Below are 57,671 nucleotides of genomic sequence, written 5' to 3'. Positions count from 1 at the left end.
GATCCGCTGGAATTCCTAGACGGCGCCGGGGACGCGTAACGGCATGGCCGGCGCTACTCCCTCGTCCGAGAAGCCTCATATCCCTGTTCTGTTGCGCCCATTGCTGGCGGCTGTGGCTCCTGTTTCGGGCATCTGGCTGGATGGGACGTTCGGTGCGGGTGGCTATACGCGCGGTCTGCTGGACGCCGGGGCTGACAAGGTCATCGGCGTTGATCGTGATCCGCTGGCCTTTGAGATGGCAGCCGAATGGGCGGGCGACTATGGTGACCGGCTGGTGATGCAGGCCGGTGTATTCTCGCGCATGGACGAATATGCGCAGGATCTGGATGGCGTCGTGCTGGATTTGGGCGTGTCTTCCATGCAGTTGGATATGGCCGAGCGGGGCTTTTCCTTCATGAAGGACGGCCCTCTGGACATGCGGATGAGCCAGGAGGGCGAAAGCGCCGCAGATCTGGTCAATACCGCAACCGAAGCGCAACTGGCCGATATTCTGTTCCATTATGGCGAAGAACGCGCCAGCCGCCGCATTGCCAAGGCCATTGTCAAGGCGCGTACGGAGGAGGCGATCACGACGACCCTTAGTTTGGCCGAGATCATCGAATCCTGCCTGCCGCGCCCCAAACCGGGGCAGTCGCACCCGGCGACGCGCAGCTTTCAGGGGCTGCGGATCGCGGTGAATGCAGAATACGAGGAACTGTTTCAAGGCCTCATGGCTGCCGAGCGGGCGTTAAAGCCCGGCGGGCAACTGGCCGTGGTGACGTTCCATTCCATCGAAGATCGCATGGTCAAACGGTTCTTTCAGTCGCGGGCAGGCAAAACCGGGCGCGCCAACCGCTATGCGCCCGAGATGGAACAGGAGCTGCCGCAATTCACGTTGAAGACGCGTAAGGCGGTGGGGCCGGACGAGCAGGAATTGCAAGAAAATCCGCGCGCGCGCTCGGCCAAGCTGCGCGTGGCGGTACGGACTGAGGCTCCGGCGGGGGAAATTGAGGCCCGCGCCATTGGGATGCCGCAACTTGGGGGAAAGGCAAAATGAAAAGCATATTGTATGTATTGACCGCACTTTCGGTCTTTGGGCTGGCCTTGTGGGCGTATCAGGAAAATTACCGCACCCAGCAGGTTGTGAAAGAAACTCAGAAATTACAGCGTGAAATCGGTATGGCGCAGGTGCGTCTGGCGGTGTTGAACGCCGAATGGGCCTATCTCAACCGCCCTGACCGGCTGCGTGAGCTGGCTGACTTGAACTTTGAGCGCTTGGGCCTGTTGCCCTTGCGTGCCGAGCAGTTTGGGCGCGCCGACCAGGTTTCTTACGCCGAAGACCCGGACTTGCCGGGTGTTGATCCTTTTGAGTTGGAAGCGATCACCAATATTCAGGCACTGGGCGAGGTGCAGATTCCATGACACGTACGCCCCTCCGTCCTCTGGCCCGTATTCTCGACGCCCGCGCCAAGGGTGAGAACCCCAAAGCCATCGAGCGCGAGAATATCCGCCAGCGTCACGAAGACATGAAAGACCGCGCCCGTGCGCGGGCCGAAGGGCGCCTTTTGGTGCTGGGTCTGTTCTTTTTCTGCGCATTTTCGGTCGTTGGTTTTCGCATGGGGATGCTCGCCACCTCCGAGGCGCAGGAACCGCTGGCCAGTGCCCCCGGTGCTGCAATTGCTATGCAGCGCGCCAATATCGTTGACCGTGAAGGGCGCATTCTGGCGACCAATCTGGACACCTATTCTGTCTATGCCCAGCCGCCTTTGATGATTGACCCGGTGGCGGCTGCGGACCAGTTAGTGGCGATTTTTCCTGATCTGGAAAAAGAACGCCTGATCAAGGACTTCACAGGCGACCGTAAATTCCTGTGGATCAAAAAACGAATCTCGCCCGAGCAGAAACAGGCCGTGCATGACATCGGCGATCCCGGTATCCTGTTCGGCCCGCGTGAGATGCGGCTTTATCCAAACGGTAAGTTGGCCGCACATATTCTGGGTGGCTCGGGCTTTGGGCGCGAAGGCGTCAGCGCCGCCGAGGTGATCGGCGTGGCTGGTGTCGAAAAGCAGTTTGACGACTATCTGCGCAACCCTGCCAATGGCAACAAGCCGCTGCAACTGTCGCTGGACCTGACGGTACAGGCGGCGGTCGAGCAGGTGCTGTATGGCGGCATGAAGATCATGAACGCCAAGGGCGCGTCCGCTGTTCTGATGAATGCCCATACGGGTGAGGTCGTCTCAGCCGCATCGCTACCGTCTTTTGATCCCAATGACCGACCGCGCCCGCCGACCTCGGGGTTCGATCCTTCGGACAGTCCGCTGTTCAACCGTTATGTTCAGGGCGTGTACGAGTTGGGCTCGGTCTTCAAGATTTTCACGGCGGCTCAGGCGGTGCAGCTTGGCCTGGTGAATTCCAACACGATCGTCGACACGTCGGGTCCGATGCGGATCGGGCGGTTCCCGATTGGTGAGTTCAATGGCAAGAACTACGGTGAGATCAGCGTGGCGGACGTGATCGTCCACAGCTCGAACCGGGGCACGGGGCGTCTGGCTTTGCAGATCGGTGCGCAGCGGCAGCAGCAGTTCCTCAAGGCGCTGGGCATGTTCGAGCCCACCCCGTTCGAGATTGTCGAGGCCAAGGGTGGCGAGCCGCTGAAACCCAAAAAATGGGGCGAACTCAGCACTGTGACCATTTCCTATGGTCATGGTTTGTCGACCAGCCCGATGCATCTGGCGGCGGGCTATGCGGCGATCGCCAATGGTGGGCACTATGTCAGCCCGACAATCCTGCGCAAAAACGGGCCTCAGTACGGGCCGCGTGTCATGTCCGACAACGCTGCGCGTCAGGCGCAGCAGATGTTGCGCAAGGTGGTCACGGATGGCACCGCCAGCTTTGGCGATGTGGCGGGCTATGACGTGGCGGGCAAGACTGGCACTGCCGATAAGCCGAAACCGCGCGGCGGCTATTACGATGACAAGGTGATCTCGACCTTTGCGACGATCTTTCCGGCGTATGATCCGAAATACGTGCTGATCGTCACGCTGGATGAACCTTCAATCGTGGCTTACGGCGAAAAGCGCCGCACGGCAGGGTGGACAGCCGTTCCGGTTGCTGCGGAGCTGATCGGACGTGTTGCCCCCTTGCTGGGCCTGCGTCCCCGGCTTGAGCCTGAGGCACGCGCTGCTATAACGCTCACCTCAAATTAGACCGTCCGGCAAAGGGTAGGGCATGGGCACAAGAACAAAAAAACTCAGCCAACTGGCCCTGACCGCGCGCGGAGGGGCAAACCCTGACATCACCGGACTGGCTGTGGATAGCCGCGAGGTGCAGGAGGGGTTCCTGTTTGCGGCTTTGCCTGGCACCCGCGTGCATGGCGGTGAGTTTATCCAATACGCCATGCGCATGGGCGCGGCAGCCATTCTGACTGACGCCGAGGGGGCGCAGATCGCAGCCGCAGAACTGGCCGCATCGGATGCGGCTTTGATCGTGGCCGAAGACCCGCGTCAGGCGCTGGCTGGATGTGCCGCGCTATGGTTTGGCGCGCAGCCGCAGACCATTGTGGCCGTAACTGGAACCAATGGGAAAACCTCGGTCGCCACATTCGTGCGCCAAATCTGGATGGAGTTGGGCCACGCCGCCGTCAACCTTGGCACCACTGGGGTCGAAGGCGCATGGACTGCCCCGCTAGCCCACACTACGCCCGAGCCGATCACCCTGCACCGCTGTCTGGCTGAGGCGGCCGCAAACGGCGTGACCCACGCTGCAATGGAGGCGTCCTCGCACGGGTTGGAACAGCGTCGTCTGGACGGGGTCCATCTGGCGGCTGCGGGGTTCTCGAACTTCACGCAGGACCATCTGGATTACCACGAAACGTTCGAGGCGTATTTCGCCGCCAAGGCTGGTCTCTTCGACCGGGTGCTGCCGCAGGACGGCACCGTCGTGATCAATATGAGCGACCCCAAAGGGGCCGAAGTCCGCAAGATCGCCAAGGCGCGCGGGCAGGAGGTTCTGACCGTCGGGCTGGGCGATGCGGATCTGTGCCTGATGAACCAGCGTTTTGACGCGACCGGGCAGGATTTGCGGTTCTCATGGCAAGGCAAAGTGTTCCAAACTCGCTTGAACCTGATCGGAGGGTTCCAGGCTGAAAATATCCTGCTGGCCTGTGGTCTGGTGATCGCGGGCGGCGAGGACCCTGAGCGCGTTTTTGAAACTTTGCCGCATCTAACAACCGTGCGGGGCCGGATGCAACTTGCAGCGACGCGCCACAATGGAGCGGCGGTGTTCGTCGACTATGCCCATACGCCTGACGCTGTGGCCACTGCGCTCAAGGCGTTGCGCCCACATGTGATGGGGCGGCTGATTGCCATTGTTGGCGCCGGCGGCGACCGCGATGCGACCAAGCGGCCTTTGATGGGGCAGGCCGCCGCAAACCATGCCGACGTGGTTTTTGTCACCGATGACAACCCGCGCAGCGAGGATCCGGCCACCATCCGCGCCGCCGTTTTGTTGGGCGCGCCTGAGGCGACTGAGGTAGGCGACCGGGCCGAGGCCATTCTGCGCGGCATAGACGCGCTGCAACCGGGGGATGCTTTGTTGATTGCAGGCAAGGGGCATGAGACCGGTCAGATTGTCGGCGATCAGGTTCTGCCCTTTGACGATGTGGAACAGGCCAGTATCAGCGTGGCCGCGCTGGACGGGAGGGTGGCATGACGCTCTGGACTGCGGCTGAGGCCGCTGAGGCCACCGGCGGGCGCGTCACTTGTGACTGGTCCGTGAACGGCGTGTCGATTGACACCCGAACCTTGCAACCCGGCGACCTGTTCGTGGCGCTAAAGGCGGCACGGGACGGGCATGACTTCGTGGCTCAGGCGTTGGAAAAGGGGGCAGGGGCGGCTTTGGTGTCCCGCATCCCCGATGGCGTGGCCGAGGATGCGCCGTTGCTGATCGTCGACGATGTACAGGCCGGGTTGGAGGCGTTGGGCCGGGCAGGCCGCGCACGCACCGATGCGCGCGTGGTGGGTGTGACGGGCAGTGTGGGCAAGACTTCGACCAAGGAAATGCTGGCCAATGTTTTGGAAACGCAGGGCAAAACCCACGCCAGCGTCGCCAGCTACAACAACCATTGGGGCGTGCCGCTGACCTTGGCGCGGATGCCGCGCGACACCGAATTTGCAGTGATTGAGATCGGCATGAACCATCCCGGAGAGATTGCGCCTCTGGCCCTACAGGCCCGCCCACATGTGGCGCTGGTGACGACCGTGGCGGCCGTGCATCTTGAAGCGTTCGACTCGGTGGCCGGTATCGCCCATGAAAAAGCTGCGATCTTTGAAGGGCTGGAACCCGGTGGGGCAGCCATCGTGAATGCTGATATTGAACATGCGGGTATCTTGCGTGAGACAGCACAAAGCTGTGGTGCCGGCATTGTGGAATTTGGGCGCGCGGCGGCAGACTACACTCTGAAGGATGTTGAGCAGAGCGCAGACTCCGTTCACGCGACGGCTCAGGTGGGCGGTGACGCCGTCCGTTTCGACGTGCAATCGGCGGGCACGCATTTTGCGATGAATGCCCTGGGTGCTCTGGCGGCCTGCGTCGAGATGGGGGTCGATCTGGACAAGGCGATTGCCGGTCTGCGCCGCTGGTCCCCAGTCAAAGGCCGTGGCGTGCGCGAGCAAATCGCGTTGGCTGGTGGTGGTCAGATTGAGCTGCTGGACGACAGCTACAACGCCAACCCGACCTCGATGGCAGCGGCGTTGGACGTTTTGGCAGCCGCCGAAGGTTCCCGCCGCATCGCGTTTCTGGGTGACATGAAAGAGCTGGGTGCGCAGGAATTGCCAATGCACGCGACTATGGCAGATGTTGCGGCGATGGCCAAGGTCGATCAAGTGCATTGCATTGGTCCGCTGATGAAATCGTTGCACGACGCGCTGCCCAACGACAAGCGCGGGCTTTGGACGGAAACAAGCGCCGAGATGGCCACCAAGTTGCCTGACCTGATCCGGTCGGGGGATGTGGTTCTGGCCAAGGGCTCGCTGAGTATGGCATTGGCACGGATTATTGACGGGCTGCGGGAAATGGGGCAATTGGGCGCGCTTGAGCCATGATCGCCGCATCAGAAAGGTACTAGGATGCTCTATTGGTTGACCGGCCTATCGGATGGCGGGGATTTCTTTAACCTCTTTCGCTATATCACCTTCCGTGCGGGTGGTGCCTTTATGACAGCGCTGATCTTTGGGTTTATCTTCGGCAAACCGCTGATCAATGTGCTGCGTCGCAAGCAGGGCAAGGGTCAGCCGATCCGTGACGATGGTCCCGAGGGGCATTTTTCCAAGGCGGGAACGCCAACGATGGGGGGCTTGCTGATCGTGGGTGCTCTGGTCACGTCGACGCTGGTCTGGGCGCGGTGGGACAACCCCTATGTGTGGATGGTTTTGTTCGTGACACTGGGCTATGCGGCGATTGGCTTTGCGGATGACTATGCCAAGGTCTCCAAGCAGAACACCAAGGGCGTGTCGGGCAAGATGCGACTGGCTTTGGGTATACTGATTGCGGTTTTGGCTTCGGGCTGGGCGACGCTGCACCACCCCGAGGCGTTGCAGAACCAGCTGGCAGTGCCGGTGTTCAAGGATACGCTGGTCAATCTGGGTATTTTCTATATCCCGTTTGCGATTGTTGTGATCGTGGGGGCTGCGAATGCGGTGAACCTGACCGACGGGCTGGACGGTTTGGCGATTATGCCTGCGATGATCGCGGCCTCGACTTTGGGTGTGATTGCCTATGCGGTTGGGCGGGTCGACTTTACCGAATATCTGGACGTGCATTATGTGCCGGGGACTGGTGAGATTTTCATCTTTACCTCGGCGCTCTTCGGCGCGGGACTTGGGTTCCTGTGGTACAATGCACCCCCGGCGGCGGTGTTCATGGGCGACACGGGGTCGTTGGCCTTGGGCGGTGCTTTGGGGGCGATAGCGGTGGCCACGAAGCACGAACTGGTGCTGGCTGTTGTTGGCGGCCTGTTTGTGGTCGAGGCGCTGAGTGTTATCATTCAGGTGCTGTATTTCAAACGGACCGGGCGACGGGTGTTCCTGATGGCGCCGATCCATCATCACTATGAGAAAAAAGGCTGGGCTGAGCCGACGATTGTGATCCGGTTCTGGATCATCTCGCTGATCCTGGCGATGATCGGGTTGGCGACGCTGAAGGTCCGGTAACGCTCCCGCCTGGTTCGGAGGGCCTGCGGCCCGCCTGCCACCAGTTGGGCCCCGCTCGCGCTGACGCGCGAGCCTTTTGCGTCTCTTGCCAATGCTGGTTTCTTCTGCGCAGTGTGGCGGCGCATTTGGCGGCAGAAGAAGGTGGGCGGCATGATCCCGGTCAAAGGGTGTTCAGGACAGAAAATTGCAGTTCTGGGGCTGGGGCGATCCGGGTTGGCGACCGCGCGGGCCCTGCGGGCCGGGAAGGCTGAACCGATCTGTTGGGATGACAACCCAGAAGCCCGTGAAAAGGCCGAAGCCGAGGGGTTCACTTGCGCTGATCTGCGGCGGCAAGGTGCGTTTGACGATATCGTGAGCCTGATCGTTTCCCCCGGCATTCCGCACCTCTACCCTGAGCCGAACCCGGTTGTTGCGGCGGCATTGGAGGCCGGAGTGCCGGTGGACAATGATATCGGCCTGTTTTTTCGGTCTTTCGCCGGGCCGGAGTGGAACAATTACGACATCCCTCTGCGGGTCATAGCGGTCACCGGGTCGAACGGTAAATCAACGACCGCCGCGCTGATCCATCATATTCTGACTGCGGCCGGGCGAGAAACGCAACTGGCGGGCAATATCGGGCGCGGTGTGCTGGATATCGAGCCGGGGGGCGATGGCTCGGTCGTCGTGCTGGAACTGTCGAGCTATCAGACCGAACTGGCGCGTGCGCTGACGCCGGATGTGGCGGTTTTTACCAACCTGTCGCCCGATCATCTTGATCGGCATGGCGGGATGGGCGGCTATTTCGCGGCCAAGCGCCGCCTGTTCGCCGAAGGCGGGCCCGACCGCGCGGTGATCGGAGTGGATGAGAAAGAAGGTGCGTTTCTGGCAGGCCAACTGGCCGAGGGGCCCGCGGATGACCGGGTCATGCGGATTTCGGTCACGCGCAAGCTGACGGGGCCGGGGTGGCAGGTTTTTGCGCGCAAGGGGTTTCTTTCGGAATACCGCAAAGGCCGCCAAACCGGCGCCATTGACCTGCGTGAGATCAAGGGTCTGCCGGGTGCCCATAACCATCAAAACGCCTGTGCCGCCTATGCAGCGTGCCGCGCGTTGGGGCTGGCCCCGCGCGTGATCGAAGATGCGCTACACAGCTATCCGGGCTTGCCGCATCGTAGTCAGATCATCGCCGAAGCGAATGGTGTGACCTATGTGAACGACTCGAAAGCCACCAATGTGGACAGTGCGCTCAAGGCGTTGCGCGCGTTCAAGAAGATTCGCTGGATTTGCGGCGGGCTTGAGAAGGAGGGCGGGCTCGATGCCCTGAACGGCGCGAAAGCCCATGTTGTCAAAGCCTACGTCATCGGGCGTGAGGCTGCTGGTTTTGCCATGCAGCTTGAGGCCGAGGCGCAAGTTTGCACCACCATGGGCGCAGCCGTGGCGCAGGCCTTCGCCGATGCCCAACCGGGTGAGACGGTCTTGCTGGCCCCGGCGGCGGCCAGCTTCGACCAATATGACAATTTTGAACAACGAGGCGACGACTTCACGGCAGAGGTGCAGAAGCGGCTGGCGGACTAAGGATTTGCAATAGACCGCCGGTTGCGCCAAGCTGCGGTGCCATCTGCTTGACGCACCAGCATTTTTGGTTTTGCGTGCCACTAAATTCAATGTGAGGTTAAGATTATGTCCTACCGTAAAGTCTCTTTGATCCTGCCCGCTCTGCTTGTTGCGGGGGCCTGCACCAATGTGGGGGCCAATTACCAGCCCGTGGTCGATGGGCCTGTGGGTCCGAACTACAACGCGGATCTGGCCCAATGTCAGGCGTTGGCCCGGTCTCAGCCGGTAGTGGATGGTAACACGGCAGGGGCTGCGGCGATCGGTGCGGCGGGTGTCGCTGGCACCAAGGCTATCATCGACGACAGCGCCAGTGATCTTGGCCGCGCGGCAGTTGCTGGAGCCATTGTCGGTGCAGGGGCCAGTGCGATCAGCAATACTCAGAACCAGGAAGTCATCGTGCGCAACTGCATGCGTGGACGCGGGTACAACGTCGTCGGCTAGGGCCGCGCCATTGGATGTGTTGGCTAACGCGCCGCAATGGCGGTTCCGGCAGCATGGCCCGAGGACCACGCCCACTGGAAGTTGTAGCCGCCCAGCCACCCAGTGACATCCACTGCTTCACCAATCGCATAGAGGCCGGGGACATCCCTGGCCTCCATCGTTTTGGACGACAGATCATCTGTGTCGATCCCGCCCAAAGTGACCTCGGCGGTGCGATAGCCTTCGGTGCCTGAGGGGGTCAATTGCCAGTCGGACAGAGCCGCTGATAGATCGGTCAGGGCGACGTCGGATTGATCGGCCAGATTTCCATTCATCGAAAGGTGGTGTTTCAGGTACTCCACCAATCGCGCGGGCAGGTGGCGTGCCAGTTCGGTGGTCAGGGCCTTGCGCCCTCCGACCTGACGCTGATCGCGTAGCAGGTCGAACAGGGGCAAGCCCGGGATCAGGTTGACGCAGATCGCCTCGCCTTCACGCCAATAGGACGACAGTTGCAGCACTGACGGTCCGCTGAGGCCACGATGGGTGAACAACAACGCCTCATCAAAGCTGGTGCGCGCGTTCGACAGGCGCGCAGGTACGGACACGCCTGACAGCTCTTTGAACCGGCCATCCGAGAAGGTAAAGGGCACCAGCGCCGCGCGGGTATCCGTGACCCGCAGGCCGAACTGTCGCGCGATGTCATAGGCCAGCCCGGTCGCGCCCATCTTGGGGATGGACTTGCCACCGGTAGCCAGCACCAGATTGCGGCAGGTCAGGTCGTGACGCTGGCCTTCCCGCTCGACCTCCAACGCGAACCCAGCTTCGGTCTTGCGCAGATCGCGAAGACTAGTTTGCACCCACAGCTCGGCCCCGGCGCGCGCCATCTCATCCAGCAACATCTGGATGATCTGCTTCGACGAGCCGTCGCAAAACAACTGCCCCAGCGTTTTCTCGTGCGATGCGATGCCATGGCGACCAACCAGATCAACGAAATCCCACTGCGTGTACCGTGCCAGCGCGGATTTGCAGAAATGAGGGTTCTGCGACAGGAAATTGCCCGGCCCCGCATGCATATTGGTGAAATTGCATCGCCCACCGCCCGAGATGCGGATCTTCTCACCCGGCGCTTTGGCATGGTCGATCACCAGAACCCGCCCGCCACAATTGGCCGCGCACATCATGCCAGCAGCACCGGCACCCAGGATGATCGTGTCATAGCTCATGCGCGGGGGATGGCGTGGATCAGGGCGAAAGACAAGGCCCCATACGCTGTGTTGATCCGTGCAGGCTTGCAAATCGCCTGCGAGTTCTCGAATGATATGGGATATTTCCCTGTCATCGCACTCCGGATGGAACCGAAATGAACCCGATCAACCTGCACGAAAAGCTGGCGCAATTCTCAACACATTGGGACCCGCACGTCGTCGCCGACTACAACCAGAATGATGTCATGGTGGTGAAATTCCAGGGCGAGTTTCCGTTCCACAAACATGACACCACCGATGATTTCTTTCTGGTGCTCGAGGGTGAGATGATCATGGATATCGAGGGCCAGCCCTCGCAAACCGTGCGGGCCGGAGAGATCTTTGTGGTTCCCACAGGTGTCGTGCACCGTCCGCGTGCAGAGCGCGAGGTCAAGGTGCTGCTGATCGAACCGAAGGGAGAGCCGAATTCGGGCGATTCCGACCAGCCCGCGGCACCCAAGCCAAGGCTGTGACACTGGTCGTTTTGCCGATCTGCTGGCGTCTCCGCGCTAAGCGGAGATTTTCCTATCTTTCCCTTATTTCCCTAGCCCAAACGGCAAAACCGCTGTAGAGTCTCAATCAGACCCCGAAAACGGGGCGTGAACGAGGCAGAGAGTGGCGGTATCTCATGACTGAGATGGTGTATGGCGCGGTCCAGGACACGCGCGGCGAACCGATTCTACCAAAGTGGTGGCGCACGATTGATCGCTGGACCATGTCCTGCGTTTTGATCCTGTTTGTCATTGGCTTGTTGCTGGGGCTGGCTTCATCGCCGCCGCTGGCTGGGCGCAACGGGTTCGATCCGTTCCACTATGTCGAACGGCAGGCGCTCTTTGGCGGGTTGGCGCTGGTGGCGATGCTGCTGACCTCAATGATGTCGCCCACACTGGTGCGACGTTTGGCGGTACTGGGTTTTCTGGGCGCGTTTGTGGCGCTGGCTTTCCTGCCGGTCTTCGGGACCGATTTCGGCAAGGGCGCGGTGCGCTGGTATTCGCTGGGATTTGCCTCGTTGCAACCTTCTGAGTTTCTGAAGCCCGGCTTCATCGTTGTCGCCGCGTGGCTGCTTGCGGCTTCGCAAGAGATTAACGGCCCTCCGGGGCGATTGTGGTCCTTTGCGCTCTGTATGGCGATTGTGGCTATGCTGGTGCTGCAACCGGATTTCGGGCAGGCCTGCCTTATCCTGTTTGGCTGGGGCGTGATGTATTTCGTCGCCGGTGCGCCGATGCTGTTGCTGGTCGGCATGGCGGGGGCCGTAGTGTTGGGCGGGATGTTCGCCTATTCGAATTCCGAACACTTTGCCCGCCGCATTGACGGTTTCCTGAACCAAGAGGTCGATCCGACCACGCAGCTTGGCTATGCCACCAACGCGATCCGCGAAGGCGGTCTGTTCGGCGTTGGCGTGGGGGAGGGGCAGGTGAAGTGGTCCTTGCCCGATGCGCATACCGATTTCATCATCGCTGTCGCGGCCGAGGAGTATGGGCTGATCCTGGTGCTGATCATCATCGCGCTTTATTCGCTGATCGTCGTGCGCTCGCTGCTGCGGTTGATGCGCGAGCGTGACATGTTCATCCGTCTGGCAGGCACCGGTCTGGCCTGCATGTTCGGCGTTCAGGCGATGATCAACATGGGCGTGGCGGTGCGCTTGTTGCCCGCCAAGGGCATGACGCTGCCGTTCGTTAGCTATGGCGGCTCGTCCCTGATTGCGGGCGGCATCGCCGTGGGCATGTTGCTGGCCTTCACCCGAACCCGCCCGCAGGGTGAGCTGGGTGACATTCTACGCGGTCGCGGCTGATGCCTTATCTTCTGATCGCGGCAGGCGGCACCGGGGGGCACATGTTCCCCGCGCAGGCGCTGGCCGAGGCGATGCTGCAGAAAGGCTGGCGCGTGCGCCTGTCCACTGATGCGCGCGGTGCGCGCTATACCGGCGGCTTTCCGCATTCGACCGAGATTGTTGAGGCGACTTCGGCCACTTTCGCGCGTGGCGGGCTGGCGGCCAAGGCGCTGGTCGGGCCAAAGATCGCGGGCGGCGTGACCAGCATGGCGATGCAAATGATGCGCGACCGCCCGGACGTGGTGGTTGGCTTCGGTGGCTATCCTTCGATCCCGGCGCTGGGGGCCGCGACGCTGCTGAACATTCCGCGCATGATCCATGAGCAGAACGGCGTGTTGGGTCGGGTGAACCAGCTGTTTGCCAAGCGCGTGGCGCAGGTGGCCTGCGGGGTCTGGCCCACGGATTTGCCCGACGGCGCAAAGGGCGTCCATACCGGCAACCCGGTGCGCGGCGCGGTGCTGGAACGTGCCGCGGCAGGCTATATCCCGCCCGGAGACTACCCGATGTCAGTTCTGGTGATGGGTGGCAGCCAGGGTGCGCGTATCCTCAGTGATGTGGTGCCCGGCGCGCTTGCGGCGCTGCCGGAAGACCTGCGTGCCTATATCCGCGTGGCGCATCAGGCCCGCGACGAAGACGGCGAACGCGTCATCGCGTTTTACGCCGACCATGGCATCCGGGCCGAGGTTCTGCCCTTTTTCGATGATGTCCCCCGGCGGATGTCGGATGCGCAGCTGGTGATCAGCCGCTCGGGCGCGTCCAGTGTGGCCGATATCTCGGTCATCGGGAGACCCTCGATCCTTGTCCCCTTTGCCGCCGCTGCGGGCGACCATCAAACCGCCAATGCGCGCGGGCTGGTGCAGGCGGGTGGCGCGATCATGATCCCCGAAAACCTGCTTGACGTTGCCGCGCTGACCGAGCAAATCACCGCCGTTCTGACAAACCCCGAGGCCGCGCAAAAGATGGCCCGTGCCGCCCTATCCACCGGAGCCCCGGACGCGACCGAGCGTCTGGTTCACCTTGTTGAAGAGCTGGCGCAGAAGGAGACCCCATGAATCCAGCCACCAAACTGCCGCAAGACGTAGGGCCGATCCACTTCGTTGGCATCGGCGGAATTGGGATGTCGGGCATTGCCGAGGTGCTGCTGAATCTGGGCTACCGGGTGCAAGGCTCGGACCTGAAAGCTTCCAAGATCACCGACCGTCTGGCCGGTTTGGGGGCCGAGATTTTCGTGGGCCAGCGCGCCGAAAACCTTGAAAACGCAGCCGTCGTTGTGGTCTCCACCGCGATCAAGCCGGGTAACCCTGAATTGGACGGCGCCCGCGCGCAGGGCCTGCCGGTGGTGCGCCGCGCCGATATGCTGGCCGAGTTGATGCGCCTGAAATCCAACATCGCCATCGCCGGAACCCACGGCAAGACTACCACGACCACCATGATGGCTGAGCTTATGGTGGCCGGTGATTTCGATCCCACCGTGATCAATGGTGGCATCATCCATGCCTATGGGTCCAACGCGCGAATGGGGCAGGGCGAATGGATGGTGGTCGAGGCCGACGAATCCGACGGCTCGTTCAACCGCCTGCCTGCGACGATAGCCATCGTCACCAATATCGACCCCGAGCATATGGAGCATTGGGGTGATTTCGACCGGCTGCGGGACGGGTTTTACGAGTTTGTCTCGAACCTGCCCTTCTACGGTCTGGCCGTGTGCTGCACCGACCATACCGAGGTGCAGACGCTGGTGGGCCGCATCAGCGACCGCCGGGTGCGCACCTATGGGTTCAACGCGCAGGCCGATGTGCGGGCCGTGAACCTGACTTACAAGGGCGGTGTCGCGCATTTTGATATCCAACTTCAATACGAAGACACGGTGATCGAGGGCTGCACACTGCCTATGCCCGGCGATCACAATGTCTCGAACGCTTTGTCCGCTGTGGCTGTGGCCCGCCATCTGGGCATGAAAATCGCTGAAATCCGCGAGGCTCTGGCCAATTTCGGCGGCGTAAACCGCCGCTTTACCAAGGTCGGAGAGGTTGATGGCGTTACCATCATCGACGACTACGGCCACCACCCGGTTGAGATTGCCGCCGTGCTGAAAGCCGCACGCCAAGCCAGTGATGGGCGTGTGATCGCCGTTCACCAACCGCACCGCTATTCGCGCCTGTCGAACCTGTTCGAGGATTTCTGCACCTGTTTCAACGACGCCGACGTGGTCGCAATCGCTGATATTTTCGCTGCGGGTGAAGACCCGATCGAGGGCGCATCCCGCGATGATCTGGTGCAGGGCCTGATCCGCCACGGTCATCGTCACGCCCGTGCGCTGCTGGATGAAAATGATCTGGAACGTTTGGTCCGCGAACAAGCCCGCCCCGGTGACATGGTCGTTTGCCTCGGGGCCGGGACAATCAGCGCCTGGGCCAACGGTTTGCCAGACCGTTTGCAACGTAAACAAGCTGTGTGACGCAGGGAACCAACTTGACGCTCGACTGATTTGAGCGTTTGCAGCCGCGAAACAACGTCCTCGGAGGGGCGCATGGTAAATTCAGTGGTGTTTGCGGGACTTTGGGTCATTGCCTCGACCATCGTGGCAATGCTGCCGATGCGCCTGCAGTTTCCGCCCGGCGTTGTGCTGTTCGTCAGTGCCCCTGCGCTGATCGTCTGGTTGGGCCATGATTTCGGCTGGTTCGTTTCAGTGCTGGCCTTCGCGGGGTTTGCATCCATGTTCCGTAGACCGATCCGCCACTACTGGCACCGTTGGACCGGGCAGGAGGTTCAGGAATGAATTGGTCAATCGCTCTGGCTGCGTTGTGGGGGATTGCTGCGAATGTGCTGGCGATGATCCCCAGCAAAGACAACCACTGGACCCGCGCCTATGTCCTGATCGCGGTGGGGATTCCGATATTGGGCTATGTCACCTTGCAGAACGGCCCGTGGATCGGACTTTTGGTGCTGGCGATGGGTATGTCCGTGCTGCGCTGGCCGGTGATTTATCTGGGGCGCTGGATACGTCGGATGCTCGGTTCGGCTCAGTGACAGATACGGCTTGCGCGGAGGACATAAATCCGCGAAGGAACCCGAATGACATCTCTTCCAGAACCCCGTGGCAAGCTGACCCAGAACCGAAGCCTGAACGACCTGACATGGCTTCGTGTCGGCGGTCCAGCAGATTATTTGTTCCAACCTGCGGATATCGACGATCTGAAAGGGTTTCTGCGCGACCTGCCCGCAGATTTCGACGTGTTCCCCATGGGTGTTGGGTCAAACTTGATCGTCCGGGATGGCGGCTTGCGCGCCGTGGTGATCCGGCTAGGGCGCGGGTTCAACGGGATCGAGATCGCAGGTAACACCGTCACAGCTGGTGCCGCGGCGCTGGATGCGCATGTGGCGCGCAAAGCGGCAGATGCGGGGGTGGACCTCACGTTTTTGCGTACCATTCCGGGCTCGGTCGGTGGGGCGGTGCGGATGAACGCGGGCTGCTATGGCAGCTACACGGCGGATGTGCTGCGCAGAGCCACCATTGTCACGCGCCAGGGCGAGGTCGTGGACCTGACGCCGCAGGACCTGAACTTCCGCTATCGCCAGTCGGATTTGCCCGATGGGGCGGTGCTGATTTCGGCCACGTTTGAGGGGCCCGCGGGTGATCCACAAGCGCTGCATGACCGGATGGCGACGCAATTGCAAAAACGCGATGAGACCCAACCCACCAAAGACCGCAGCGCAGGTTCGACCTTTCGCAACCCAGCCGGGTTTTCCTCAACGGGCAGGGCGGATGACGTGCATGATCTGAAGGCGTGGAAAGTGATTGACGATGCCGGAATGCGCGGGGCCACCAAGGGTGGCGCGCAGATGAGCGAGAAGCACTCCAATTTCCTGATCAACACTGGCGGTGCCACTGCCGCTGACCTTGAAGGTCTGGGCGAAGAGGTGCGAAAAAAGGTTTACGAAACAAGCGGCATCACGCTAGAGTGGGAAATCATGCGGGTCGGTGATCCGTTGAAGGAATAAAGCCCCAGCCGTCAGACCAAAACAGGCAAATTCAGGCGACGGATCAAAGGCATAAACGCAGTACGGACCACCGCATAAGGTCCGGGGACATTGAGGCGCTAAGTGGGTAAGTCGAGCAGGACACACCCCAAAGTGGCGGTATTGATGGGCGGCCCCTCGGCGGAACGCGAGGTGTCTCTCAGCAGCGGGCGCGAATGCGCAGCCGCCCTTAGGGGAGAAGGCTTTGAAGTGGTCGAACTGGACGCGGGTCCTGACCTTTCTGCGCGCCTGTCGGAAATCAAGCCAGATGTGGTTTTCAACGCGCTGCATGGGCGCTGGGGCGAAGACGGCTGTGTGCAGGGCTTGTTGGAATGGATGCGCCTTCCGTACACGCATTCCGGGGTGCTGGCCTCGGCCTTGGCGATGGACAAACAACGCAGCAAAGAGATCTACCAGACCGAAGGCTTGCCGATCGTTCCCAGCGTGATCCTACCCAAGCAACAGGTCGCGGCATCCCACGCGATGGAGCCGCCCTATGTGGCCAAACCGAACAACGAAGGTTCCAGCGTTGGGATCTATATTGTCTCGGAAGGTGCGAATTGCCCGCCTCGTCTGTCCGACGACATGCCAGATCATGTGATGGTCGAGAAATACATCGCAGGGCGCGAGTTGACTGTTACCGTGATGGGCGACCGCGCCTTGACCGTGACCGAGATCATGACCGATGGCGGCTGGTATGACTATGACGCCAAGTACAAGCCCGGCGGCTCGTGGCATGTGCTGCCTGCCGACATCCCGCAGGATATCTTTGACCGCTGCATGGACTATGCACTGAAGGCCCATAGTGCCTTGGGGTGTCGGGGTGTCAGCCGCACCGACTACCGCTGGGATGACAGCATGGGTGCGGACGGTCTGTTCCTGCTGGAAACCAACACCCAGCCGGGCATGACACCGACCTCGCTGGTGCCCGAACAGGCCGAGCATTGTGGCATGAGTTTCGGACAGCTTTGCGCCTGGATGGTGGAGGACGCCTCATGCGACCGCTAAGAGCCACCCGTGCCCCCGTCATTCGTCGGACCACGCAGCCGTCCGGCCCTGATGCTGATTTTGCATCGGGCGAACGGCACGATACGCAGCCCAAGCTGCGGCTGGGCGGGGTTAAGCTGTTTGGCCGTAAATCGCAGAGGTTCGATCCGGCGCCATCGCGGCTGAGCTACCGGATACAACGTTGGATGCTGACACCGAGTATTCGGCGCGGGTTGAAGTACGGCCTGCCTGTATTTGCAATCTGCTCGGCCACTACGCTCTATTTCAGTGCTGAAGATCGGCGTGAGGCCGTTGTGGACTATGTCAACGACATCAAGACCTCGATCCAGCAGCGACCAGAATTCATGGTCAATCTTATGGCGATCGACGGGGCAGGCACCAACCTGTCCGAAGATATCCGTGAGGTCGTGCCGCTGGATTTTCCGATCAGTTCCTGGGACCTGGATGCCGAACAGATCCGCGACACGATTACCGGGCTTGATCCGGTTAAATCCGCCACCGTTCGGATCCGCCCCGGCGGTATCTTGCAGGTGGATGTGGTCGAGCGTCAGCCCGTCGTGGTTTGGCGCACCCGCAGCGGGACCGAGTTGCTGGACGAAACCGGCGCACATGTGGAACGAATCGCCTCGCGCAAGGATCATGCGCATCTGCCACTAATTGCAGGTAAAGGCGCGGATGGGCATGTCGACGAGGCACTGCAACTTCTGACAACCGCCCGCAGCCTTGGTGCGCGTGTGCGCGGGTTGGTACGCATAGGCGAGCGCCGCTGGGATTTGGTTCTGGATCGTGGCCAGCGCATCATGTTGCCCACCGAACGTCCCGTGCGCGCGCTGGAGCATGTGTTGGCGGTGAACGAAGTGCAGGACCTGTTGGAACGTGACGTGGCCGTTGTGGACATGCGCCTCGGCCAGCGTCCGACGATACGAATGACCAAAGCCGCCAGCGACGACTGGTGGGGTACTAAAACCGATGTGAGTAGCAGGCAGTAACGACCATGATGACCGATCTTTATCAGTCCCAACGGGCCATGCGGCAGATGCGCAGGCAGGCAATGCAGCGCGGTGTCGTGGCCATTCTGGATGTTGGCAGCTCGAAGATTTCCTGCCTTGTGCTGCGGTTCGACGGTGCTGGTCGTCTGCATGAAGATAGCGGGATCGGGTCACTGGCCGGCCAGACCGGGTTCCGGGTGATCGGCGCGGCGACGACTCGGTCGCGTGGGGTGCAATTCGGTGAAGTCACCGCGATGCAGGAAACCGAACGGGCCATTCGAACCGCCCTGCAAGCGGCGCAGAAAATGGCCGAAATTCGTGTCGATCATGTGATCGCCTGTTTCTCTGGCGCGAACCCTCGGTCCTACGGTCTGGATGCGCAGGTCGATCTGGAAGGGCAGGTGGTCAGCGAGGCCGAGGTCGGTCGGGTGCTGAACGCCTGCGATGTCCCTGACTATGGTGCCGGCCGCGAAGTGTTGCACGCGCAGCCTGTGAATTTTGCCTTGGACAACCGCTCGGGTTTGATTGATCCGCGTGGCCAGATGGGGCAGTCGCTGGCCGTCGATATGCATATGCTGACCGTGGATGCGGTTGCGATCCAGAACATCGTGCGCTGCATAAAGCGGTGTGACTTGGAACTGGCAGGGATCGCGAACTCGGCCTATGTGTCGGGGATTTCTGCGCTGGTCGAGGATGAGCAAGAGCTGGGCGCGGCCTGTATCGACATGGGCGGCGGCACGACCAGCGTGTCCATCTTCATGAAAAAGCACATGATTTTCGCCGATTGCGTGCGCATGGGTGGGGATCACGTGACCAGCGATATCTCGATGGGTCTTGGCGTACCTGCGAATGTGGCCGAACGGATCAAGACCTTCAACGGCGGCGTTCACGCGACCGGGGCAGATGACCGCGACCTGATCGACATCGGTGGCGATACCGGCGATTGGGAACATGACCGCCGCACCGTCAGCCGGGCCGAGTTGATCGGCATCATGCGTCCCCGAGTCGAAGAAATCCTCGAGGAAGTCCGCATTCGTCTAGACGCCGCTGGGTTCGACCATCTGCCCAGCCAACAGATCGTTCTGACCGGTGGCGGTAGTCAGATCATGGGGCTGGATGGGCTGGCAACTCGGATCCTGGGCCAGCGCGTGCGTTTGGGCCGCCCATTGCGCGTACATGGTTTGCCGCAATCGGCGACGGGGCCAGGATTCTCATCCGTGGTGGGGCTCAGCCTGTTTGCGGCGCATCCGCAGGATGAATGGTGGGATTTCGAGATTCCCGTCGATACCTATGCCGCACGCCCGTTCAAACGCGCCGTGCGCTGGTTCCGTGACAATTGGTAAACTCCTGATCGCGGCGCTGGTTGCCGCGATTCCGGCGTCTGTCCGCGCGCAGACCCTGATAACGCCCGAGGCGTTTCTGGATGCAGTGCAAGGCAAGACGGTCCGATTCCATCTTCTGCCCGGCGGTGGCCTGGTCGGCACCGAAGAGTTCCTGAGTCCGAGTCTCTCAGTCTGGCGGATGGAGGGTAGAGGTTGTGTCTACGGTCAGATTACCACCCCTGATGGTAAGGTTTGTTTCCTATATGGCGACGATCCTGATGGCCTCCCCGTGTGTTGGTGGCCGTTTGTCTACAATGATCGTCTGATGGTGCGTTTGGCGGAAATTACGAACGGTGAAATTCAAGAGGTGCGTAGCATCTCGGACGACAGTCTGAATTGTCCAAGTACTCCTATTGGTTGAAGAATTCCCTTGCGGAGAGGCGTCGAATCCAGCAAGATATCCACAAGGCCCGTCAGAGGCCCTATGCGAGGACCCGAGCAGGTTTCCGCACCCTAAAAAAACGATTCAATCGCAGTCCGCGCAACCGCCTGCGGCCCTCGTGCAGGGGTATGTTTTGTGCTGGATTGAGTTCATTCCGCAACATCTGGCAAACAATACGAAATACCGGCGGGCAATGCCTTAATTCCTCCATATTTTGTGGAGTCTGACGATTTTTGGCGTGACCTTTGCGGTTTCGGTCGGTAGGATTGTTTAAGGATAGGTAAGAAAAACACCGCGTTGGCGGAGCATATAAACAGGCGGACAGAAGCATGACATTGAATCTTTCGATGCCCGGGCACGATGAACTGAAGCCTCGGATTACGGTATTTGGCGTAGGCGGCGCAGGTGGTAACGCCGTCAATAATATGATTGAAAAAGAGTTGGATGGCGTGGATTTCGTCGTCGCCAACACTGATGCGCAAGCATTGCAGCAAAGCCAATCCTCGGCGCGCGTGCAGCTTGGCGTGAAAGTCACCGAAGGTCTGGGAGCAGGGGCGCGCCCGACCGTTGGCGCAGCTGCCGCCGAAGAGAGCATCGAGCAGATCGTCGATCATCTGGCAGGCGCGCATATGTGCTTCATCACTGCCGGTATGGGAGGTGGCACCGGTACGGGTGCTGCTCCGATCATCGCGCAGGCCGCGCGTGAGCTGGGCGTTCTGACGGTGGGTGTTGTGACCAAACCCTTCCAGTTCGAAGGGGCCAAGCGGATGCGTCAGGCCGAAGACGGTGTTGAAGCGCTGCAAAAGGTTGTCGACACGCTGATCATTATCCCGAACCAGAACCTGTTCCGTCTGGCGAATGAAAAGACAACATTCACCGAGGCATTCTCGATGGCCGATGACGTTCTGTATCAGGGCGTTAAAGGCGTAACCGACCTGATGGTGCGTCCGGGCTTGATCAACCTCGATTTTGCCGATGTGCGCGCCGTGATGGACGAGATGGGCAAGGCGATGATGGGCACTGGCGAGGCCACCGGCGAAGATCGCGCGGTTCAAGCCGCCGAGAAGGCGATTGCCAACCCGCTGCTGGACGAGATCAGCCTCAGGGGTGCCAAAGGCGTGCTGATCAACATCACCGGCTCGCACGACCTGACCCTGTTCGAACTGGACGAAGCCGCCAACCGCATCCGCGAGGAAGTGGACCCCGAGGCCAACATCATCGTCGGCTCGACACTGGATACCGCAATGGAAGGTGGCATGCGCGTGTCGGTCGTGGCCACTGGCATCGACGCCACTGAGAAATCCGAGGACGTGCCGGTTGCGCGCCGTTCGATGTCGGCTCCGCTGACCCGCACGGTTTCAGCAGAAGAAGAAGCGGCTGAAGAAGAAGCCCCGGCAGCGGTTGCCGAACCGATTGAGGCCGAGCCCGTGCGTGAACCTTCGCTGTTCGAGGCGACAGAGGAGCCATCCGAGCCCCGTTTCCAACCTCAGGCTGAACAGGACGATGATGGCCTGCCGCCTCCGGCTTATCAGCCACGTGTCGCCGAATTCGAGCCGACGCCCGAGCCGGTTGAGCCTGCTCCGGAAAGCTATGCGCCGCAGCCTCAGCCTGCAGCAGGCACTCCGTCGCCCGAAGCATTGCAGCGTCTGCAAGCCGCTGTACAGAACGTCCCTACGGGGGATCGCAGCCATATGGCATCGCGTCCGCAGCCCGCTCCGGCGCCGCAATCCGAGGCGGATCGCCCGCGGTTTGGCTTCAACCGTCTGATCGACCGGATGACCGGTCATGCGGCGGATACACCGGCCCAACCGCAGCGTCAGCAGCCCGTGATGCGCCAGTCTGATGCCACGGCTCCGGCCCATGATCAGGCCGATCCCGAGCAGGAACGGATCGAAATTCCGGCCTTCTTGCGCCGTCAAGCCAACTGACCGCGGTAACAAAATGCGTAAAAAGGGTTGCCTAGTGGCGGCCCTTTTTCGTTTCAAAACAACAGCATGCCCCGATGTAAGCAGGGTTTTGCCGATCTGTTACATTCATGTTTCATTCGGTTACAAAGAGTGAGTTGAGCCTTTCGCCTGCGTTCCTTAACTGAATGCCCAACACGGCTAAAGCAGGCCGGACACCACTCACCGAGGCCCACATTGCAACATACGCTCAAATCTCCGATCACGTTTACCGGTGTCGGGCTGCACAGCGGCAAGCCTGCAAACATGGTTCTCAAACCGGCAGCCGCCGGTCATGGCATTTGGTTCAAACGGACGGATATTGATCTGGGCAATGCGCTGATCCCTGCGATTTACGACGTGGTGGAGCGGACCCCGCTGTGTACGCGTCTGGTGAACGAGGCGGGTGTGTCGGTATCGACGGTCGAACATATCATGGCAGCGCTGGCGGGTTGTGGTGTTCACAACGCACTGATCGAGATTGACGGTCCCGAAGTGCCGATCATGGATGGGTCTTCGATCGAATTTGTACGCGGGATCATGACCAAAGGTGTGCGCCGTCAGGCCAGCCCGGTGTTGGCCTATGAGGTGCTCAAGCCCGTTACTGCCTCGCGTGAGGGGGCCAGTGCGTCGATTGCGCCTGCGGACGGTCTGATCATTGACTTCCACATCGACTTTGAAGATGGCGCCATTGGCCGTCAGACTAAAACGCTGGACATGCGCAACGGATCATTTGCGCGGGAACTCAGCGATTGCCGCACCTTCTGCCGTCGCATAGATGTTGAAGCGATGCGCGAAAACGGTCTGGCCCTGGGTGGCACGCTAGAAAACGCCGTGGTGGTTCAGGGGAACGAGGTTCTGACGCCGGGCGGGTTCCGTCGCGCAGATGAGGCTGTGCGCCACAAGATGCTGGACGCGTTGGGGGATCTCTACCTCGCGGGCGGTCCGATTCTGGGTCGTTTCACCGGCGACAAGTCCGGCCACTCGTTGACCAACACATTGCTGCGCACCCTCTTCGAGACGCCAGGCGCAGTGCGACCGATCCTGTGCACGGCCGAACAAGCCGCGCGTTTGCCCGGTCAGGGCCTGATCTGGGACGAAATCCCGGCTGTCGCCTGATTGGATCAACTCTGCGTACAATTCCGGTGCTGGCTTTACTAAGGCGTTTTGCCCCGGAATTATATGTGCTAAACCAAGCCTAAATCCGGGGTTCGCTCCGACAAGTAATACAACAAGGATAGGCGGAATGGGTGGCACCAGGGCGGCGGTCAGATTCGCGGGCGCGATTCTTCTGACAGCAGTTTTGTCAGCATGTGGCGGCCAAGGGGCCGACCGCAGCCAGAACCTTGAGGGGTTTACCCCCGAGCAAATTTTTACACGCGGTGAGTTTGAGCTGTCGCAGAATCGCTCGGACGATGCGGCGTGGTATTTCTCGGAAGTCGAACGCCTTTATCCCTATTCGGATTGGGCCAAGCGCGCGCTGATCATGCAGGCGTTCTCGTATCACTCGGACAAGAACTACGAAGAAAGCCGCGCCGCTGCGCAGCGCTTCATCGACTTCTATCCGGCGGATGAAGATGCGGCCTATGCGCAGTACCTTCTGGCGCTTAGCTACTATGATCAGATTGACGAGGTCGGGCGCGATCAGGGTCTAACCTTTCAGGCATTGCAATCTCTGCGCACGGTGATCGAAGTCTATCCGGACAGCGAATACGCAACCTCTGCCGTTCTGAAATTCGATCTGGCTTTTGATCACCTTGCGGGCAAGGAGATGGAGATCGGGCGTTATTATCTGCGTCAGGATCACTATACGGCGGCAATCAACAGGTTCCGCGTTGTGGTCGAGGATTTCCAGACCACCTCTCATACCGCCGAGGCGCTTTATCGTCTGATCGAGTCCTACCTGTCCTTGGGGCTGGTGGATGAGGCGCAGTCGGCCGGTGCGATCCTTGGGTTCAACTACCGCTCGTCGGAATGGTATGATGCGGGCTACAAGCTGCTGACATCGCGTGGGCTGAAACCCAGAAGCCTGGGCAACAACTGGCTGAGCCAGATCTACCGCCAGACCGTCAAAGGTGAGTGGTTGTAATCGTCATGACGAACGGCGTGGGACGCTAAGACCCGATGCTGCGCGCCCTTGATATCCGCGACATGCTAATCATCGACCGGTTGGAACTGACCTTCCAACCGGGCCTGAACGCGTTGACCGGTGAAACCGGTGCGGGCAAGTCAATTCTTCTGGATTCGCTGGGCTTTGTGCTGGGCTGGCGCGGTCGCGCCGAATTGGTCCGTCAGGGTGCTGCGCAGGGCGAGGTTGTGGCCGAGTTCGAGCTATCGGACGATCATCCCGCCCACGCCATTCTGGCCGAGGCCGGATTGCCCAGCGGCGAGGAATTGATCCTGCGCCGCGTGAACACCGCCGAGGGGCGCAAGACCGCGTGGGTCAATGACCGCCGCTGCTCGGGCGAGGTGTTACGGGCGTTGTCTGAGACATTGGTTGAGTTGCACGGTCAGCATGATGACCGAGGCCTGTTGAACCCGCGCGGGCATCGGGCGATGCTGGATGACTATGCCGGGGTCGCGGATGATCTGGCCTCGGTTCGTGCGGCCTGGAACGGGATGTCGCGCGCGCGGAAAGCGTTGGCCGAGACCGAGGCTGCCTTGGCCGCTATGCGCGCGGAAGAGGAATTCTTGCGTCACGCCGTGGCAGAGTTAGACAAGCTGGACCCACAACCGGGCGAAGACGCCGAACTGGACGCCCGCCGCCGCATGATGCAGGGAGCCGAGCGCATACGAGACGACGTGGCGCGGGCCTTTGACCTGCTGGGCGGAGACGGGGCTGAAGGCGCCCTGTCCGACGCAGTCCGTTGGCTGGAAGGCGTATCCGACAACGCGGGCGGTCAGTTAGAGGAACCCATCGCCGCGCTTGGCCGCGCCCTGATCGAACTGGGAGAGGCGCAGGATGGCGTCAATGTCTGCCTACAAGCTTTGGACTTCAACCCCGCAGAATTGGAGCAGGCCGAGGAGCGTCTGTTCGCCATCCGCGCACTTGGCCGCAAACATGACGTGGCCCCCGATGATCTGGGCGCGTTTGCCGATACGCTACGTGAGCGTCTGCACAAACTGGACGCAGGTGATGCCGATCTGGCTGATCAGCGTGCTGCGGTTGAGGCTGCGCAGGCTGCCTATGACAGGGCTGCGACAGCGCTTAGTAATGCGCGCCGGCAGGCAGCGGGGCAGTTGGATGCGGCTGTGATGGCCGAGCTTGCGCCGCTCAAGATGGAACGAGCGGTGTTTCAGACCGAAATATCTTCCACTGATCCCGGCCCCGAGGGCGCCGACGCAGTGGCCTTTACCGTTGCCACCAACCCCGGCGCACCTTCGGGTCCGCTGAACAAGATCGCCTCGGGTGGAGAGCTCAGCCGCTTCCTGCTGGCGCTCAAGGTCTGTCTGACCGGCGAAGATAGCGCCCGCACGATGATCTTCGATGAAATCGACCGCGGTGTCGGCGGGGCAACTGCCGATGCGGTGGGCCGCCGTCTGGCCTCGCTTGCGCAGGGCGGGCAGGTTCTGGTCGTGACGCACTCGCCTCAAGTAGCTGCGCGTGCGGCACATCACTGGCGGGTTCAAAAACAAGTCACCGAGGGGCAAACTCTGTCGACCGTCATCCCGTTGGCCGACCCGGACCGGGTGGATGAGATCGCCCGCATGGTTGCAGGCGACACCATCACGGACGAGGCGCGCGCCGCCGCGCGTGCCCTGTTGGACGCATAGACCTTCTCACCTGCGCGATCCCGCTTTTATCCGTGCCGCCCGTAGCTTAGTAAGGGGTAGGTACTGATCCCCCGAGGGCACATGAGCCAATCAACCCGCACCGTTTTGCGCAACCAGCTGCATCAGGCTTTGGCCGCCATAAAGGATGCATGGCGGGTGATGCGGCGGCGCGGACCCAGCCAGTTTCAGTTCTGGCTTATCGCGCTTGTGATCGGGATCGCAGCCGGGTTCATGGCGCTTGGATTTCGCAAGGCGATCCGCGCCTTGCAAGCCTGGGTCTATGATACGGAAAACATCCTACTACTCCACAGCCACGCCGAGATGTTGCCTTGGTTCATGATCCTGATCACCCCCATTGTCGGGGGTCTAATCGTGGGGATCATCCTGCACAGGTTCACCGATGACGGGAGGGTGCGCTCGGTCGCGGACGTGATCGAAGGAGCGGCGCTGACCGATGGTCGGGTCGAGCGGAAGGCCGGAGTCGCGTCTCTGTTTGCCTCGCTGATCACGCTTAGCACTGGTGGCTCGTCGGGGCGAGAAGGGCCAGTTGTGCACATGGCCGGGGTGATCTCGACCTGGGTCAGTAATCGTATCCATGCCGACGGGATCACCGGTCGTGACCTGCTGGGCTGCGCAGTGGCGGCGGCGGTTTCAGCCAGCTTCAACTCACCCATCGCCGGCGCATTGTTTGCGCTCGAGGTCGTGCTGCGGCACTTTGCTGTGCATGCGTTTGCGCCCATCGTGATTGCTTCGGTTGCGGGGACGGTGATCAACCGGCTGGAATATGGCGACGTGACCGAGTTTACTTTGGACACGCCCGGAACGCTGCAATTCTATGTGGAACTGCCCGCCTTTTTGATCCTGGGCCTTGTGTGCGGGCTGGTGGCGTTGCTGCTGATGCGATCGATCTTTTTCGCTGAGGATATCGGCAACCATATCCAAAACCGCCTATCCCTTCCGGGATGGCTGCGCCCTGCGGTGTCTGGGGCGATGCTGGGTCTGATTGCGATCTGGTTTCCCCATATCATTGGCGTTGGATATGAGACCACGATCCGCGCTTTGGCCGGGGATCTGACTTTGTCTGCCGCGATCCTGTTTGCCGTTATCAAAACTGTCGCCTTGGCGATCACAATGGGCGGACGTATGGGTGGAGGGGTCTTTTCACCCTCTTTGATGGTAGGAGCATTAACTGGGTTGGCCTTTGGCTGGATTGCTACGGGGGTGTTGCCGGATGTGTCGGGGACACCGTCGCTTTATGCTTTTGCCGGGATGGGCGCGGTGGCCGCTGCTGTGTTGGGCGCGCCGATCTCGACCACGTTGATTGTGTTTGAATTGACCGGTGAATGGCAGATCGGACTGGCGGTGATGGTCTCGGTCTCGATGTCCACCGCACTGGCCTCGCGCCTTGTGGACCGGTCATTCTTCCTGACACAGTTGGAACGCCGTGACGTGCATCTGGCCGCGGGGCCACAGGCCTATCTGCTGGCGATGCTGCGGGCGGGGGCGGTGATGCGCCCGATTGGCGATCCGCGCTCGATCACCAGGGAAGAGGCGCAGGCGCTGATCCAACAAGGCCTTTGTGTCAAGGCCAGCGCCACGCTTGAGGCGGCGATGCCCTATTTCGACCGGGACGACATTCCCTGTATCCCGGTCGTGATCATTGACGAAGACGGCTGCGAAAACCCGGTCGGCGCGCTGTTCCACATTGATGCGCTGAAAGCCTATAACCGCGCGCTGGCTGCCACGGCGGCCGAGGAACATTCCTAGCCGCGATAGACCGTCGCTGTGTCACCCAGATAATTGTCCCACGCAAACCAGTACGAGATATGTCCGGCCACGCGCGGCAATTCTGTGCCGTCTGGCCCGACCAGCGCCTCTTCGGTCAGGCGCCACTTTCCGCCCTTCTGGTCGACCAGCCCACCATCTGACGCGGTAAAGCGGTTGGACTTGCGCTCATAGGCGCGAACGGCGCGTTTGTCGGGGTTGCCGATCAGCACCAAGGGCCGGTTGGCAATCGCGTCATTGATCACCCGCGTGTTGCTGAACGCATCCAGCGGCCATGCGCGCGCCGCACCGAACTGGCGGATGGCGAAGACATAGTCCTTCTGCCGGTGCTGCGACTGATCGACCAGCGCCGGAAACATCAACTCGGACGAGGCGAAATAGTCGCGATATACCACACCCGACCCATAGTTGCGCCGGTGGCCGGTGCTGAGCGACAGAACCTGGGTCTTGGGATGCGACGCCTTCCAGCTTTGCCATGTGGTGATGACCACAGGGCGCTGTTTCAACTCGATCCCGCTGTCGACCAGAGGGCCGACGACCGGTTTGCCGGTGTATTGGTTCCACAACGAATGGGTCTCGCGGTCAAACATCAGCTTGTTCGAACGGTACAGGAAGCCCGATGAACCAAAGACAAAGGGCTTCCGCCGTCCTTCAACCTGGGTTTCAAACAAGATGCCCGACCCGCAGAGCGTACAATAGGCCAGCGCGACCGGGACGCCTCCGATCACTTCGTTGAACATTTCGTGCCAGCCCATGATGCGCAGCGGATAGGCGCGCTCATCCCCGTTGATCGAAACACCAAAAACCAGATCGCCGTCCTTCAGATAATCCGCATCCGAGGCAGAGATAAGCTTGGGATTGTCCAACGAAGGGATGCCGTCCTTTTGAACACCGCCCCATGTGATTTCTTCCAACCGGATCTTCATCTTGTCGCGTTGCAGATATTCGGGCCGCAGGAAATCGTCGAAATTCTGGTCGATGCCCAGCAACACTTCGCGCTTGAACGGGATAAGCGAGGGGTGAGGCACGACTTGCGGGTTCTTTTCCTGCCAGATCATCCAGTCGAACCAGTCGGTACCAATATCTTCGCCGGTGAGGGTGCGCATGACCAGGGTGATGTCATCGCTGCGGCGACGGCCATAGCGCATGGCGGTCAGCAGGGCGGGCACGACGTCAGGGCTGCCGCGCTCGACCAGAAATTTCATGCTTTTCTCGAAATCCGTGCGACTGCTGTAAAGCGTGGACCGAACCGCGTCCAGCACAGGGTCCGTTTGCGCAGACAGGGCACCGGGCATGGCTGTTGCGGCCCCAAGTAATCCTACAAAATTGCGGCGCGTTATTGACATTGCATCCTCCGGCTGATGATCGCGCGTATTCTGCCTTGCCGCGACCTAAAATGCATTCAACAGGCGCGTGAACCGGGCGTGAGCGGCCGCTTCCTTGATCGAAAACCGGTTTTGTCGGTAAGATTACGGAAAGCGACCCGGTTTCGATTTGAGAAATACAACCTGATTATTTCCGGGTTTTTGGTGAATTGACGACGCAGAAGTTTGCGCCACCTGATACGACTGATCTGATTTTGTGCCTAAACTCATATAGTTGGAGGCAATACGCGAATGAATTTGAAGAACCTCTCTTTGCGGGTCCCCGTGGCCCCTAACGCACATGTGCGTTGGTTCCGCGATAGTGTGTGCAACCCCTGCTTGTTGTCCGGTCCCTTTGCTGGTGCGCGATGAGTAAGTCCACAGTGATCAGCCCTATCGGCAGAAATTTGCTTGTGATCTTGGGCGGTTGCCCGGTTTCTGTTCCGGGCTGTGATTGTGGTTTGCACCGCTGGGGGCAAGCAGATGCGCGTGTTTGATGTTGCCGTCATAGGGGCGGGACCCGCCGCCTACGCCGCGCTGACCGCAATGCGCGGGCAGGCTTTATCTATAGCGGTCATAACTGGAGCAACCAAACGCTCCAATGTCGAAGGTCCGCCCAAAATTGTTTCGGTCGCCTATGAGCGCCAGCAACCTGCGCACCTGACGGAACGCACCGTTGTGTCCGAGGGAGCACCACCACTGTTTTCTTCAGCCGAGATTGGGGGATTGGCCAATTATTGGGGCAAGCAGTTGCAGCTCTATGACAGCGGTGATCCCTGGGGCGACGGCCCTTTTCTTGAAAGCTGGAAGGATTACAGCGCCGCCTGCGATACGGTGCAGGCCGACCTCGAAATAACTGGCGGTGTCCGGCGAGAGCATTTGGATAACGGATTTGAAAAAAGCGCTCCACGGTTGTTGACCGGAACCGCGCAGGCACCGGGGTCCGGGCTTGATGCCATGGCTCTGGCATTCAAGGCGCGTCTGAATGAGCTTGAGCAAGTCGAACCTATTGATGGGCGGGTGCATCGGATTGAGGCCCGCGAGGGGCTGGTCTCAATAGAACTGGACGGAGGCGATGTGCTTCAGGCACGCTGTGTCTTTCTGGCGGCAGGTGTGTGGGGCACGGCCAGCTTGCTGATGCGCAGCGTATCGCAACTCAACCGACTAATGTTTCGCGACCACGCGCCCTATACGATCAACTGCTTTCGACTGAATCGCGCTTTGGGCTCGGCCCGCAGCTACGCGGATCGGGGGAATTTCAATGCGCTGACGTTGAAACACAAGGTGGATGGGCGCTGTGATATGTTCGCCTCAGTCTACGCGGTGTCACAGGCGCCGATCAGTTTGTTGACGGCCACTTTCGGACTGGGGCCGCATCTGAGGGGCAAGCGCATCGGTCGCCTGATCGACTTCGTCCAACCCGTTCGGATATGGACCCCCAGAACACAGGTTCAATTGCGCTATGATCTGCACCATACAACGGTCGAAGCTGTTCGACTACCTGACCCTGACGGTGACACGCAGCTGCAGCGCCTGTTGGAGTGGCTGTCAGCGCATAGGGTGCGCCACACGCTTGGGACAACTGCACCGGGTCAAGGGTTCCACTACCACGACCTGACTTTCGGCCCGAAAGAAGACCCAGTCGATGATGTGGTGCGATCGGCATTTAGCGGTTTAGTTCGGGTTGTCGACGCCTCATGTTTGCAAAGGATCGGATGCCCTCCGCATACATTGACGTCGATGGCACAAGCTTTTGCACGGGTACGGCACGACCTTCAGGCAAACCAAGCAATGCGGAGGGCGATTTAGCCCGGTCGTCCTAGATTTGTTCGACCTTGACCGACTCGAGGCGATAGAACGCGATGTGATCCTTGATCTCGGCCACGGCTTGGATTGGGTCCTCATAGCTCCAAGCCGCGTTTTCTGTAGTTGAGGACTTATTGACGATCGAGAAATGCGTGGCGTCGCCCTTATGCGGGCAATGGGTGCTTTTGTCCGTGCGGTCCAGAAAGGCCATGGCGATATCGCTGCGGGGGAAGTAGATGACCGGTTCCAAATCACCTTCCAGCAGTTCAAGCGCATTGGTGGTTTCGCCCAAAATGGCACCGCCCGAACGTACGCTCCACTTGCCTGACGCTTTGCGAATGGTGATCTCGGTCATAGATATTCCTTCCCCTTAAGTTGTTTCGGGCCTCTCCTCTGCCCTGTGAGTGTGACAGTCTTGTGTCAGATCGGCGCGGTTGCGGCATCCAACCACAGTTGCGCGGCTGGGCCCAGCCTGGGTCGGATTTTTTCCGTAACGTCGCGGTGATAGGCGTTCAGCCAGTCACGCTCAGCCGCGCTGAGCATTTCGACCACAATCAACCGACGGTCGATGGGCACAAATGTCAGCGTTCGCCAGTTCAACATCGCCCGCTCGTCGTCGCCACCGGGTAGGGCAGGGGCCTCTTGCACCACCACGAGGTTTTCGATGCGGATGCCAAAAGCCCCTTCGCGGTAATAGCCCGGCTCGTTTGACAGGATCATGCCCGGCTTCAACGGCACATGGCTGACGCGCGACAGGCGCTGAGGGCCCTCGTGCACGCTTAGATACGCGCCCACGCCGTGGCCGACGCCATGGTTGAAATCCTGCCCCGCCGCCCACAAGGGCGTTCGCGCCACGCATTCGATATCTCGTCCGGCCAAGCCCACGGGCCAGCGCAGCATCGACATGTCGATCATGCCTTTCAGAACGCGGGTAAAGCAGGCTTTCTCTTCGTTCCCAACCTCGCCAATGGCGATGGTCCGGGTGATATCGGTGGTGCCATCAAGATACTGACCGCCGCTGTCCAGAACCAGAATATGGCCGTTTTCCAGCAGGGTATCGGTTTCTTCGGTCACGCGGTAATGCATGATCGCCCCATTGGGACCGGTGCCCGCGATGGTGTCGAACGAGATATCCTGAAGCACATTGTCCTTGCGGCGGTTGTCCTCCAGTCGCGTCACCACCTGCGTTTCGGTCACACTGCCGGGGTGCTGCGCGTCCAGCCAGCACAATGTCTCGACTACTGCAACGGCATCGCGCAGATGCGCCTCGGCGCTGCCCGCGATCTCGGCTGGGTTCTTGCAGGCTTTGGGCAGGGCACAGGGGTCGCCACCATCGACGACCTTGTCCTGCACCGCATCAGCCACGATCTGCGGCAGCGTTCCCAAATCGACCTGAACCGGCCCCTCTAGCGCGGCAACAGCGTCAAGAAACGCCTCGGGCGTGTGTAGCCGAACCTGAGGCTCCAAGGGCGCAGACAGTTTCTCTGCCGCCATGAACAGATCGACACCTCCATCTGCATGCAAAATGGCAAACCCATGGGCCACGGGGTTATATCCGATATCCGAGCCACGTACGTTCAGCAGCCACATGATCGAATCCGGTAAAGTGATCACGGCTGCCCCACATCCCGCGTCACGCAGTGCGGCGGCCAACCGAGCGATCTTGCTGTCCGAGGTCTCGCCCGCAAATTCAAGCGGGTGCACCTTGACTGGGTTCATCGGCGGGGCAGGCTGATCGTCCCAAATGCTGTCAACCAGATTGGCAGAACGCACCAGCTCAATCCCGGTACCTGCCAGATCCTTTTGCGCGCCGGCGATCTGAGCCGCCGCGTGCAGCCAGGGATCGAACCCCACCTTGCCACCTTGGGGCAACTGATCCTTCAACCACGCGCTCAGGGTGGTTTCGGGCCAGTTGACCGGAGTATATTCCGGCGCGACCTGTGCCTTGACCTGCGTGCGATAGCGCCCATCGACGAACACCCCGGCGACATCGGTCAACGCAACACAAAACCCGGCCGATCCTGTGAAGCCTGTCAACCACGCCAAACGCTCATCCCGAGGGGCCACATATTCGCCCTGATGCGCATCCGAGCGAGGGACCAAAAACCCGTCCAATCCAGCCTGAGCCATCTCTGTGCGCAAAGCGGCCAACCGGGGTGGCCCTTGTTCGGGGCGCGCGGTTACGGCAAAGGATTGGAACATTTATTACCTCATCACTTCAGGGCCGCGCCCTTCGATTTATGACAACGACAGGCCAAAGCCGCGTTCAACCGACCTTGCGCATACCCATCACACGGGCGCGCGCCCTTGGGTCATTGTCGAAGAGGGCAGCAAGCTGTTCGGTCATTGCGCCGGCAAGCTGTTCGACATCGGTAATCGTGACGGCGCGGTCGTAATACCGCGTCACGTCATGGCCGATCCCGATGGCCAGAAGCTCGACCATATTGCGCTTTTCCACCATGGCGATGACGTCGCGCAGGTGCTTTTCCAGATAGTTCGCCGGGTTCACGCTGAGCGTTGAATCATCAACCGGCGCCCCGTCCGAGATCACCATCAGGATCTTGCGCTGTTCGCGCCGCATCATCATCCGGCGATGGGCCCATTCCAGTGCCTCACCGTCGATGTTTTCCTTCAGCAGGCCTTCTTTCATCATCAGGCCCAGATTTGGGCGTGCCCGCCGCCAGGGCGCATCGGCCCCCTTGTAGATGATGTGGCGCAGATCGTTCAAACGCCCCGGCTGCTGCGGGCGACCGTCGTTCAACCACGCCTCGCGTGCCTGCCCACCCTTCCATGCACGGGTGGTAAAGCCCAGAATCTCGACCTTGACGTTGCAGCGTTCCAGCGTCCGCGCCAGAACATCGGCACAGATCGCAGCGATTGAGATCGGACGCCCGCGCATCGAGCCGGAGTTATCCAGCAGCAACGTCACCACGGTGTCGCGGAACTCGGTGTCCTTTTCCATCTTGAAGCTCAGCGGCGTGGTCGGATTCGCCACCACCCGAGCCAAACGACTGGCGTCCAGAATGCCTTCTTCCAGATCGAATTCCCAACTGCGGTTCTGTTGCGCCTGAAGGCGGCGCTGCAACTTGTTGGCCAGCCGGCTCACTGCGCCCTTTAGCGGCTCTAACTGTTGATCCAGATAAGCGCGCAACCGTTCCAACTCGGCCGGTTCGGCCAGATCTTCGGCCGCGATCTCCTCGTCATGGGTGTTCAGATAAACCTTATAATCCGGGTCCGCATCCGAAGCTGGCGGTGGCGCCGGGGGCTCCAGCGGAGCCTCCCCTTCGGGCATCTCAGCCTCGTCGCCCATCTCTTCATCAGCCATCTCTTCCATCGAGACCTGGGCCTGCGACTGATCCTGCTGCTCTTCCTGGCTCTGTTCCGGCGTGGCGTCAGCGTCCTGCTCGTCTTGTTCATCCTGACCGGTGCTGTCGGGGTCAGGCTGCTCTTCAGCGTCCTCTTCGGCCTGATCTTCCTGCTCGTCATCCAACTCATCCGGGTCATCGCCCAGCTGGTCACCATAGCCCAGGTCTTTGATCACTTGACGCGCAAATTTGGCAAACTCGGCTTGATCCGAAAGAACCTCACCAATGTTCTCGAGAACGCCACCAGCCTGTTCCTCGATGAACCCGCGCCACAGGTTCATGATGTTTTCCGCCGCCGGAGGCAGATCGCGCCCCGTGGCCAGATGCCGGATCAGATACCCTGCCGCAACCGACAAGGGCGCATCGGCAGGTTGCTTGCATTGGTCATAGCCGCGCCGGATCGCCTCATGCGCGATCTTGACGTCGATATTGCTGGCGGTGCCGGGCATATCGCGCGCGCCCATTGCCTCGCACCGGGCGGTCTCCATTGCTTCGTACAGGTCCCGCGCCATATCCCCCGGAGGCGCATAGCGTGCGTGTGTCGCGTCGTCATGATACCGACGCTGCAAGGCCAAGGCATCCGCCGTGCCGCGTGCCAGCAAGACCTCTTCACGGGTCATGCGGCGGCTGACCTGCGGCAGGCGCATCGCTTCGCCCGACAAGCCCGAGGGGTCAACAGTGTAGGAAACGCTCAACTCCGGATCGTCGGCCATGACCTTGGTGGCCTCGGCCAAGGCCTTCTTGAACGGATCAGCAGGATTGTCGTTCTTCTGCACCATGTTCGGACGCCCTCTATTCTATGTAAACCCAGAGGCAAAAAGCGCACCGGGATCCACCTTCATATGGCCAAAAATATCCCCACCGGAGGCATTGCGCCCGATATGGGCGCAATTCTCAGCTTATCCGACACTGGCAGACGCTGCGCTTTCAGGCAATTCCTCGTCAAAACAACGCTGGTAGAACTCAGCAACGGTCTGACGTTCCAATTCGTCACACTTGTTCAGGAACGAAAGGCGGAACGCGTAGCCAACATTGCGGAAAATCTCGGCGTTTTGGGCCCAGTTAATCACTGTCCGCGGGCTCATGACCGTGGACAGATCGCCATTCATGAAAGCGGTCCGGGTCAGGTCAGCCACAGTCACCATCTGGCTGACGATCTTGCGGCCTTCGGCGGTGTTGTAATGCGGAGCCTTGGACAAGACGATCATCGTCTCGGCGTCGTGGCTCAAGTAGTTCAGCGTTGCGACCAAAGACCAGCGGTCCATCTGCGCTTGGTTGATCTGTTGGGTGCCGTGGTAAAGACCGGTGGTGTCGCCCAGGCCAACGGTGTTGGCGGTGGCGAACATGCGGAAATAGCGGTGCGGTGTCAGAATCTCGTTCTGGTCCAACAGGGTGAGGCTTCCGTTTGCCTCAAGCACACGCTGAAGTACGAACATGACGTCGGCTCGCCCGGCATCGTATTCGTCGAAGACGATCGCAACCGGGTTGCGCAAAGCCCAGGGCAGGATGCCCTCGCTGAATTCGGTGATCTGAACGCCATCGCGCAGTTTGATTGCGTCCTTGCCGATCAGGTCGATCCGGCTGATGTGACTGTCGAGGTTGACCCGCACTGCAGGCCAGTTCAGGCGTGCAGCGACCTGTTCAATATGGGTCGACTTACCTGTACCGTGATAGCCTTGGATCATCACCCGGCGGTTATGGGTAAAACCTGCCAAAATCGCGAGGGTCGTGTCGGGATCAAACTTGTAAGTCGAGTCAATCTCGGGAACCCGTTCGGTTGTTTCGTAAAAGCGTTTGACCTGCATATCGGTGTCGATGCCGAACACTTCGCGGACCGAAATCTCTTCTGAAGGATGTGCATTTGCGTCAATCGGCCAATCCATGCCTGTCGTCCTTATCTTGATACCTCAGCCTCGCGCGGGCTTTCGAACCTGTGTGTGGTGCAACATATTCCGTGGAAGGGCAAGGAAAAGCCGCTCGGTTCGTGTGTCCTACTGGATTTTCCCCAAAAAACGTCGTGATACCCAAATGCACAGATTTCGATTCAAGCCCATGCAATAGGCTGAACGGCTGTTGGAATGCCGAAGATCGGGGCCTTACTCTCTAGTTTTTGTTTGCCTCAATTCGATGCAGGATCACATTGCTATGTTGTGATATGATTGGCATACTAACCTTATGTTTGGGCAAAACTTGTGTCCGTTGTTGCGTTTAGCGGTAAAGATCTAGATGGCGCTTTCGATAATCGGCCCTTCTTCGCTTTCGATTCCCAGTGGATCGTCCACTGTGATGCAGCAATATTTTGCGACGAAATCTGGAGCATCCTGGAGTGTGGTCGTTTCTGGGACCGGTGGATTAGACCCGATGGATTACACCGTTTCGATTTCATCAAGCGGAGTTTTGACTGTCGAGCTAACCGAAGGGGCCGTTATCCCACCGAACACGTCACTCACTCTTGAAATATTCGCTTCGACAGGACCCGGAAATGGAAACAACGACTCGCTCATTGTCACAGTTGCGCTGCCGGCAGGTACAGTTCCCTGTTTCGTAAAAGGCACTTTGATTGAGACCGAACATGGTCCTTGTCTCGTCGAAGACCTTGTTGTTGGGGACAAAGTCCGAACATCAAGCGGTGAACTATTGCCCATAGTATGGATTGGCCAAAAAACCCTTGGCGCAGAAGTATTGAAACAAACCCCCCATATGCGCCCGGTTTGCATTCAAGAAGGAGCATTCGGAAACGGCTTACCGAACCGCGACTTGTACGTCTCACCGCAGCATCGCATTGTTTTGGAGGGATGGCGTGCTGAACTGCTTTACGGAGAACCTCAGGTATTCGCAGCGGCCATTCATCTGGTCAACGACAAGACCATACGTCAGGTGCAATTGGATGAGCCTGTTACGTATTTTCACGTCGCATGTAGTCGCCACACGATCCTGACATCGAACGGTTTGCCAACAGAAAGCCTGTTTCTGGGCGAAATTGCTTTGATGTCATTCGATCGTGAAGACGTGCTGGAACTGATGTCGCTGTTCCCCGAACTCCGTAGTGATACTTCCGGATGGAAGCAAACGCGCATACGCTGCTTGAAACGTCAGGAAGCACAAGCGTTAAAGGCGTCTCTAAGTGCATAGAGGCTTTACTTGAAGTTCCGGCTGTCTTTGATCTGATCCCAGGCCCAGACGACCTCTTGCAACTGTTCTTCCTGGCTGCGGTCACCACCATTCATGTCGGGGTGCAGCACCTTGATCAGTTTCTTGTAGGCTTTACGCACTTCGGCCTTGGACCAGCTGTCATTGGCTTCAAGGATTTCAATCGCGCGGCGCTCGGTCGGGGGTAGGCGGCGGCCACCTGTGCCCGCCGTGCGGCCCTTGTTCTGCGTGCCATTGGCGCCCAGAACCTGATGCGGGTCTTCGATACCCAGACGGGCCCAGGCACGCGCCTCGGGGTCGCCCATGGGTTTGGTTTCACGCTCCCAAACCTTGTCCTTCGAGCGTTGCGCATTCATCTCGGCTTCAGTCGTGCCGTCGAAGAAATTCCATTTCTGGTTATATTCGCGCACGTGCTGCTGGCAGAACCAGAAGAAATCGTCCAGCACATCCGGCGCTTTGGGTGCGCGAAACTTGCCCGCCTCTTCACAGCCTTCATGATCGCAGATTCGGACTGAGGTCTCAGACGCGCCCGACATCCCCCGACGCCCGCGCGGGTTCTTTTTCTTGGCGCTGGAGACGGACATATCGAATCCGAAAGGGTCTGATTTCGTCATGCTGTGATCCTTAAGAACGCATCTTCTCGACTCGGAGGCAGCAGTTTAGTCTAAGCAGCCGAAAGTAGAAGAGGGGAGGCGGTAAAATTTTTGCCGCTGAGCATAAAAATGACCGTGACCGACGAAATCCGCACCGCCTTGCAATCCGCCTTTGACCCGCATGAGCTGGAGGTGGTGGATGACAGCGAAAGCCACCGGGGCCATGCGGGCTTTCAGGAAGGCGGCGAAAGCCATTTCAACGTCCGCATCCGCGCCGCCGCGTTCGAAGGCCAATCCCGCGTCGCCCGCCACCGCGCCGTTCACAAGGCGCTGGGGGACATCGTGCCGCGTATCCATGCGCTGGCGCTGGATATCGGGGTGTGAAAGCGCCAAGATGGCGGAAACCGAGGTGAACATGGACGGATCGCAAACAAAAGTGACACTCGAATCCACTCTGACCTGCCCGTCTTGCGGGCATGTCGAAACGGAAACCATGCCCACAGATGCGTGCCAGTGGTTCTATGAATGCAAGTCCTGTCAAGCCGTGCTGAAACCGTTGGACGGCGACTGCTGCGTCTTTTGTTCTTACGCGACAGTGCCCTGCCCACCGATCCAAGAGGGCAATTCCTGCTGCGCGTAAGTGTGTCTCAGGGTTTTTCCTGCGGTTCTGGGGCGGCTTCCGAGCCTTTCAACGACAGCGGCGGCTCTTTCACCTCTTCCGCAATCGGGGCCGGGGCCACGACCATTTCGGGGCCCGGAACAGGCTGGGCCAAAGGTACGCCTTCGGGTGTTTCCGTCGGGCCGCGGGTAGAGACGAAACTTAGTTCGATTTCGCGCCGGAACACCAGAACATTGCGCCAGTTCACGGTTGAGCCAGTCAGACCCGTTCGTTCCTCGCTGGGCAGTAACTCCGCACGCTGATATTCCCAGCCGTCCTGCCCCATCTGGTTGAGCACCTGTTCGACCGAGGCCGCAAACCGGTCCTCGGCGGTTTTGGCCCCTTTGGCCTTGCCGCTTTTCTGCGGGGCGGGGACGACTTTGTATTCGTAGCGCGGCATCGGATCTTCCTACCTGTTCGTTCCCGGCAATCTAGCATTTTGAGGCCATTGGGAAAGTCTCCTTCGCGTGGTGCCCGGCTTGTGTTGCCCGGACACAGCGCAAAAGAAAGGCGGCAGTGGGTATGCCCTCTGCCGCCCTTTCATCAATTTCTGTAGATTTAACCGCCCAGCTTCTTGGCAACCAGTTCGTTCACGGCCTTGGGGTTGGCTTTGCCGCCGGTGGCTTTCATCACCTGACCAACGAACCAGCCCGCCAGTTTCGGGTTCACCTTGGCTTTTTCCACCTGCGCGGGGTTGGCTGCGATGATCTCGTCCAAAGCGGCCTCAATCGCACCAGTGTCGGTGACTTGCTTCATACCGCGTTCTTCCACGATCTGCGCGGGGTCGCCGCCTTCGGTATAAACGATCTCGAAAAGATCCTTGGCGATCTTGCCCGAGATAGCATCCGAGGAAATCAGGTCGATGATCCCACCCAGCTGCGTGGGCGATACCGGGCTGTCGGTGATGTCGTGGTCTTCTTTCTTTAACCGGCCGAACAGTTCGTTGATCACCCAGTTCGCGGCCAGCTTGCCGTTGCGGCCCTGTGCGACCTCTTCGAAATAGGCTGCCGATTCCACCTCGGCAGTCAGGACCGAGGCGTCATAGTCGGTCAGGCCGAATGCCTCAATGAACCGCGCCTTTTTGGCGTCGGGCAGTTCGGGCAATTTGGCGGCAATGTCGTCGACCCAGCCTTGTTCAATTTCTAATGGCAGCAGGTCGGGATCGGGGAAATAGCGGTAATCATGCGCCTCTTCCTTGGACCGCATCGAGCGTGTCTCACCCTTGTCCGGGTCATAGAGGCGGGTCTCCTGCTCTACTTCCCCACCAGCTTCAACGATGGCGATCTGACGACGGGCTTCGACCTCAATCGCTTGCTGGATGAACCGCATCGAGTTCATGTTCTTGATCTCGCAGCGCGTTCCCAGATGCGAGAAATCCTGCGTTTCCTGATACTTCTCATACGCGCCCGGCAAACAGATCGAGACGTTCACGTCTGCCCGCAGGTTGCCGTTCTGCATGTTGCCATCACAGGTGCCCAGGTAACGCATGATCTGGCGCAGCTTTGCGATATAGGCGGCGGCCTCTTCGGGGCCACGGATGTCGGGGCGCGACACGATCTCCATCAGGCAGACGCCCGTCCGGTTCAGGTCGACGAAGGACATATGCGGGTCCATGTCGTGGATCGACTTGCCCGCGTCCTGCTCCATATGGATGCGTTCAATACGGACCATGCGCGCGGTGCCGTCGCCCATCTCGACCAGCACTTCGCCTTCGCCCACGATGGGGTGGTAGAGCTGGGAAATCTGATATCCCTGCGGCAGGTCAGGGTAGAAATAATTCTTACGGTCAAAGGCTGATTTCAAGTTGATATCCGCCTTCAAACCCAGCCCGGTGCGCACCGCCTGTTCAACGCAGTATTCGTTGATGACCGGCAGCATCCCCGGCATCGCCGCGTCCACGAAGGCCACGTTTGAATTGGGTTCGGCTCCGAATTGTGTCGATGCGCCCGAGAAAAGCTTGGCGTTGGATGAGACCTGAGCGTGCACCTCCATCCCGATGACCAGTTCCCAATCGTGCTTGGCACCGGCAATGGTTTTGATTTTGGGCATTTCATATGTCAGGTCGAGCATGGCGCGCCTCTATTTCCGCAGAAGTCTAAGCCTGCGTATTAGGCGTGCCACGCCAAAGGGGCAAGGGGGAATCAGTGGCTGGACAGGCGCGGGCCCGAGGGGGTGAAGGTCACATCCATGCCCTTGCGCAGTTCTTCGCTGAACAGGTTGCCAATCGCACGCAGCGCGTCGCGGTGGCCGCGTGCGGCAAACCGCTCGGTCGAGTTGATGCGCACAGCGTTGTTGAACCCGTTTGCGGCATGGGCCCAGACCAGCGGGTGCAGCTCGGTCAGGTGGTCACGGATCAGCCAGTTCGCAGCCTCGTGGATTTGCGCCCGTACGGCGTCGGCTTGGGCGTTCTGACCCTGACCCTTTTTGATCGTGATGGCGCAATAGGCGGCCAGCATGTTGACCATTTCCTGATCGGGGCGATGGCGCAGAATGTCGCGCAGACCTTGCAGGAAATATTCGACATCCAGACGCGCGCAGGCTTCGTCATCCAGGACGATGGCGTCGAACTGGGCCCAGGTATAGCCGCCTGCGCCCCAGATATCGTGGGTGCGGGCGGCATTGCGCAGGGCCTGAACCTCAAGCTCTTCATAGCTGCCGAACCAGCGCGGCAGCAGATGCGTGCCCATGGCGCGCATGTGGCGCTGGTTGTGCGGGTCCAACGTGATCAGGCGTTCGTATTTGTCGGCCACGCGGACGCGCGTCTTGCGCTGTCCCGCCAGCAGAGCGCAATCGGCAGCTGCGACCAGTGGGCTGTCCGGCGCTGCTTCGCGACAAGCAGGCAGGATCGCCGCGGCCCGGTCAAAATGCGCAGCACAGCGCGATTGATGCAGCGGCGGCAGTTTGGCCTCGGTGGCCGTGCCACGCCACGCCCATGCGATGTCGATATGCGCCAGCGCAACCACCAGCGCGATCATCGGATCACCGGCGTTTTCGCGCATTTCGTCTTCCAGCTCTGAGATGCCGCCCAGCAGGTCATAGTCACGCACTTCTTTCAGGTCGGACAGGGCATGTTCGACGGCCAGAACCACATCTGCCCGGGCCCCGAAGGCCAGCAGATCGGCAATCGGCATCCCGTCCGGGGCAGACGTGCGCGCCTCATCCGCTGCTTTCATTTCCTGCGACAAAACCGTCCACAGGCCCTGACGCGCCAGATGGCGGCCCCGCTCGATCGCATCGCGACCAGCGATGTCGTCCTCGCGGGCATCGGCCAGCGGGATGTTCACTTGCCCCCGATTCGGGAACACGGATGCGACATCTGCTGACAGATGCAAATCTGCTGGAATTTCGGGGACAAGGGCGCTGGGCGCAGTGGATCGGAAAAACCGCAACATGGTGAAACTCGGTAACTGTAAAAACTGGCAACTGCTGAACTGTCGCCGCGAATTGATTCAAATTCAAGATTTTGGGCCTGTTTTGCCCATAATTTGGGAACAATGAGGTCTTGAGATGGGGATTATGCCTAGAAAACCGTAAAGTGATGACGCTTTACCCGAAGCCCCGCTTGCTGCAAAAGCCGCTCGAATTCCCGGTGCGGAGGGGTCGATTCATCGGGCAGGCGAATCTTTTTCTCGGACCTGAGCACAAGTGAAACGCGCACGCTGAAGTCCCAGCGGGTGTCCATGCGCACGTGGTCGATATCGGCCAGATTGACCTCGGCCTGACGCGCGCCGGTGAACCAGCTGATCCGGTCCGGACCCAAGGTCAGACCGGCGCTGGTGCCGCGCGCAAAATCCCACAGCGCGGGCAGGGTGGTCAGCGCCAACAGCGCCATCAGCCACCACGCCGCATCAAACAGGATCACCAGGGCAATCAGTACCCCATACACGCAGAGCAGGATCGCCAAAACGCGCGGCGTCCTGTTCTGACGTGTGAACGTGTAAGGCGTCATGCGCCTAGAATGCGCGAGACCATCTCGGTCGTGTCCCGCGACAGATCGGGTGTTTCTGCGATGCGGGTTAACTGCGCGCGGATCAGAGTCTGACGGTCGGTGTCATAGCGTTTCCACGTTTGGAAGGCCGAGCACATCCGTGCCGTCGTCTGCGGGTTCACCGGGTCCAGTTGGATCAACCAGTCCGCCAGCAAGGCATAGCCCGCCCCATCGGCCCGGTGGAATCCGGCATGGTTCATCGCCAACGCTCCCATGACGGCGCGGAAGCGGTTGGGGTTTTTCCAGTTGAAATCCGGATGCTCTGTCAGGTTGCGCGCCACATCCGCCGTCGCCTCTGGTGCCGCCATCGAGACTTGCAGTCCAAACCACTTGTCCATCACCAGCCGGTCATGTTGCCACTGGTCATAGAATGCGGCCAGCTCAGCCTGTCCCTTGCCTGCGCGCAGAAGGCAGGACAGGGCCGTCAGTTGCAGGGTCATATTGTCGGCGGCTTTGTATTCCTCGGCGGCCTTGGCACCGCCGTCCAGTCGTGAGGTCAACGCCAAAGCGGCCCCGCCCAAGGCGCGTTTGCCCGATTGATCGGCATCAGGGCTGTACGGAGCATCAATCACGGTCTCGCTGTGCAAACGCGGCAGCAGGTCCTGTACGTGCTGTGCAGTGACCTGCCGCAGCGTCTCGACGGCGGTCCAGATTGCCATTGGATCGGGTGTTAAGCCTTTCTCGTGCAACGCGGCAGCTAGTTCAGATTGTGTCGGAAGGCCCAACACCAAAGCGCGGTAGGCCGGGTCCAGATCACCATCGCGCAGCACAGCCAGAAGGCCATCCAGATAGTCCGCATCGGGGGCTGCATCGGACTGAATCATGTTCAACAGCGTGTCTTCGGCCAGCGAGCGCCCGGCTTGCCAGCGGTTGAACGCGTCTGTGTCATGGGCCAGCAAAAAGGCGCGTTCGGTGTTGTCTTGATCCTGTTCCAGAATAACCGGGGCCGAGAAACCCCTCAGCACCGAGGCTGTCGGTTTGGCTGCCAGCCCGGTGAAGGTAAAGCTCTGGCTGGCTTCGGTCAGTTCCAGCACCTCAGTCGCACGGACCTCATCGCCATTCGGGCCCAGAAGGCCAACGGCTACCGGGATCACCTGCGGTAGCTTTTCGTCCTGGCCTGGCGTGGGGTCGGTGCGCTGCGAAAGGGTCAGGGTGTAGGTGCCGTCTGCCCATTCTTCGGCAACCGACACGCGCGGAGTGCCGGATTGACTGTACCAGCGTTTGAATTGGCTCAGATCGCGGATGGTCGTATCCTCGAATACCTTGATCCAGTCTTCGATCGTGCAGGCTTGCCCGTCATGCCGATCGAAATACAAGTCCAGCGCCTTGACATAGGCTTCATCACCCACCAGCCGCTTCAGCATACCGATGATTTCGGCACCTTTTTCATAAACGGTGGCGGTGTAGAAATTGTTGATCTCTTGAAAGCTCTCGGGCCTTACGGGATGCGAGAGCGGACCGTTATCTTCGGGGAATTGCCGCGCGCGCAGGTCGATAGCGTCGTGGATGCGTTTCACCGGGGCCGAGCGCATGTCGGATGTGAATTGCGCATCGCGGAAGACCGTAAGACCTTCTTTCAGACAAAGCTGGAACCAGTCGCGGCAGGTGATGCGATTGCCGGTCCAGTTGTGGAAATACTCATGCGCGATGATCGCTTCTATCCGCTCGAAATTCATATCGGTCGAGGTCTCGGGGCTGGCCAGCACCGCGGAGGAGTTGAAGATGTTCAGCCCCTTATTCTCCATCGCGCCCATGTTGAAATCATCCACGGCCACAATGTTGAACACGTCCAAATCGTATTCGCGGCCATAAACGTCCTCGTCCCATTTCATCGACTTTTTCAGCGCCTCCATGCCAAAGGCGCATTTGCCCTCGTCGCCGGGGCGGACCCAGAGGTTCAGCTCGACATCGCGCCCGGACATGGTGGTGAACTGGCCCGGATGTGAGATCAACTCGCCCGCGACCAGAGCGAACAGATAGGCAGGCTTGGGCCAAGGGTCGGTCCATTCGGCCCAGCCTTCGCCTTTGCCGCTTGGGTTGCCGTTGGACAGCAGCACGGGCAAATCGCCGTTGATGCGCACGGTGAAGGTGGACATCACATCGGGGCGGTCGGGATAATAGGTGATCTTGCGGAACCCTTCCGCCTCGCACTGGGTGCAATACATCCCGTTTGACATATAGAGCCCCTCAAGCGCGGTGTTGTTGCCGGGGTCAATCTCAACCTCGGCCTCCCAGATGAAGGGCGCGTCAGGGGCGGGCGCGGTCAGGCCCTTATCGGTCACCTCGGGCGCGATCTGCACCCCGTCAATGCAGGCGCGGATCAGGGTCAGTTCTTCGCCGTGTAGAAAGAAGGTGCGGTCCGTGGCATCGGGGTTGGGGCGGAAAGCAATGCGCGATGTTACGCGGGTGGCGTGCGCTGCCAGATCGAAGGTTAGACGCACGCTGTCCACAAGATAGCCAAAGGGCGTGTAGTCTTTGAGATAGATCGTCGTAGGGGCAGCGTCGCGCATCGGGGCCTCGCATCGGTTGGAGTTTGAGGCGACGTTATGGTCTGTGGCAATGGGCTGCAAGCCGTGTCGCGGATGGGGCGGATCCCAGGTAACGCGATTTTGGTAAGATTTTTTTACCAGAACGCAACGGCAGACGTTGCCTATCGGAAACTTACGCTCTAAATGCTGGCGGTATGCAGTGGCGTACATTGGCAGGAGGAACAAAATGACCAGCAGACAGACACGCAGCGGGCTTCAAGTCGACCCAGTTCTGGCCGACTTCATCGAAGGTAGGGCTCTGCCGGGAACCGGTGTCACCGCTCAGACATTCTGGGATGGTCTGTCGCGGATGGTGTCCGAACTTGGGCCCAAGAACCGCGCGTTTCTTGCCAAGCGCGAAGAGATTCAGGGCCAGCTGGACGCATGGCATGTTGACCGTAAAGGTCAGGACCATGACGCCGAAGCCTATCAGGGGTTTCTGCGCGAGATCGGCTATTTGGTCGAAGAAGGTGATGACTTTCAAATCGAAACCGCCAATGTCGATCCTGAGATTGCCTCGATCCCCGGCCCGCAACTAGTCGTGCCGATAACTAATGCCCGGTTTGCGCTGAACGCCGCCAACGCGCGTTGGGGTAGTCTGTATGATGCTCTGTACGGCACGGACGCAATGGGCGATCTGCCCGCCGCGGGAGGGTATGACGAAGTACGCGGTGCGCGTGTGATTGCATGGGCCAAAAGCTTTTTGGATGACGCGGTGCCGCTGGCTGCAGGCTCGTGGGCCGATGTGTCCAATCTGCACGTCGAAGACGGTGCGCTGGTACCCGCGCTGGCCGACGCTTCGGCATTTGTTGGCTTTGGCGGTGAGGCCGGGAAGCCCGATTTCGTTCTGCTGAAGAACAACGGGCTGCATGTGAAAATCGTCGTCGATGCTTCTAGCAATATTGGCGCGACCGACCCGGCGGGGATTGCGGATGTACATATGGAATCGGCGCTGTCCACGATTATGGACTGCGAGGACTCGGTCGCCTGTGTGGATGGAGAAGACAAGGTCGTGGCCTATAGCAACTGGCTGGGCCTGATGAAAGGCGATCTGGCTGAGGAGGTGACCAAAGGAGGCACCACCTTTACCCGGAAACTGGCCGATGATCTGACCTATACCACCGCAGGCGGCGAACAGGACGTGCTGAAAGGCCGTTCGCTGATGCTGATCCGCAACGTGGGCCATTTGATGACTAACCCGGCCGTTCTGGATGGTGATGGCAATGAGATCGGTGAGGGCCTGATGGATGCGCTCTGCACCACTCTGATCGCGATGCATGATCTGCAGCGTGAGGGCGGCAACTCGGTCAAGGGGTCTGTCTATGTGGTCAAGCCCAAGATGCACGGGCCCGCCGAAGTGGCCTTTGCGGTCGAGATTTTCGATATGGTAGAAGACATTCTTGGCCTGCCGCGCAACACCGTCAAGCTGGGTATTATGGATGAAGAGCGCCGCACCTCGGCCAACCTCAAGGAATGCATCCGTGCTGCGAAATCGCGTGTGGCCTTTATCAACACTGGTTTCCTGGACCGTACGGGCGATGAGATACATACCTCGATCGAGGCGGGACCGATGCTGCCCAAGGGTGACATGAAGGTGACACCGTGGATTGCGTCTTATGAGGACCGCAATGTCGATATCGGTCTGGCCTGCGGTCTGAAAGGCAAGGCGCAGATCGGTAAGGGCATGTGGGCGATGCCTGACCGGATGGGGGATATGCTGGAGCAGAAGATCGGACACCCGAAATCGGGCGCGACCTGCGCCTGGGTGCCGTCCCCAACCGCGGCGACGCTTCATGCAACGCATTACCACAAGGTCGATGTTCTGGCCCGTCAGGACGAACTGGCCGCAGGCGGTGCACGCGGTACACTGGATGATCTGCTGACCGTGCCGCTGCTGGGCGGCCGCAACCTGAGCGAGGACGAGATCTCCGTCGAGATCGAGAACAACGCGCAGGGTATTCTGGGCTATGTCGTGCGTTGGGTCGATCAGGGCGTAGGCTGTTCGAAAGTGCCGGATATCAACGATATCGGGTTGATGGAGGATCGGGCAACTTGCCGGATTTCATCTCAGGCGCTGGCCAACTGGCTGCATCATGATGTCGTCAGTGAAGAACAGGTGATGGCTGCGATGCAGAAAATGGCGGCCGTGGTAGATCGTCAAAATGAAGGCGACCCCAGCTACCGCCCGATGGCACCCGGCTTCGATGGTGTGGCGTTCCAAGCAGCTTGCGATCTGGTTTTCAAAGGTCGGGTTCAGCCTTCGGGTTACACCGAGCCGGTTCTGCACGCCCGCCGTTTGGAGTTGAAAACGAGCTTGGGTTGAACGGATAGGGTCGGAACGAGGGGGCTGTCTGCCCCCTCCCGCTCCCCCGAGGATATTGTTAGCCAGATGAAAGGGATCAGGCATGGCTGTTACATTGCGCAAGGCGCGTACGATTGTGCGCAAGGCTTTGGAAAAGGGCCGCGAATTGGAACTGAAACCTCTGTCGGTTGTTGTTCTGGACGCCGGTGGTCATGTGATCGCGTTTGAACGCGAAGATGGTGCCGCGCCCGGTCGTTTTGCGATTGCACAGGGCAAGGCCTATGGCTCGGTCATGCTGGGCATGGCCGGCACCGCGCAGATGGCGCGGGCCGAGGCGCAGGCCTATTTCATGGCTGCTGTTAACGGTGTCTATGGGGGTCAGGTTGTGCCGGTTCCGGGCGGCGTGTTGCTGCGCGACAAGAAAGGCGCCGTGATCGGTGCTGTAGGCGTGACCGGTGACACCTCGGACAATGATGCGATCGCGGCGATGGCCGGGATCGAGGCTGCTGGTCTGACCGGCGAGATCTGATGCATTGGTCAGAGAGTCTGCGGGCTCTCTGACCCTTTGGCGTGTGTGAAGCGCCTGACAAATGGGCATTTGTCCCCATCACAACACCCATGTGCATAGCTGAACAAGTGCCTGCGCTGATACACAGGGGTTGTGCCATTGCGCGCGGCGGGCGTGGCGGCTAGCTTTCCCTGAACACGGAACAAATCAGGAAAGCAGAATGTCTCGACCCATCGTCGGTATCATCGGCAACTCATATTTGATGAACGACCAATACCCGACCCATACGGGTGGGACGATGAATTCGGACGCAGTGGCCAATGTCTCGGACTGTCTGCCGATGCTAATCCCGGCGGACCCGCGCTATGTGTCGGTCGAGGAATTGCTGGAGGTGTGTGACGGGTTTCTGTTGACCGGCGCGCGTCCCAATGTTCACCCCGAGGAATACGGCGAAGCCGCGACGGATGCGCACGGAGAATTTGACCGGGCACGGGATGCAATTGCGCTGCCATTGGTGCGGGCCTGCGTAGAGCGGGGCCAACCGTTCTTTGGCATTTGCCGCGGCTTTCAGGAGGTCAATGTGGCGATGGGCGGGACGCTCTATCCAGAAATCCGCGATCTTCCGGGGCGTATGAATCACCGGATGCCGCCCGATGGCACGTTGGAAGAGAAGTTTGCCCTGCGCCACATCGTGACCCTGTCTGACGGTGGCGTATTTCACCGCCTGATGGGTGCACATGAAGTGATGACGAACTCGCTTCACGGGCAGGGGATCAAAACCGTAGGCCATCGCATCGTTGTTGATGGGTATGCGCCCGATGGTACGCCCGAAGCGATCTATGTGCAGGACGCGCCGGGGTTCACGCTGTCGGTGCAGTGGCATCCGGAGTGGGACGCGGAAAACGACCCGGTCTCGCGCCCGCTGTTCGAGGCGTTCGGGGCAGCCGTGCATGCATGGTCGGAAGGATCAGGTGCGCGGTTGGTTCAACAAAGCGCATAAAATGTACGCCGGTCCGGGAGAGAAGGACCAGACCGGCGCATCGTGATCAAACCAGCAGATTGAACTGATTGATCAGCGGTAGTGCGCGCGCACGCTCGCCCGTCAGGTCGAATAGGGCGTTGCCGAGCGCAGGCATTGAAGGGGGCGTTCCGGGCTCACCCACGCCGCCAAGGTGACGGTTGGTTTCCAGAATGCGCACCTCGGTCGCGGGCGCGTTGTGCATCCGCAGGGCGTCGTAGTCGGGGAAGTTGTATTGCTCGACCTCGCCCTCGGCAAAGGTGATCTCACCCATCACGGCGGCCGACAGACCATAGATCATGCCGCCGAACATCTGGGCCTCGACCGTGCCGGGGTCCAGCGCAAGGCCGACGTCACAGGCGATCCAGGCTTTGGCGATGCGGATGGTGCCGTCTTCGTCAACCACTTCGATCACCTGCGCGACTGGCGTGCCAAAGCTGTAAGTCATCGCGACACCACGCCCGACACCGTCGGGAGTTTTGCCGGTCCAACCCGACATCTCTTTGACCGCTTGTAGTACACCGGCCGAGGGGGCGTGCTCGTCATTCGCCAGTTCCAGCCTGAAATCCAGTGGGTCGCGACCGGCGGCGTGGGCCATTTCGTCCATGAATGTCTCGTGGAAAAACCCGTTATGGCTGTTGCCGACCGAGCGCCAGAACCCTACTGGCACGCTGAGATCCGCAATATGGCCACCGATGCGGTAATTGGGGACGGCGTAGGGCTGGTTGAACAGTCCTTCGACCAGCACCTTGTCGGGTCCGGCACCGGGCAGGCCGGTATAACGCTCAACCGCCTGCTGGGTGCAGGACTGCGCGGCGACCTTGCCGTCGATCAGAACGGCCTGACCGTCCTTGACCGCGCCGCGCATTCGGGCAATCGCGCCGGGACGGTAGTAGTCATGGCGCATGTCTTCTTCGCGGCTCCAAGTGGTCTGGACCGGGACGCCGGGCATGGCCATCGCAACCTTGGTCGCGATTTCAGCAAAGTCCAGCTCTCCGCGCCGGCCAAAGCCGCCGCCTAAATAGGAGGTGTGGATCTCGACCGCGTCCTTGTCCAGGTTGGCGGTGTTTGCTGCACGCGCCAGCAGTAGGGTGGGAGCTTGATTGCCACACCACAGATCCAGCTTGGTGCCGGTGAACAGCGCAGTGGCGTTCATCGGTTCCATCGTGGAATGCGCCAGGTAGGGCACCGTGTATTCGGCGCTGATTTCCGTCGCACCTTCGGGCAGGACATCCACATCGCCATCATCGCGCATTGTCGAGTTCGGAGCGTCGTCGAACGCCTCGGCGATCTTGGCGAACAAACCGTCAGTTTCAGGCGGATAGGGCGCGTCGCCCCAATCCACATCAATGGCCTCGACTGCTTGAATGGCCAACCAGGTGTTGTTGGCGATGACGGCGACACCATTGCCCAGATCGACCACCTGTTCTACACCGGGCATGGTTTTGGCGGCGCTGTCATCAAAGCCGTTCATCACGCCGCCCAGTTTCGGGTTCATCCGGACCGAGGCGAATTTCAAACCCTCAGGGCGCACGTCGATGCCGAACTCGGCGGTGCCGGTGGACTTGCCCAGCACATCAACGCGCGGCAGGTTTCGTCCTAGCAGACGCCAATCCGACGGGTCGCGCAGACCGACATGGGGTGGCTCAATCTGCCCGGCAGCTTCGGCCAGTTCCGTATACGGCAGGCGCGTGCCGTCAGGCGCGATCACCGCACCACCTTCGGTCTTCAGCTGAGTGCGATCAACGCCCAACCGATCCGCCGCCGCCTGTTTCAGCGTTTCGCGCGCGGTGGCCCCGGCTTCGCGCATCCGCTCGAATCCGTCCTTCATCGAGGTCGATCCGCCCGTGACCTGCAGACTGAGGCTGCGGCCAATCACGCCCAAGGCCTCGCCCAGATTGTGCTGGAAATCGGAGATGTCATAGCCCTTGTTCGGCAGCCCTTCGCCCAGCAGAGCGTTGTTGTAATAGGCTGCTGCAGCCGGGCCGTGCAGAACGCGGATATCGTCCAGCTCCACATCCAGCTCTTCTGCGATCAAGGCGGCCCAAGTGGTCATCACGCCCTGTCCCATCTCGGCGCGCGGCGCGAACAGTGTCACACCTTGCTGGTCGATCAGGACAAACGGGCTGAGCGCCGTTTCACCATCGCCGGGTTTCAGCGGGTTGGCGGCGGGGCGACTCACGTAATAGGCACCAAAGGCCACGCCGCCAACAATAGCGGCTGATCCGATCAGGAAGGTGCGGCGCAGGATTTTACCAACAGATGCCATGGCTTACGCCTCCTTCAGTTTGGATGCAGCGTCGTGGATCGCGGCCCGAATGCGGGGATAGGTGCCGCAGCGGCACAAATTGCCCTGCATCGCGTCGTCGATATCCGCATCGGTGGGCGAGGGGTTCTCGGCCAGCAGCGCCGCGGCTTGCATGATCTGGCCCGACTGGCAAAAACCGCATTGAGCGACCTGATGATCCACCCAGGATTGCTGTATGGTGGCCATCGCTTCGGGCGTTCCCAGGCCTTCGATTGTTGTGACGTCGCCCCAGACATCGGACAGGGCAACCTGGCAGGAGCGAACCGCCTCGCCGTCGATATGGACGGTGCATGCGCCACAGGCTGCCACGCCACATCCGTATTTGGTGCCGGTCATGCCCAATTCGTCGCGCAAAACCCACAAAAGGGGCACATCATCGGGCAGGTCCACCTGATGGGAAGTTCCGTTGATCGTCAGATTGGTCGCCATTGCGCTTCCTCTCGGCTTGTCGCTGCGTGGTTCTTCTGACATAAATAGGTGAAACTGTCAGATCGTCAACTGACAAAATGAGTTAAAAATGTCAGAAACTGAATTGAAAGATATTGTTGCCGGAGAAAAGAGCCAGTCCATTCTGGAATCGGCCCTTCAGGCGTTTTCGGCCTATGGGTTCCGAAAAACCTCGATGGATGACATTGCCAAGGGTGCGGGAATGTCACGCCCTGCCGTGTACCAGTATTTCCCGAACAAAGAGACGATTCTGCGCAAGCTGACCCAGCGGTATTATGACCGCAAGATTGCCGCCGTCGCCGAGGCTTTGACAGCCGGGGGGGCAGTGCAACAGATCATCAGCGGCGCGATCGAGGCGCAGACCGATGGGATGGCCGAAATATTGGCGACACCGCACGGACTGGAGTTGCTGGATGTCAGCGTCTCGACCGCTGCCGATCTGGTGACCGAGGGCGAGGCGCAGCTTGTCGCGCTTTACGCGAATTGGCTCGGGCTAGAGGCGGCAAACGGGCGTGTGCATTTGTTCGATGAGCCGTCGGTAACGGCCAAAATGATCACGTCGGCCTTGCGTGGGATCAAGGTCTCGGCCGCAGATTCGCAGGAATTCACCCGTTCCAACGCCAATCTGGCAACCCTTCTTGGCGCCGCGCTTGCGATCACGTAACGCGCTGGCGTTGCTTGTATTCCGGGGTATCCCACAGACGGTTGGTCATGATGTCGGCCAGAATTTCCACGGCACGCGCGACATCCTGTTTGTCGATGTAAAGCGGCGTGAAGCCAAATCGCATGATGTCAGGCGCGCGGAAATCACCGATCACGCCACGGGCAATCAGTGCCTGCATAGCCGCATAGCCTTCGGAGAACCGGAACGAGACCTGGCTACCGCGTTGGTTCGGGTCACGTGGGCTGGCCAGCACCAGTTCGGGGCAGGTGGCCTCGACCCGCGCAATGAACAATTCCGTCAGCTCCACCGATTTTGCGCGTACATCGGCCATGTCCGCCATGTCCCAGATGTCCATCGCTGCCGACAGCGCCGTCATCTGGATGATCGGAGGGGTGCCGACCCGCATCCGCTCGATCCCACCGCCGGGGCGGTAATCCAGATCAAAGGCAAAGGGTGCTTCATGACCGAGCCAGCCCGACAGGGCTGGGCGCACTCGGTCGGCCAGCCGCGGGGCGACATAGATAAAGGCGGGCGCTCCGGGGCCGCCATTGAGATATTTATAGGTGCAGCCTACCGCGAAATCGGCATTGCAGCCCGACAGGTCTACGGGAATTGCCCCGGCGGAATGGGCCAGATCCCAAACTGTGATCGCGCCGTTGGCGTGAGCCAGTTCGCTCAGCGTCTGCATGTCATGCATCCGCCCCGAGCGGTAGTCGACCTCGGTCAGCATCAAGACGGCGACGTCTTCGGTGATGTTGTCGGCCACGTCCTCGGGTGCCACGACGCGCAATTCATAGTCCGGTCCTAACGAGCGTAGAAGACCATCCACCATATACAGATCCGATGGGAAATTGCCGCTATCGGACAGAACCACCTTGCGGTCCGGGCGCAGTTCCAACGCTGAAGCCACGGCTTGGTACACTTTGATGGACAGCGTGTCGCCTGTTACCACCGCGCCGGGTTCCGCGCCGATCAACCGTCCGATACGATCCCCAAGCGCCACGGGCAGCCCCATCCATCCAGCCTTGTTCCAGCCTGTGATCAGCATCTGACCCCATTCCCTGACCAGCATGTCGTTCACCCGGTCACCAGCGGCGCGCGGCAGCGGTCCCAGAGAGTTGCCGTCCAGATAGACAACGCCCTCAGGCAGATCGAACATGGCTTTGGTCGCTTTGAAATCGGTCATGGATGCTCCGGGCTGATGAAAATTCCGTTTCCTGAAGATGGCTAGCGGATGCGCACAGTGCTGTCCATCGGAAGAGGTTGTGAGTCAGGCGGCGTATTACACTGCTGCGACTATCTGGTATTTTGATATTCAGGTCAGAAAGCGATAGACCGTCGGTCGAAAACGACACTCTGGACCTGAGTGACAGCTGGAAAGACGCCGCGAATGCAGAAAATTGATATCCCTCCGATCTGGTTGCTAGCAGCTGCCGGTCTAGCGTGGCTGCAAGCGCAGTTCTTGCCCATGGGATTGTCCTTCAGCGGTTGGTTTACCGATCTTCTCAGTGGCCTTCTGATTGGCGGGGGTGTTGTTCTGGCAGTGCTGGCTGTTGTCGAGTTTCGACGGCATAAAACAACGGTTCTTCCGCATCAGGTGCCGACCCAAATGGTGCAGACTGGCATTTTCAAGCGCAGTCGGAACCCAATCTATCTGGGGGATGTTTTGATCCTGACAGGATTGGTCCTGCGGTTCGATGCGGTGCTGTCCCTGGTGCTGATCCCGATTTTCACGTGGCTGTTGGAGCGCCGCTTTATCGTACCGGAAGAAGACCGGTTACGCCGAAAATTTCGTGCGGAATTCGCCCGTTACGAACAGCAGACCCGCCGCTGGGTCTGAGGATCGACGCGTTGTGACACAGCGTAAATTATGCTGCGCTTGCGAAATAATATTGCGCAGGATAGATCAATGTTTGATGAACCATACCGACCACCCGCTCGGGTCTGAGTGAAAATTAGGGGGATACAGCCGGTGAAGATAGGTACACCAAAGGAAATACTGGACGGTGAAAACCGAGTCGCCATGACTCCGGATTCTGCCGTGCAGTTGCAGAAACTGGGCTATGACTGCGCGATTGAGACCGGGGCGGGTGCCGCTGCCGGGTTCTCGGACGCGGTCTATGAGGCCGCAGGCGTTGAGATCGTCAAGACCGCAGCTGCGTTGTGGAAAGGAGTCGATATCGTCGCTAAGGTCCGCCAACCCACTGAAACCGAGCTGAAGCGCCTTACCAAAGGCAAAACGCTGATTTCGTTCTTCAACCCTGCGGGCAACGAAGACGGGATGGAGCTGGCCAAATCCAAAGGCGCGAACGTGATCGCCATGGAAATGGTGCCGCGTATTTCCCGCGCGCAAAAGATGGACGCGCTGTCCTCGATGGCGAACATCGCTGGCTACCGTGCCGTGATTGAGGCGGGTAACAACTTCGGTCGTTTCTTCACCGGTCAGGTGACGGCTGCGGGTAAAGTACCTCCTGCGAAAGTTCTGATCGTGGGCGCTGGTGTGGCTGGTTTGGCCGCGATCGGTACGTCCACGTCGCTGGGCGCAATCACCTATGCGTTCGACGTGCGCCCCGAAGTGGCCGAGCAGGTCGAGAGCATGGGGGCTGAGTTCGTTTATCTGGACTTTGAAGAGCAGCAGCAGGATGGCGCGGCCACCGGCGGGTATGCCTCTGTCCAGTCCGAGGAATTCCGCAACGCACAGCTGGCCAAGTTCCGTGAACTTGCCCCCGAGATGGACATCGTGATCACCACCGCGCTGATCCCGAACCGCGAGGCTCCTGAGCTTTGGACCAAGGATATGGTCGAAAGCATGAAACCGGGCTCGGTCATCGTCGATCTCGCGGCGGAAAAGGGTGGTAACTGCAAGCTGACTGTCGCGGATGAGAAGATCGTGACCGACAATGGCGTGACCATCATCGGCTATACCGACTTCCCCAGCCGGATGGCGGCGCAGTCCTCGTCTCTGTACGCCACCAACATCCGTCACATGATGGCTGACCTGACGCCTGAAAAGGACGGTCAAATCAACCACGACATGGAAGATGACGTGATCCGCGGCTCGACCGTGACCTTTGAGGGTGAGATCACCTTCCCGCCGCCGCCGCCGAAAGTGCAGGCCATCGCAGCGCAGAAGAAGCCCGAGGTCAAGGAACTGACCCCGGAAGAGAAAAAGGCGCAGGAGATTGCGGCATTTAAGGCGCAGACCAAGCAGCAGTTCACCCTGCTGGGTGTGGGCGGCGCGCTGATGCTGTTGGTGGGTCTGGTCGCTCCGGCCAGCTTCATGCAGCACTTCATCGTGTTCGTGCTGGCCGTGTTCGTGGGCTTCCAGGTGATCTGGGGCGTGGCGCACAGCCTACACACCCCGCTGATGGCGATCACCAACGCGATCTCGTCGATCATCATTGTTGGGGCGCTTATGCAGATCGGATCGGGCTCGTTCCTGGTGATCCTGCTGGCGGCGCTGTCGGTCTTTATGGCCGGGATCAACATCTTCGGCGGCTTTCTTGTCACCCGGCGCATGCTCGCCATGTTCCAGAAATCTTAAGGAGGCCGGGTAGATGATTGGCTTCACCACTGCCGCTTATGTTGTTGCGGCTGTTCTGTTCATCCTGTCTCTGGGCGGGTTGTCGAACCAGGAAAGCGCCAAGCGCGCCGTCTGGTATGGCATTGTTGGTATGGCGCTGGCGGTGTTCGCCACGCTTGTGGGTCCCGGTTCGGGCCTGTGGCTGCTGTCGCTGCTGCTAATTGCAGGCGGCGGTCTGATTGGCTCTTACGTCGCCAAGCGCGTGCAGATGACCGAGATGCCGCAGCTTGTGGCCGCGATGCACAGCCTCGTGGGTCTGGCGGCTGTGTTTGTGGGCTTCAACGCGCATTTTGAGATCGGCAACGTCGCGCAGGTCATGGCGATTGCGGATGCGGCGAACCAAGCGGACCTGTCGGATCTGGGCGCCTTTGCCAAGCTGATCGCCAAGAAGACAGCTGCGGAACTGACCATCCTGCATGTGGAACTGTTCCTGGGCATCTTCATCGGTGCGATCACCTTTACCGGTTCTGTTGTGGCATATGGCAAGCTGGCGGGCAAAGTGACTTCGGCCGCTACCAAGCTGCCCGGTGGTCATGCGCTGAACGCGGCTGCGGCAGGTCTCTCGCTGATCTGCCTGATCTGGTACACCGCCTCGGGTGGTCTGTTCCCGCTGATCCTGATGACACTGGCGGCGCTGTTCATCGGCTATCACCTGATCATGGGTATCGGTGGCGCGGACATGCCGGTGGTTGTATCGATGCTGAACTCGTATTCGGGTTGGGCCGCAGCGGCCATTGGCTTCAGCCTCGGCAACGACCTGCTGATCGTGGTTGGTGCGCTGGTTGGCTCGTCCGGTGCGATCCTCTCCTACATCATGTGTAAGGCGATGAACCGTCACTTTGTCAGCGTGATCCTGGGCGGCTTCGGCGGCACCTCGGGCCCGCAGATGGAAGTTGAGGGCGAGCAGGTGGCCATCGACGCCGATGGCGTTGCCGCAGCTCTGAACGACGCTGACAGCGTGATCATCATTCCTGGCTACGGTATGGCGGTTGCGCAGGCACAGCAGTCTGTTTCCGAACTGGTCCGCAAGCTGCGCGCCAAGGGCAAAGAGGTGCGCTTCGCGATCCACCCCGTTGCCGGCCGTCTGCCGGGTCATATGAACGTGCTGCTGGCTGAAGCCAAAGTGCCGTATGACATCGTGCTGGAGATGGACGAGATCAACGATGACTTCCCGGAAACGGATGTGGCCATCGTGATCGGGTCGAACGACATCGTGAACCCTGCGGCGCAGGAAGATCCCAACAGCCCAATCGCCGGGATGCCGGTTCTGGAATGCTGGAAGGCCAAGCAGGTGTTTGTGTCCAAGCGTGGTCAGGGCACCGGCTATTCGGGTATCGAAAACCCGCTTTTCTTCAAAGAGAACACCCGCATGTTCTATGGTGACGCCAAGCAGTCCCTGGACAAGCTGCTGCCGATGATCGACTGAGCATCCGGTTCAGAGAAATTGCAAAGGGCGCCTGCCGGCGCCCTTTTCTTTTTTTTGATGTTGGGGGGCTTTGCCCCCAAAGCCCCCCAGGATATTTTTTGGCCAGATGAAGCATGCGGGGTTTGCTTTTTTGGTGTTTGAGGCTGCTAGGTTTCAGGTTGGCAGTTATTTCAACAAGATAGCAGGAATGTATGCGAAGGTATTCTTGTAACTATAAGAAATAAAAAGAGAATTGATGAGAGGCCTGAACATCGTATAGTGCGACGGTGACTTCGGAGCCCGTTATGACCCCCATAGATGATCATCCTTTGCGCTATGCTCTGGCCAATGAATTGCATGCGCGCCCTTTTCCGGTGGCGTCCTCTCCTTGCACGGTGGTGTTTCTGGCGATCAAAAAGTCCGAGGCAG

Annotated in this window: 52 protein-coding genes (2 of these 52 running past the window's edge); 37 read left to right on the top strand and 15 right to left on the bottom strand. The window is 60.0% G+C overall.

Annotated features, from left to right (window positions below; translation table 11 throughout):
* From mraZ to ACR0C5_RS06245, 9 genes are all read left to right on the top strand, one after another.
* Positions 1–39 carry the final stretch of a division/cell wall cluster transcriptional repressor MraZ gene (mraZ, locus tag ACR0C5_RS06285; protein ID WP_170769201.1) on the top strand. It extends 465 nt beyond the left edge of the window, so the window shows 39 of its 504 coding nt (coding positions 466–504); its start codon lies beyond the left edge, outside the window; its stop codon occupies positions 37–39.
* Positions 40–43: 4 nt separating this feature from the next.
* Complete coding sequence (gene rsmH / locus ACR0C5_RS06280) at positions 44–1,036, top strand: 16S rRNA (cytosine(1402)-N(4))-methyltransferase RsmH (protein ID WP_480875339.1); 993 nt, start codon at positions 44–46, stop codon at positions 1,034–1,036.
* On the top strand, positions 1,033–1,401 hold the full coding sequence (gene ftsL / locus ACR0C5_RS06275) for a cell division protein FtsL (RefSeq protein WP_170769203.1): 369 nt from the start codon (positions 1,033–1,035) through the stop codon (positions 1,399–1,401). The genes rsmH and ftsL overlap by 4 nt, the downstream gene beginning before the upstream one ends.
* The gene (locus tag ACR0C5_RS06270) at positions 1,398–3,185 is read left to right on the top strand and encodes a peptidoglycan D,D-transpeptidase FtsI family protein (protein ID WP_480875336.1); all 1,788 of its coding nucleotides are present in this window, start codon (positions 1,398–1,400) and stop codon (positions 3,183–3,185) included. The genes ftsL and ACR0C5_RS06270 overlap by 4 nt, the downstream gene beginning before the upstream one ends.
* A 22-nt stretch (positions 3,186–3,207) precedes the next feature.
* Complete coding sequence (locus tag ACR0C5_RS06265; protein WP_480875334.1) at positions 3,208–4,689, top strand: UDP-N-acetylmuramoyl-L-alanyl-D-glutamate--2,6-diaminopimelate ligase; 1,482 nt, start codon at positions 3,208–3,210, stop codon at positions 4,687–4,689.
* Entirely contained in the window at positions 4,686–6,080 is a 1,395-nt protein-coding gene (locus tag ACR0C5_RS06260; protein ID WP_480875332.1) for a UDP-N-acetylmuramoyl-tripeptide--D-alanyl-D-alanine ligase, read from the top strand. Before ACR0C5_RS06265 ends, ACR0C5_RS06260 begins: the two co-directional genes overlap by 4 nt.
* Positions 6,081–6,104: 24 nt before the next feature.
* A complete protein-coding gene (mraY, locus tag ACR0C5_RS06255) occupies positions 6,105–7,187 on the top strand; it encodes a phospho-N-acetylmuramoyl-pentapeptide-transferase (protein ID WP_170769207.1) in 1,083 nt (360 codons plus the stop codon).
* 150 nt (positions 7,188–7,337) lie between these two features.
* A complete protein-coding gene (murD, locus tag ACR0C5_RS06250; RefSeq protein WP_480875329.1) occupies positions 7,338–8,738 on the top strand; it encodes a UDP-N-acetylmuramoyl-L-alanine--D-glutamate ligase in 1,401 nt (466 codons plus the stop codon).
* A gap of 105 nt (positions 8,739–8,843) precedes the next feature.
* Positions 8,844–9,218: a glycine zipper family protein gene (locus tag ACR0C5_RS06245; RefSeq protein ID WP_170769209.1), complete on the top strand. Its 375-nt coding sequence runs from the start codon at positions 8,844–8,846 to the stop codon at positions 9,216–9,218.
* A 23-nt stretch (positions 9,219–9,241) separates the two neighbouring features.
* On the opposite strand, the gene ACR0C5_RS06240 is transcribed toward ACR0C5_RS06245, so the two are convergent.
* Entirely contained in the window at positions 9,242–10,420 is a 1,179-nt protein-coding gene (locus ACR0C5_RS06240; protein ID WP_480875326.1) for a BaiN/RdsA family NAD(P)/FAD-dependent oxidoreductase, read from the bottom strand.
* 137 nt (positions 10,421–10,557) lie between these two features.
* On the opposite strand from ACR0C5_RS06240, the gene ACR0C5_RS06235 reads away from it, so the two are divergent.
* The 16 genes from ACR0C5_RS06235 (at position 10,558) to ACR0C5_RS06160 (ending at position 27,537) form a co-directional block, all read left to right on the top strand.
* Complete coding sequence (locus ACR0C5_RS06235; protein ID WP_170769211.1) at positions 10,558–10,914, top strand: cupin domain-containing protein; 357 nt, start codon at positions 10,558–10,560, stop codon at positions 10,912–10,914.
* Positions 10,915–11,069: 155 nt separating this feature from the next.
* Positions 11,070–12,233: a putative lipid II flippase FtsW gene (ftsW, locus tag ACR0C5_RS06230; RefSeq protein WP_170788327.1), complete on the top strand. Its 1,164-nt coding sequence runs from the start codon at positions 11,070–11,072 to the stop codon at positions 12,231–12,233.
* Complete coding sequence (locus ACR0C5_RS06225; protein ID WP_480875324.1) at positions 12,233–13,324, top strand: UDP-N-acetylglucosamine--N-acetylmuramyl-(pentapeptide) pyrophosphoryl-undecaprenol N-acetylglucosamine transferase; 1,092 nt, start codon at positions 12,233–12,235, stop codon at positions 13,322–13,324. The genes ftsW and ACR0C5_RS06225 overlap by 1 nt, the downstream gene beginning before the upstream one ends.
* Complete coding sequence (murC, locus tag ACR0C5_RS06220) at positions 13,321–14,730, top strand: UDP-N-acetylmuramate--L-alanine ligase (protein ID WP_480875321.1); 1,410 nt, start codon at positions 13,321–13,323, stop codon at positions 14,728–14,730. The genes ACR0C5_RS06225 and murC overlap by 4 nt, the downstream gene beginning before the upstream one ends.
* Before the next feature lie 72 nt (positions 14,731–14,802).
* Positions 14,803–15,051, top strand: coding sequence for a DUF2484 family protein (locus tag ACR0C5_RS06215; RefSeq protein WP_480875319.1), 249 nt, complete (start codon positions 14,803–14,805; stop codon positions 15,049–15,051).
* The gene (locus tag ACR0C5_RS06210) at positions 15,048–15,302 is read left to right on the top strand and encodes a DUF2484 family protein (protein ID WP_170784125.1); all 255 of its coding nucleotides are present in this window, start codon (positions 15,048–15,050) and stop codon (positions 15,300–15,302) included. Before ACR0C5_RS06215 ends, ACR0C5_RS06210 begins: the two co-directional genes overlap by 4 nt.
* 45 nt (positions 15,303–15,347) lie before the next feature.
* On the top strand, positions 15,348–16,274 hold the full coding sequence (gene murB, locus ACR0C5_RS06205; RefSeq protein ID WP_480875316.1) for a UDP-N-acetylmuramate dehydrogenase: 927 nt from the start codon (positions 15,348–15,350) through the stop codon (positions 16,272–16,274).
* Positions 16,275–16,376: 102 nt separating this feature from the next.
* On the top strand, positions 16,377–17,300 hold the full coding sequence (locus tag ACR0C5_RS06200) for a D-alanine--D-alanine ligase (protein ID WP_170769218.1): 924 nt from the start codon (positions 16,377–16,379) through the stop codon (positions 17,298–17,300).
* Entirely contained in the window at positions 17,288–18,289 is a 1,002-nt protein-coding gene (locus tag ACR0C5_RS06195; protein WP_480875313.1) for a cell division protein FtsQ/DivIB, read from the top strand. The genes ACR0C5_RS06200 and ACR0C5_RS06195 overlap by 13 nt, the downstream gene beginning before the upstream one ends.
* An 8-nt stretch (positions 18,290–18,297) precedes the next feature.
* Entirely contained in the window at positions 18,298–19,632 is a 1,335-nt protein-coding gene (ftsA, locus tag ACR0C5_RS06190; RefSeq protein ID WP_170769828.1) for a cell division protein FtsA, read from the top strand.
* Positions 19,619–20,032, top strand: a complete 414-nt coding sequence (locus ACR0C5_RS06185; RefSeq protein WP_480875311.1) for a hypothetical protein — start codon at positions 19,619–19,621, stop codon at positions 20,030–20,032. Before ftsA ends, ACR0C5_RS06185 begins: the two co-directional genes overlap by 14 nt.
* 350 nt (positions 20,033–20,382) lie before the next feature.
* Positions 20,383–21,981 carry a cell division protein FtsZ gene (ftsZ, locus tag ACR0C5_RS06180; protein ID WP_170769221.1) on the top strand — a complete coding sequence of 533 codons (1,599 nt, stop codon included), beginning with the start codon at positions 20,383–20,385 and terminating at the stop codon, positions 21,979–21,981.
* Positions 21,982–22,194: 213 nt separating this feature from the next.
* A complete protein-coding gene (gene lpxC, locus ACR0C5_RS06175) occupies positions 22,195–23,115 on the top strand; it encodes a UDP-3-O-acyl-N-acetylglucosamine deacetylase (protein WP_170769222.1) in 921 nt (306 codons plus the stop codon).
* Between the two features lie 127 nt (positions 23,116–23,242).
* Complete coding sequence (locus ACR0C5_RS06170; protein WP_170769223.1) at positions 23,243–24,085, top strand: outer membrane protein assembly factor BamD; 843 nt, start codon at positions 23,243–23,245, stop codon at positions 24,083–24,085.
* A 35-nt stretch (positions 24,086–24,120) separates the two neighbouring features.
* Positions 24,121–25,770: a DNA repair protein RecN gene (recN, locus tag ACR0C5_RS06165; protein WP_170769224.1), complete on the top strand. Its 1,650-nt coding sequence runs from the start codon at positions 24,121–24,123 to the stop codon at positions 25,768–25,770.
* Between the two features lie 81 nt (positions 25,771–25,851).
* Positions 25,852–27,537, top strand: a complete 1,686-nt coding sequence (locus tag ACR0C5_RS06160; protein ID WP_170788335.1) for a chloride channel protein — start codon at positions 25,852–25,854, stop codon at positions 27,535–27,537.
* On the opposite strand, the gene ACR0C5_RS06155 is transcribed toward ACR0C5_RS06160, so the two are convergent.
* The gene (locus ACR0C5_RS06155) at positions 27,534–28,901 is read right to left on the bottom strand and encodes a DUF3179 domain-containing protein (protein WP_480875305.1); all 1,368 of its coding nucleotides are present in this window, start codon (positions 28,899–28,901) and stop codon (positions 27,534–27,536) included. The two genes, ACR0C5_RS06160 and ACR0C5_RS06155, sit on opposite strands and share 4 nt — an antisense overlap.
* A 501-nt stretch (positions 28,902–29,402) precedes the next feature.
* Here ACR0C5_RS06155 and ACR0C5_RS06150 point away from each other — a divergent pair.
* Positions 29,403–30,728, top strand: coding sequence for a hypothetical protein (locus ACR0C5_RS06150; protein WP_170769227.1), 1,326 nt, complete (start codon positions 29,403–29,405; stop codon positions 30,726–30,728).
* A 10-nt stretch (positions 30,729–30,738) separates the two neighbouring features.
* Here ACR0C5_RS06150 and ACR0C5_RS06145 read toward each other — a convergent pair whose 3' ends face one another.
* The 4 genes from ACR0C5_RS06145 to cobS form a co-directional block, all read right to left on the bottom strand.
* Entirely contained in the window at positions 30,739–31,080 is a 342-nt protein-coding gene (locus ACR0C5_RS06145) for a DUF427 domain-containing protein (protein ID WP_170769228.1), read from the bottom strand.
* Positions 31,081–31,145: 65 nt separating this feature from the next.
* Positions 31,146–32,927, bottom strand: coding sequence for an aminopeptidase P family protein (locus tag ACR0C5_RS06140; RefSeq protein WP_170769229.1), 1,782 nt, complete (start codon positions 32,925–32,927; stop codon positions 31,146–31,148).
* Positions 32,928–32,991: 64 nt separating this feature from the next.
* The gene (gene cobT, locus ACR0C5_RS06135) at positions 32,992–34,869 is read right to left on the bottom strand and encodes a cobaltochelatase subunit CobT (protein WP_170788339.1); all 1,878 of its coding nucleotides are present in this window, start codon (positions 34,867–34,869) and stop codon (positions 32,992–32,994) included.
* 120 nt (positions 34,870–34,989) lie between these two features.
* Positions 34,990–35,973: a cobaltochelatase subunit CobS gene (gene cobS / locus ACR0C5_RS06130; protein WP_170769231.1), complete on the bottom strand. Its 984-nt coding sequence runs from the start codon at positions 35,971–35,973 to the stop codon at positions 34,990–34,992.
* 478 nt (positions 35,974–36,451) lie between these two features.
* On the opposite strand from cobS, the gene ACR0C5_RS06125 reads away from it, so the two are divergent.
* Positions 36,452–37,222 carry a Hint domain-containing protein gene (locus tag ACR0C5_RS06125; protein WP_480875301.1) on the top strand — a complete coding sequence of 257 codons (771 nt, stop codon included), beginning with the start codon at positions 36,452–36,454 and terminating at the stop codon, positions 37,220–37,222.
* 5 nt (positions 37,223–37,227) lie between these two features.
* On the opposite strand, the gene ACR0C5_RS06120 is transcribed toward ACR0C5_RS06125, so the two are convergent.
* A complete protein-coding gene (locus ACR0C5_RS06120) occupies positions 37,228–37,854 on the bottom strand; it encodes a J domain-containing protein (RefSeq protein ID WP_170769233.1) in 627 nt (208 codons plus the stop codon).
* Between the two features lie 108 nt (positions 37,855–37,962).
* On the opposite strand from ACR0C5_RS06120, the gene ACR0C5_RS06115 reads away from it, so the two are divergent.
* Together ACR0C5_RS06115 and ACR0C5_RS06110 are read left to right on the top strand one after the other, a co-directional pair.
* Positions 37,963–38,217 carry a BolA family protein gene (locus ACR0C5_RS06115; RefSeq protein WP_170753030.1) on the top strand — a complete coding sequence of 85 codons (255 nt, stop codon included), beginning with the start codon at positions 37,963–37,965 and terminating at the stop codon, positions 38,215–38,217.
* Positions 38,189–38,473, top strand: coding sequence for a GDCCVxC domain-containing (seleno)protein (locus ACR0C5_RS06110; protein ID WP_480503150.1), 285 nt, complete (start codon positions 38,189–38,191; stop codon positions 38,471–38,473). Before ACR0C5_RS06115 ends, ACR0C5_RS06110 begins: the two co-directional genes overlap by 29 nt.
* Before the next feature lie 7 nt (positions 38,474–38,480).
* Here the strand turns inward: ACR0C5_RS06110 and ACR0C5_RS06105 are convergent, their stop codons facing one another.
* The 5 genes from ACR0C5_RS06105 to pepN all read right to left on the bottom strand — a co-directional run bounded on the left by ACR0C5_RS06105 (position 38,481) and on the right by pepN (position 44,989).
* Complete coding sequence (locus tag ACR0C5_RS06105) at positions 38,481–38,891, bottom strand: DUF4177 domain-containing protein (RefSeq protein WP_170769234.1); 411 nt, start codon at positions 38,889–38,891, stop codon at positions 38,481–38,483.
* A 158-nt stretch (positions 38,892–39,049) separates the two neighbouring features.
* The gene (gene gatB / locus ACR0C5_RS06100; RefSeq protein WP_170769235.1) at positions 39,050–40,561 is read right to left on the bottom strand and encodes an Asp-tRNA(Asn)/Glu-tRNA(Gln) amidotransferase subunit GatB; all 1,512 of its coding nucleotides are present in this window, start codon (positions 40,559–40,561) and stop codon (positions 39,050–39,052) included.
* 71 nt (positions 40,562–40,632) lie between these two features.
* Positions 40,633–41,883, bottom strand: a complete 1,251-nt coding sequence (locus tag ACR0C5_RS06095) for a hypothetical protein (protein WP_480875295.1) — start codon at positions 41,881–41,883, stop codon at positions 40,633–40,635.
* A 128-nt stretch (positions 41,884–42,011) separates the two neighbouring features.
* Complete coding sequence (locus ACR0C5_RS06090) at positions 42,012–42,440, bottom strand: hypothetical protein (protein ID WP_170769236.1); 429 nt, start codon at positions 42,438–42,440, stop codon at positions 42,012–42,014.
* On the bottom strand, positions 42,437–44,989 hold the full coding sequence (gene pepN / locus ACR0C5_RS06085; protein WP_480875292.1) for an aminopeptidase N: 2,553 nt from the start codon (positions 44,987–44,989) through the stop codon (positions 42,437–42,439). Before pepN ends, ACR0C5_RS06090 begins: the two co-directional genes overlap by 4 nt.
* Before the next feature lie 205 nt (positions 44,990–45,194).
* Here pepN and ACR0C5_RS06080 point away from each other — a divergent pair, with 205 nt between their 5' ends.
* From ACR0C5_RS06080 to ACR0C5_RS06070, 3 genes are all read left to right on the top strand, one after another.
* Entirely contained in the window at positions 45,195–47,330 is a 2,136-nt protein-coding gene (locus ACR0C5_RS06080) for a malate synthase G (protein WP_480875289.1), read from the top strand.
* 82 nt (positions 47,331–47,412) lie between these two features.
* Entirely contained in the window at positions 47,413–47,838 is a 426-nt protein-coding gene (locus tag ACR0C5_RS06075) for a GlcG/HbpS family heme-binding protein (protein WP_170410912.1), read from the top strand.
* Positions 47,839–48,037: 199 nt separating this feature from the next.
* On the top strand, positions 48,038–48,817 hold the full coding sequence (locus ACR0C5_RS06070) for a gamma-glutamyl-gamma-aminobutyrate hydrolase family protein (protein ID WP_170788346.1): 780 nt from the start codon (positions 48,038–48,040) through the stop codon (positions 48,815–48,817).
* A gap of 46 nt (positions 48,818–48,863) precedes the next feature.
* On the opposite strand, the gene ACR0C5_RS06065 is transcribed toward ACR0C5_RS06070, so the two are convergent.
* Together ACR0C5_RS06065 and ACR0C5_RS06060 are read right to left on the bottom strand one after the other, a co-directional pair.
* Complete coding sequence (locus ACR0C5_RS06065; protein WP_480875286.1) at positions 48,864–51,104, bottom strand: xanthine dehydrogenase family protein molybdopterin-binding subunit; 2,241 nt, start codon at positions 51,102–51,104, stop codon at positions 48,864–48,866.
* Between the two features lie 3 nt (positions 51,105–51,107).
* The gene (locus ACR0C5_RS06060) at positions 51,108–51,572 is read right to left on the bottom strand and encodes a (2Fe-2S)-binding protein (protein ID WP_170784166.1); all 465 of its coding nucleotides are present in this window, start codon (positions 51,570–51,572) and stop codon (positions 51,108–51,110) included.
* 88 nt (positions 51,573–51,660) lie between these two features.
* On the opposite strand from ACR0C5_RS06060, the gene ACR0C5_RS06055 reads away from it, so the two are divergent.
* Positions 51,661–52,254, top strand: coding sequence for a TetR/AcrR family transcriptional regulator (locus ACR0C5_RS06055; protein ID WP_480875283.1), 594 nt, complete (start codon positions 51,661–51,663; stop codon positions 52,252–52,254).
* Here the strand turns inward: ACR0C5_RS06055 and kynU are convergent.
* Complete coding sequence (kynU, locus tag ACR0C5_RS06050; RefSeq protein ID WP_480875281.1) at positions 52,247–53,440, bottom strand: kynureninase; 1,194 nt, start codon at positions 53,438–53,440, stop codon at positions 52,247–52,249. The genes ACR0C5_RS06055 and kynU overlap by 8 nt on opposite strands.
* A gap of 204 nt (positions 53,441–53,644) precedes the next feature.
* Here kynU and ACR0C5_RS06045 point away from each other — a divergent pair, with 204 nt between their 5' ends.
* From ACR0C5_RS06045 to ACR0C5_RS06030, 4 genes are all read left to right on the top strand, one after another.
* Positions 53,645–54,094, top strand: a complete 450-nt coding sequence (locus ACR0C5_RS06045) for a methyltransferase family protein (RefSeq protein WP_480875279.1) — start codon at positions 53,645–53,647, stop codon at positions 54,092–54,094.
* A 132-nt stretch (positions 54,095–54,226) separates the two neighbouring features.
* Positions 54,227–55,798, top strand: a complete 1,572-nt coding sequence (locus ACR0C5_RS06040) for a Re/Si-specific NAD(P)(+) transhydrogenase subunit alpha (RefSeq protein ID WP_170769245.1) — start codon at positions 54,227–54,229, stop codon at positions 55,796–55,798.
* 13 nt (positions 55,799–55,811) lie between these two features.
* Entirely contained in the window at positions 55,812–57,263 is a 1,452-nt protein-coding gene (locus tag ACR0C5_RS06035) for an NAD(P)(+) transhydrogenase (Re/Si-specific) subunit beta (protein ID WP_170352592.1), read from the top strand.
* 284 nt (positions 57,264–57,547) lie between these two features.
* Positions 57,548–57,671: the 5' portion of a DUF3422 family protein gene (locus ACR0C5_RS06030; protein ID WP_480875276.1), read on the top strand. The gene runs 1,154 nt beyond the window's last position; 124 of the gene's 1,278 nt are visible here — the first part of the coding sequence; it begins with the start codon at positions 57,548–57,550; its stop codon lies beyond the right edge, outside the window.

It is taken from the genome of Ruegeria sp. N8 (assembly GCF_056531325.1).
The sequence above is the reverse complement of the archived record's forward strand: the minus strand, read 5'-3'. Positions and strand labels throughout refer to the sequence as shown.

Coding starts and splice junctions, on each gene's coding strand:
- ACR0C5_RS06170 (WP_170769223.1), top strand. CDS start 23,243: ATGGGTGGCACCAGGGCGGCGGTCAGATTCGCGGGCGCGATTCTTCTG.
- ACR0C5_RS06120 (WP_170769233.1), bottom strand. CDS start 37,854: ATGACGAAATCAGACCCTTTCGGATTCGATATGTCCGTCTCCAGCGCC.
- ACR0C5_RS06265 (WP_480875334.1), top strand. CDS start 3,208: ATGGGCACAAGAACAAAAAAACTCAGCCAACTGGCCCTGACCGCGCGC.
- kynU (WP_480875281.1), bottom strand. CDS start 53,440: ATGACCGATTTCAAAGCGACCAAAGCCATGTTCGATCTGCCTGAGGGC.
- recN (WP_170769224.1), top strand. CDS start 24,121: ATGCTGCGCGCCCTTGATATCCGCGACATGCTAATCATCGACCGGTTG.
- murB (WP_480875316.1), top strand. CDS start 15,348: ATGACATCTCTTCCAGAACCCCGTGGCAAGCTGACCCAGAACCGAAGC.
- ACR0C5_RS06215 (WP_480875319.1), top strand. CDS start 14,803: ATGGTAAATTCAGTGGTGTTTGCGGGACTTTGGGTCATTGCCTCGACC.
- ACR0C5_RS06075 (WP_170410912.1), top strand. CDS start 47,413: ATGGCTGTTACATTGCGCAAGGCGCGTACGATTGTGCGCAAGGCTTTG.
- ACR0C5_RS06235 (WP_170769211.1), top strand. CDS start 10,558: ATGAACCCGATCAACCTGCACGAAAAGCTGGCGCAATTCTCAACACAT.
- cobT (WP_170788339.1), bottom strand. CDS start 34,869: ATGGTGCAGAAGAACGACAATCCTGCTGATCCGTTCAAGAAGGCCTTG.
- ACR0C5_RS06160 (WP_170788335.1), top strand. CDS start 25,852: ATGAGCCAATCAACCCGCACCGTTTTGCGCAACCAGCTGCATCAGGCT.
- ACR0C5_RS06060 (WP_170784166.1), bottom strand. CDS start 51,572: ATGGCGACCAATCTGACGATCAACGGAACTTCCCATCAGGTGGACCTG.
- ACR0C5_RS06080 (WP_480875289.1), top strand. CDS start 45,195: ATGACCAGCAGACAGACACGCAGCGGGCTTCAAGTCGACCCAGTTCTG.
- ACR0C5_RS06125 (WP_480875301.1), top strand. CDS start 36,452: ATGGATTACACCGTTTCGATTTCATCAAGCGGAGTTTTGACTGTCGAG.
- cobS (WP_170769231.1), bottom strand. CDS start 35,973: ATGGATTGGCCGATTGACGCAAATGCACATCCTTCAGAAGAGATTTCG.
- ACR0C5_RS06260 (WP_480875332.1), top strand. CDS start 4,686: ATGACGCTCTGGACTGCGGCTGAGGCCGCTGAGGCCACCGGCGGGCGC.
- ACR0C5_RS06095 (WP_480875295.1), bottom strand. CDS start 41,883: ATGTTGCGGTTTTTCCGATCCACTGCGCCCAGCGCCCTTGTCCCCGAA.
- murC (WP_480875321.1), top strand. CDS start 13,321: ATGAATCCAGCCACCAAACTGCCGCAAGACGTAGGGCCGATCCACTTC.
- ACR0C5_RS06110 (WP_480503150.1), top strand. CDS start 38,189: ATGCGCTGGCGCTGGATATCGGGGTGTGAAAGCGCCAAGATGGCGGAA.
- ACR0C5_RS06145 (WP_170769228.1), bottom strand. CDS start 31,080: ATGACCGAGATCACCATTCGCAAAGCGTCAGGCAAGTGGAGCGTACGT.
- ACR0C5_RS06105 (WP_170769234.1), bottom strand. CDS start 38,891: ATGCCGCGCTACGAATACAAAGTCGTCCCCGCCCCGCAGAAAAGCGGC.
- ACR0C5_RS06245 (WP_170769209.1), top strand. CDS start 8,844: ATGTCCTACCGTAAAGTCTCTTTGATCCTGCCCGCTCTGCTTGTTGCG.
- ftsA (WP_170769828.1), top strand. CDS start 18,298: ATGACCGATCTTTATCAGTCCCAACGGGCCATGCGGCAGATGCGCAGG.
- ACR0C5_RS06045 (WP_480875279.1), top strand. CDS start 53,645: ATGCAGAAAATTGATATCCCTCCGATCTGGTTGCTAGCAGCTGCCGGT.
- ACR0C5_RS06115 (WP_170753030.1), top strand. CDS start 37,963: ATGACCGTGACCGACGAAATCCGCACCGCCTTGCAATCCGCCTTTGAC.
- ftsL (WP_170769203.1), top strand. CDS start 1,033: ATGAAAAGCATATTGTATGTATTGACCGCACTTTCGGTCTTTGGGCTG.
- ACR0C5_RS06210 (WP_170784125.1), top strand. CDS start 15,048: ATGAATTGGTCAATCGCTCTGGCTGCGTTGTGGGGGATTGCTGCGAAT.
- ftsW (WP_170788327.1), top strand. CDS start 11,070: ATGACTGAGATGGTGTATGGCGCGGTCCAGGACACGCGCGGCGAACCG.
- ACR0C5_RS06055 (WP_480875283.1), top strand. CDS start 51,661: ATGTCAGAAACTGAATTGAAAGATATTGTTGCCGGAGAAAAGAGCCAG.
- mraY (WP_170769207.1), top strand. CDS start 6,105: ATGCTCTATTGGTTGACCGGCCTATCGGATGGCGGGGATTTCTTTAAC.
- ACR0C5_RS06065 (WP_480875286.1), bottom strand. CDS start 51,104: ATGGCATCTGTTGGTAAAATCCTGCGCCGCACCTTCCTGATCGGATCA.
- ACR0C5_RS06195 (WP_480875313.1), top strand. CDS start 17,288: ATGCGACCGCTAAGAGCCACCCGTGCCCCCGTCATTCGTCGGACCACG.
- ACR0C5_RS06035 (WP_170352592.1), top strand. CDS start 55,812: ATGATTGGCTTCACCACTGCCGCTTATGTTGTTGCGGCTGTTCTGTTC.
- ACR0C5_RS06240 (WP_480875326.1), bottom strand. CDS start 10,420: ATGAGCTATGACACGATCATCCTGGGTGCCGGTGCTGCTGGCATGATG.
- ACR0C5_RS06070 (WP_170788346.1), top strand. CDS start 48,038: ATGTCTCGACCCATCGTCGGTATCATCGGCAACTCATATTTGATGAAC.
- murD (WP_480875329.1), top strand. CDS start 7,338: ATGATCCCGGTCAAAGGGTGTTCAGGACAGAAAATTGCAGTTCTGGGG.
- pepN (WP_480875292.1), bottom strand. CDS start 44,989: ATGCGCGACGCTGCCCCTACGACGATCTATCTCAAAGACTACACGCCC.
- gatB (WP_170769235.1), bottom strand. CDS start 40,561: ATGCTCGACCTGACATATGAAATGCCCAAAATCAAAACCATTGCCGGT.
- ACR0C5_RS06225 (WP_480875324.1), top strand. CDS start 12,233: ATGCCTTATCTTCTGATCGCGGCAGGCGGCACCGGGGGGCACATGTTC.
- ACR0C5_RS06270 (WP_480875336.1), top strand. CDS start 1,398: ATGACACGTACGCCCCTCCGTCCTCTGGCCCGTATTCTCGACGCCCGC.
- ACR0C5_RS06140 (WP_170769229.1), bottom strand. CDS start 32,927: ATGTTCCAATCCTTTGCCGTAACCGCGCGCCCCGAACAAGGGCCACCC.
- ACR0C5_RS06090 (WP_170769236.1), bottom strand. CDS start 42,440: ATGACGCCTTACACGTTCACACGTCAGAACAGGACGCCGCGCGTTTTG.
- rsmH (WP_480875339.1), top strand. CDS start 44: ATGGCCGGCGCTACTCCCTCGTCCGAGAAGCCTCATATCCCTGTTCTG.
- ACR0C5_RS06155 (WP_480875305.1), bottom strand. CDS start 28,901: ATGTCAATAACGCGCCGCAATTTTGTAGGATTACTTGGGGCCGCAACA.
- ftsZ (WP_170769221.1), top strand. CDS start 20,383: ATGACATTGAATCTTTCGATGCCCGGGCACGATGAACTGAAGCCTCGG.
- ACR0C5_RS06150 (WP_170769227.1), top strand. CDS start 29,403: ATGCGCGTGTTTGATGTTGCCGTCATAGGGGCGGGACCCGCCGCCTAC.